Below are 57,671 nucleotides of genomic sequence, written 5' to 3'. Positions count from 1 at the left end.
GTCGTCGTGGCGGTCTGCACGACCCTGCTGGTGCTGTTCTTCGACTCCCTGGCGGCCTTCGCCTTCGCCAAGTACGACTTCCCCGCCAAGAAGTTCCTGTTCGGCGTCCTGCTGGCGATGTACATCCTGCCGACCCAGCTGGCGATCATCCCGCAGTACGAGATCATGGTGCAGCTGGGCTGGCTGGGCACGCTCAAGGCGCTCATCGTGCCCGCCGCGGCCAACGCCTTCGGCATCTTCTGGATGCGTCAGTACACCACCAGCAGCGTCCCCGACGAACTGCTGGACGCCGCCCGGATCGAGGGCGCCGGGTTCTTCCGCCTGTACTGGCACGTGGTGCTGCCGTGTGTCCGCCCGGCCCTGGCGTTCCTCGGCATCTACACCTTCATCGCCGCCTGGAACGACTACATCCTGCCGTTGGTGATGCTGGTCAACCCCGACCGCCTCACCCTCCAGGTGGCACTGGCCCAGCTGTACGCCGGCCACTCCACCGACTACAGCATGGTGATGTCGGGGGTGCTGCTGTCCGTCATCCCGCTGGTGCTGGTGTTCACCTTCTTCGCCCGCGGTTTCATCGCCGACGCCACCAAGGGGGCCCTGCGCTGACGGCTGCTCCAGGGCGCCGGCGGCCATTCCCGTGACGACCATTCCCGGGACGGCCATTCCCAGGACGGCTATTCCAGGGCGATGATCACGGCGGCCGCGTCGACGGGCCGCTGCACATCGAGCCCGGTGTATTTCTCGAACGCGTTCAGCCGGTTCAGCACGGTGTTGCGGTGGCAGTTCAGCGCACGACCGGTGTCCCCCAGGCTGCCCGTCTCGAGGTACTTCCTGACCGTTTCGAGGATCTTCGTCCGCTCCAGTTCCGTGCATCCGTCCAGGTACGGGAAAACGATCTGCCCGAGGTCGCAGCCGACGCCCGCCAGCAGATGCCGGGTCACGGACCGCCAGCGGTCGGACAGCGTCGCGACGCCCGTGCTGTCCATCGGCAGGTCGGTCATGATCTCCCGGGCGGCCGCGGCCGCCTCCCGGACGTGGGCGAGTCCTCGGGCCACCGGTGCGACGGCGACCGCCCTGTCGGTGAACAGCTCCCTGGCCGTGGGCGGGAGTCCGGCCAGGGCGCTCTGCCCGGTCGGCCAGATGAAGAGCGTGTGGTGCCCCATGTCGTAGGTGAGGAAGACGTCGTCCCGGCGGGTCAGGGCCCGCAGTCTTCTGCGGACGGTGACTCCGTCGTCCCTGGACGTGGCCGCCACACAGAAACGGCCCGCCTTGGGAATGCGGAGCGCGCCGGCGATCCGCTCCAGCGCAGCCCCGGTCGGCCGGGTCGGCCCGAACAGCTGGGACAGATACTGCCGTTGGAGGTCGGCGTCGGCCTGTTCGATCGCCACCTGTTCCGCGAGGTAGTGCTCCTGCACATGGGCCGCGAAGGCGTCCACCGTGGTCCACACCCGCCCGGCGTTGCGCACCAGGAGAGCGGGGTCGGCGCCGCCCGAGGGGTCCGCCAGGCTGTCCCACAGCACGGTGAAGTCGAGCCGGACGGCACGCAGCAGGCTGTCCAGGGGCACGGCCTGGCGGGCCCGCCGGGTGCCGAGCGACTCGGCGATGGCGGTCAGCGCGTCCGTGGTCCCGTCGGAACGCAGGCTGTCGAGGATCGCCGAGAAGGACTGGACGCTGGTCCGGCGCAGGTCCTCCGCCGTCAGAGCGGAGTCGGCGTACGCGGGGTCCGCCATCGCCCGGGCCAGGAACTGCTCGACCAGCCCGTCCAGTCGGCCGCGCGTCCGCTCGACGGCGTCGTCCCACGCCCGCGTGTCGTGGTCGACCATGCGCGTCCCCTTTCCGCCGGTGCACCGTGCCACACGGCCCCGTGATGTTACGTAGCGGCGGCTCTCGACGGAAATCGCCGGGCCCCCTTTGTGCAGAGGCCAAATTTTTGGCATCGCGCACGGTGCAGATTTTCATTGTTCGCCCCATCAGTCGCTGTCACTCTTCCGGTGCGCACCCTTCGGTGCCGAGAATAGGAGGAGCTCGTGGCTGTCGAAACGGGCACAGAGACCGCACGTCCCGCCGACTCTGGCGGCGACTCGTCGGGCTACCAGCAGCGGCTTTCCAACCGTCAGATCCAGATGATCGGCATCGGCGGGGCCATCGGCACCGGTCTCTTTCTGGGCGCCGGCGGCCGGTTGGCATCGGCCGGCCCGGCACTGGCGATCGTCTATGCTTTCTGCGGCGTCTTCGCCTTCTTCATTCTGCGCGCACTCGGCGAACTGGTACTGCACCGACCGAACTCGGGGTCTTTCGTCTCGTACGCCCGTGAGTTCTTCGGGGAAAAGGCCGCCTTCGTCTCCGGCTGGGTCTATTCCATTTCCTGGGCTCTCACCGCGATCGTCGACATCACCGCCGTCGCCACGTACTTCCATTACTGGCCGACGCTGCGCAGCGTCCCCCAGTGGCTCCTGGCGCTCACCGCACTGCTCGTCGTCACCTGCGCGAACCTCGTGTCGGTCCGCTTCTTCGGCGAACTGGAGTTCTGGTTCGCGCTCGTCAAGGTCGCCGCGATCGTGGTCTTCCTGGTGACCGGAGCCGTGATCCTCGCCGCCGGGTTCCCGGTCGACGGACAGGACGCCGGGCTCTCCACGGTGGCCGACCACGGAGGGGTCCTGCCGAACGGGCTCCTGCCCGCGGTGATCATCGTGCAGGGCGTCGTGTTCGCGTACGCCGGCATCGACCTGATCGGCGTCGCGGCCGGGGAGGCCGAGAACCCCGCGAAGGTGATGCCACGTGCGGTCAACGCCGTCATCTGGCGCATCGCCGTGTTCTACGTCGGCTCCACGACCCTGCTCGCCCTGCTGCTGCCGTACGACTCCTACCGGGCCGGGGAGTCGCCGTTCGTGACGTTCTTCAACAGCATCGGCGTGCCCGGCGCGGGCGGGGTGATGAACCTGGTGGTGCTCACGGCGGCGCTGTCCAGCCTCAACGCCGGTCTGTACTCGACGGGCCGCATCTACCGCTCGATGTCCCGCTCCGGGACCGCCCCCCGCTTCATGGGCCGCCTCAGCCGACAGGGCGTGCCCTACGGCGGCGTCCTGTTCACCGCGCTCCTGGCGCTGCTCGGCGTGGGCCTCAACGCCCTCGTTCCGGAGCGGGCGTTCGAGATCGCGATCAACGCGACCGCGCTGGCGATCCTCTGTACGTGGGCGACCATCGTGCTGTGTCAGCTGCGGCTGTACCGCTGGTCGCAGCAGGGCAAGGCGGCCCGGCCCGCGTTCCGCCTGTTCGGCGCCCCCTGGACCTCGTACCTGACGCTGTTGTTCCTGGTCGGGGTCCTCGTGCTGATGCTGTTCGACTACCCGGTGGGGACGTGCACGGTCGGCACGCTGCTCGTCATCGTCCCGGCGCTCATGGCGGGCTGGTTCGGGGTGCGCGGCCGGGTCCTCGCTCTCGCGGCCGACCGCGGCCCCGCCGGGTCCGAGAGCGGCCCGGCCTCGTAGTCACTCCACCTGTTCCGCCTCCTGTCCCTTCCCCCTTTCGATGTTCGAGGAGAACTCCCCCATGGCCATTGAGCGCACCGACGTCCCCACCGCGGTGGGCGGCGCCACCGACTCCGAACTGTTCCTGCGGGACTTCCGCTCGCTGAGCCGGATCGGCGAGACCCCGGGCGGCGGTGTCGACCGGCAGGCCGCGACCACCGCCGACGCCCAGTCGCGGGCGTGGTTCACCGCCCTGCTGAGCCAGTACGGGTTCACGGTGGAGACCGACGCGATCGGCAACGTCTTCGGGCTGCTGGAGTGGACTCCGGGAGCGCCGTACGTCCTGGTCGGCTCCCATCTGGACAGTCAGCCGCTGGCCGGCAAGTTCGACGGGGCCTACGGTGTCGCGGCGGCGCTGCACGCGGGGCGGCGGCTCGCCTCGGGCCACGTCCCCGGAGAGCTGCCGAAGTACAACCTGGCGGTGGTGGACTGGTTCAACGAGGAGGGGTCGCGGTTCGCCCCGTCCATGATGGGCAGCTCCGTGTACACCGGGAAGATGACGGCCGCGGACGCCCTGGCCACCCAGGACGTGGACGGGGTGACGGTCGCGCAGGCGCTCACCGCCGTCGGGCACACCGGTACCGGCACCGGGCCGGCGCCCGCCGCATGCGCCGAGATCCACATCGAGCAGGGCCGTTCCCTGGAGGACTCCGGCACCACGATCGGGCTCGTCGACTCCTGCTGGGCGGCGGAGAAGTTCACGGTCACCGTGCACGGCGAGCAGGCGCACACGGGGTCGACCGTCATCGCCGACCGCCGGGACGCCGTCCTGGGGGCCTCCCGGCTGGTGGTGCTGCTGCGCGAGCTGGCCGACCGGTACCCGGCCGGTGTCCTGCACACCTCCGTCGGCCAGTTCACGGTGCTGCCGAACTCCCCCGTCGTCGTCGCCCGCCGGGTCGACCTGACCATGGATCTGCGCTCGGCGGACGAGGAGGTCCTCGCGGAGGCCAAGCAGCTCCTGGAGAACGGGATCAAGCTGATCGAGGACGAGGTCGCCGTCCGGATCGAGGTGCGCGGGTCGCACGCCTGGGGCGTCCGGCCGTATCCGGCCGCCGGCGTCGAGCTGGCGCGGGAGTGCGCCGACGCCCTCGGCCTCACCAGCAGGCCCGTGCACACGCTGGCCGGGCACGACTCCATCAACATGAACGACGTCGTCCCGACGGTCATGCTGTTCGTCCCGAGCGTCGAGGGCGTCAGCCACCACGAGGGCGAGTACACCAACGACGCCGACCTGTGCGCCGGAGTCGACGTGCTCACCGAGGTCGTACGACGGCTGTGCGCAGGCGCGCTCGATGACACCCGCTGAGCCCGCGCGCCTGCGGGTGGGAATCCTCCAGGCCACCGGCGTCGTCGGCGACCCGCAGCGCAACCTCACGGCCCTCGAGAAGGCGGCGCACACCGCCCGGTCGCAGGGAGTCCAACTCCTGGTGACCCCGGAGCTGTTCGTCAGCGGCTACGACCCGGTGGCCGTGGCCGACGACGACGGCCGCCGGCAGCGGCGGGCCCTCGCGGACCTCGCGCGGTCGGCCGGTCTGGCCCTCGTCGCCTCGACCGTCGACCACCAAAACGACCACGCCCACGACCACCAGCACGAGCACGAGCACGAGCACGGCGAACGCTTCGTCAGCGCCTCGCTCTTCGACGGTGACGGGCGGGAACTGACCAGGTACCACAAGGCGCACCTGTTCGGCCCGGCGGAGAACGCGGTGTTCACGCCCGGCCGGCAGCGGCCCCGGGTCGTCCCCCTGCACGGCGTGAACGTGGCGCTCGGCCTCTGCTTCGACGTGGAGTTCCCCGAGTTCACCCGCGCGGTGGCCCGCTCCGGCGCCGAGTTGCTGTGCGTGCCCACCGCCGTGCCGCTGCGCCCGTCCGCCGACGGGCGGCCGGCGCCGTTCGACACCCGGCTCGTGCCCGGCATGGTGGTCCCCACGCGGGCGTTGGAGAGCCAGCTCTTCATCGCCTACGCCAACCACGCCGGGCCCGGTTTCGCGGGGCTGAGCTGCCTCAGCGACCCCTACGGGCGACGCGTCGCCGCCGGCGAGAGCGACGAGGAGCTGGTGGTGGCCGACATGGACCGCCGCACCCTGCTCGACGCGCGCCGCGACACCGACTACCTCTCCTCCTCCCTCTCCTCGCTCATATGACCCGCGCCGGATCACACCCCGGCACGAGCCCTTCAGGACACCACGTGAACACGCCTTCGCCCGGGGTCAGCATGCTGGTCCCCGACTTCCCCTTCCCCTACGACGAGTACCTGGCCCACCCCGACGGCCTCGGCTCGATCCCGGCCGAGCAGCACGGGACGGAGGTCGCCGTCGTCGGCGCCGGCATGTCCGGGCTCGTCGCCGCGTACGAGCTGATGAAGCTCGGCCTGAAGCCGGTCGTGTACGAGTCCGCCCAGCTCGGCGGCAGACTGCGCGGCGCCCGCCAGCCGGGCGCCGACCACCCCGTCGCCGACCTCGGCGGGATGCGCTTCCCCCGCTCGGCGCGGGCGTTCTTCCACTACGTCGACCTGCTCGGCCTCGACACCCAGCCGTTCCCCAACCCGCTCACCGCGGCCTCCGACAGCACCGTGATCGAGATAGCGGGCCGCAGGCACTACGCGGAGTCCCCGGCCGACCTGCCGCAGATGTTCCACGACGTGGGGGCCGCGTGGCGGGACTGTCTGGAGGAGCGCGCCCACTTCGGCGCCATGCAGCGGGCCGTCGCGGACCGCGACTACGCCACGATCAAGAAGCTCTGGAACGAGCTGGTCCCGCTCTTCGACGACGTGTCCTTCTCGCACTACCTGGCCACGTCGAAGGCGTTCTCGTCGCTGCCGTTCGAGTACCGGGAGGCCTTCGGGCTCGTCGGGTTCGGCACCGGCGGCTGGGACACCAACTTCCCCGACTCGATGCTCGAGATCCTGCGGGTGGTGTACGTCGACGCCGAGGACGACCAGCAGCGCATCCTCGGCGGCGCGCAGCTCCTGCCCCAACGCCTGTGGCAGCACGCCCCCGAGGGACTCGCGCACTGGCCGGCGGGCACCAGTCTGGCCTCCCTGCACGGGGGCGCGCCGCGCGGCGCGGTCAAGCGGATCCGGCGCGCCGGCAGGTCCGGCGGGCCCGGCGGCCCCGGCGACGGCATCGAGATCACCGACCGGTGGGGCCGGACGTCCGTCTACCCGGCGGTCGTCGCCACCTGCCAGTCCTGGCTGCTGTCCGCCCGGATCGACACCGACGAGTCGCTGTTCAGCCACTCGTTGTGGACGGCGATCGAGCGCACCCACTACATGCAGTCCTCGAAGACGTTCGTGGTGGTCGACCGTCCCTTCTGGAAGGACGTCGACCCCGAGACCGGGCAGCACGTGCTGAGCACGACGCTCACGGACCGGCTGACCCGCGGAACGTACCTGCTGGACAACGGACCGGACGAGCCCGCGCTGATCTGTCTGTCGTACACCTGGAACGACGACGCGCTGAAGTGGCTGCCGCTGGACGTCGAGGAGCGCGTCCGGCTGATGCTGCACTCGCTCAGGCAGATCTACCCGAACGTCGACATCGCCTCGCACATCATCGGCGACCCCGTCACGATCTCGTGGGAGGACGACCCGAACTTCATGGGGGCCTTCAGCGACAATCTGCCGGGCCACTACCGCTACCAGGAGCGTCTCTACACCCACTTCATGCAGGACGGCTTCGACCCGGCCCACCGGGGCATCTACCTCGCCGGCGACGACGTGTCCTGGACGGGCGGCTGGGCCGAGGGCGCGGTCACGACGGGACTGAACGCGGTGTGGGGGGTGCTGACCCAGCTGGGCGGGAAGACCACGGCCGGCAATCCCGGCCCGGGCGACCGCTTCGAGGAACTCAGGCCGATCAGGCTGCCGTAGAGCCTGTCCTAACCCATGGTCGGCGTCAGCGCCTGTTCTGCCCAGATGGTCTTGCCGGTCGCGGTGTGCCGGGTGCCCCAGCGGGTGGTGAGCTGGGCGACCAGGAGCAGGCCCCGGCCGCCCTCGTCGTAGATGCGTGCCCGGCGCAGGTGCGGTGAGGTGGAGTTGCCGTCGGAGACCTCGCAGATGAGGGTGCGGTCATGGATCAGGCGGAGCTGGATCGGGTCGGCGCCGTAGCGGATCGCGTTGGTGACCAGTTCGCTGACGACCAGTTCGGTGACGAAGCCGGCCTCGGTCAGCCCCCAGGCGTCCAGTTGGGCGGCGGCGAGTCTGCGGGCCTCGGCGACGACCTCGAAGTCGGCGGCCAGGTCCCAGACCTTGACGTGGTCGGCGTCCAGGGCTCTGGTGCGCGCCAGCACCAGGGCGACGTCGTCGCTCGGGTGCTTCGGCAACAGGGCGGAGAGCACCTGGTCGCAGCGGTCCTCCAGGGTGGACCGCGAGCCGGTCAGCGCCTGGCACAGCCGGGCGGTCCCGACGTCCGGGTCGCGGTCGACGGCCTCCACCAGCCCGTCCGTGTACAGGGCGACGAGGCTGCCCTCCGGCAGTTCGAGTTCGGTGGTCTCGAAGGGCAGGCCGCCCACCCCCAGCACCGGGCCGACGCTGACGTCCACCACCGTGGTGGTGCCGTCCGGCAGGACGAGGACGGGCGGCGGGTGGCCGGCGCTGGCGACGGTCAGCATGCGCGACACCGGGTCGTAGACGGCGTACAGACAGGTCGCCCCGGTGGCCCCTGCGCCGGTGCGGTCGCCGTTGTCGTCGTCGCCGCCGAGGCGCAGGACCAGGTCGTCGAGGTGCGCGAGGAGTTCGTCGGAGGGAAGGTCGACGTCGGCGAGCGTCTGCACCGCGGTGCGCAGTCTGCCCATGGTCGCGGAGGCCTGGATGCCGTGGCCGACCACGTCGCCGACCACCAGGCCCACCCGGGCGCCGGAGAGCGGGATGATGTCGTACCAGTCGCCGCCGACGCCGGCCCGTGAGTCGGTGGGCAGATAGCGGCAGGCCACGTCCACCGCCGACTGCGGGGACGCTCCGCTCGGCAGGAGACTCTCCTGGAGGGTCAGGGCCGTGGTGCGCTCACGGGTGTACCGGCGGGCGTTGTCGACGCAGAGCGCGGCGCGGCCGGCCAGCTCCTTCGCCAGCGTGAAGTCGTCCTGGGTGAAGGCGTCGGGCCGGGTGCGCAGCAACACCGCGACGCCGAGCGTGGTGCCGCGGGCTATCAGCGGCACCGCCAGCAGCGAGGTGACGACGAAGCCGCGCATCCTGTCGGCCCGCGCCGGAACGCTCGCGATCCACCGGTCGAAGTCCGGGTCCCCGCTTCCGCTGAGCACCGGCCGGCCGCTGTGCAGTGCCCGGGCGGGCGGGGAGTACGGCGGGTACGCGTCGGTGGCGCCCAGGCCGATGACGGCCTCCGGGGTTCCCTGCTCGGTGGACAGGTGGGCGACCCGGCGCAGCACGACGGTCACGTCCGGGCTGCCGTCCAGGGGCTCCTCGCCGTGCATCACCGCTTCCAGCAGGTCCACGCTCGCGAAGTCGGCGAACCGCGGGATGACCAGCTCGGCGAGCTCCCGCGCGGTACGGCCGAGGTCGAGGCTGGTGCCGACCGAGACCGCCGCCTCGTCGAGCACCGCCAGGCGCTGCCGTGCCCAGTGCTGCTCGCTGCTGTCGAAGGCGGCCATCCCGACCGCGTACACCGTGCCCGCCTCGTCGCGGAGCGGCCACAGCTCCAGGTTCCAGGCGTGCTCCCGGATGCCGGACGGCGCACGGGTGTGGCTCTCGTAGTGCGCGGGCTTGCCCGTCGCCGCGACCTCGCGCAGCGCCTGCAGGGTGCCGAGCTGGTCCACATCCTCCGGGAGTCCGTAGGGAAAGGCATGGCCGCGCAGAAACCCCTCGTCGAGCCCCATCACCTCGCAGGCGACGTCGTTGAGCCGTAGATAGCGCTGCGAGGCGTCGAAGACCGACATCGAGAACGACGCCTGGCGAAACGCCCGCTCCACCAGCGCACGCTCGTCGTCGTCCCCGCGCACAGGCTCCATGAGATCAGTGTGCTCCCCGGCCCGGACCCCAACAACCGGGCTTGTGGCGGGGCTCCAGGCATTGACTCGCCCACATTCACTTAGGGTAACCTTGCCTAAGTTGGCCGGTTCCGGAGGGTGGCTGGTGAGAGCAGGGGAACTGTCGGGGCGGGACGTCCTGACACGCTCGGTCAGGGGACAGGCGCGGCGCGTCGGTCTCGGCGCGGCTCTGGGGTGCGTGCACCAGTTGGGGGAAGCCCTCGTACCAGTACTCATCGGTGTCGTCATCGACCAGGCCGTGGCCGGTCAGGACGCGAAACGGCTCATACTCTGGCTGACCGTCCTGGCCGTCATGTACGTGACGCTGTCGTGGAGTTTCCGACTGGGCGCCAAGGCCGGTGAACGCGGCGCCGAAGAGGCCGCGCACACCCTCCGGCTGGCGATCGTGGACCGGGTGCTCGACGGCCGCGGCGGCGCCGAGGAGGGACGGCTGCCCGGCGAACTCGCCAACGTGGCCACCGAGGACGCCAAACGGGTCGGCGCGGTCAACATGGCGCTGATGAGCGGGATCTGGGCCGTCGCGGGCATCACCGTCAGCGCCCTGTGGCTGCTGCTGACGTCCGTGACGCTCGGGCTGATCGTGCTGCTGGGCACGCCCGTGCTGCTGTGGGTGGGACATCTGCTGAGCAAGCCGCTGGAGCGCCGCAGCGAGGCCGAGCAGGACCGGGCCGCGCACGCCTCGGGGGTGGCCGCCGACCTGGTGGCCGGGCTTCGGGTGCTGAAGGGGCTGGGCGCGCAGCAGGCGGCCGTGGAGCGTTACCGCCGTACCAGCCGGCTCTCCCTCGCCGCCACCCTGCGCGCGGCCCGGGCCGAGTCCTGGCAGACCGGGCTCGTGCTGGCCCTGACCGGTGGGTTCATCGCGCTGATAGCCCTGGTGGGCGGACGGCTGGCCCTCGACGGCTCGCTGACGCTGGGGCAGTTGGTGTCCGCGGTCGGTCTCGCGCTGTTCCTGCTGGGGCCGTTGGAGACGTTCGCCTGGGTCAACGCGGAGCTGGCGCAGGGCCGTGCCTCGGCAACGCGGGTCGCGGAGGTGCTCGCCGCCGGACCGGCCGTCGTGGGCGGCGACGCCCCGGTGGCGGACCCGGTCCGCGGGGAGCTGCGGCTGCGCGGTGTACGGCTCGGTGTGCTGGACGGCGTCGACCTCGAGCTGCCGGCCGGACTGCTGACCGGGATCGCCGTGACGGATCCGGCCGACGCCGAGGCCCTGTTGCGCTGCCTCGGCCGGGAGGCGGACCCGGAGTCGGGTTCGGTCGAGCTCGACGGCGTGCCGTTGACCCGGCTGGATCCGGCGGCGCTGCGGGCAGCGGTCCTGGTGGCCGCCCACGACGCCGCGCTGTTCGACGGCTCGCTGGCCGCGAACGTGACTCCGGCGGCAGGAGAGAGAGAAGAAGACGGGGAAGAGAGGGAAGACAGGGAAGAGGGAGACGGCGAGGGGGCGGAGAGCTACCTCGCGGACGGGGAACCGGACCCGCGGACCGAGCTCGCCATGGCCGCCGCCCGTGCCGACGAGGTGCCCCGCTCGCTGCCGCACGGCGTCGCCACCGGTGTCGGCGAGGGCGGCCGGTCCCTGTCGGGCGGGCAGCGCCAGCGCGTCCTGCTGGCGCGGGCCCTGCGCGCCGGGCCCGCCGTCCTGGTCGTGCACGATCCGACGACGGCCGTGGACGCGGTGACCGAGGCCCGCATCGCCGAGGGGCTGCGTGAGTTCCGGCGCGGCCGCACCACGGTCGTGGTGACCAACAGCCCGGCGCTGCTCGCCGTCGCCGACAAGGTGATCCTCCTCGACGGCGGCCGGGTCGGGGCCGAGGGCACGCACTCCGAGCTCGTACGGACCGACGCGAACTACCGGACGGCGGTACTGGCATGACGACGAGAGCCGAACGGTCCACGCAGGCCGAGGAGTCGAAGAAGGGCCGGCCGCCGACGGAGGCCGAGCAGTCGGACGCCGACCGCGCCCTGCTGCCCACCGCCAGTCCCGCCCGCACCCGGGCCGCGGTGCGCGAACTGCTGCGCCCGCACCGGAGGTTGGCCGCCGCCGGGTTCGGCCTGATGGTGCTCGCCACCTCCGTCGGACTGCTCACCCAGCCCCTGCTCGGGCATATCGTCGACGTGGTCACCGAGCGGCGCTCCCCCGACGCGCTCACCTGGCCCGTGCTCGCGCTGGCCGGGGTCGCATTGGTGCAGGGCGTCACGACCGCGCTGGGCATGTCACTGGTGTCCCGGCTCGGCGAGACCGTGCTCGCCCGGCTGCGTGAACTGTTCGTGGAGCGCGCCCTGTCGCTGCCGCTGGAGCGGCTGGAGAAGGCGGGGTCCGGCGACCTCAACGCCCGTGTCACCCGGGACGTGTCCCGGGTCGCCGACGCGGTGCGCGGCGCGCTGCCCGAACTGGCGCGTTCCGCGCTGTCGATCGTGCTGACCCTGGGCGCTCTCGCCCTGCTGGACTGGCGGTTCCTGCTGGCGGCGCTCGTCGCCGTGCCCGTACAGGCGCACACCGCGCGCTGGTACCTGCGCAACGCCGTTCCCCTGTACGCCAAGGAGCGCATCGCCACCGGGGCGCAGCAGCAGCAGTTGCTGGACACCATCGGCGGGGCGCGGACCGTACGGGCGTACCGGCTTCAGGCCGGTCACACGCGGCGGGTCACCGGGCGTTCCAGGGCGGCGGTGGAGCTGACGATGAACGGGGTGCAACTGGTGCTGCGCTTCTACAGCCGGCTGCACATCGCCGAGTACATGGGGCTCGCCGCCGTCCTGGTCACCGGGTTCCTGCTGGTGCGTTCCGGCTCGGCGTCGGTCGGCACGGCCACGGCGGCCGCGCTGTACTTCCACAGCCTCTTCGGGCCGGTCAACACCGCGCTGGTGCTGCTCGACGACGCCCAGTCGGCGACGGCCGGACTGGCGCGGCTGGTCGGGGTGGTGGACGAGCCGGCGCCCGTGGTCGCCGAGCGCGCGGACGACCGTACGACCGTCACGGGCGCGCCGTCCGTGACGTTGACGGCCGTCTCGCACGCGTATGTGCCCGGGCGGCCGGTGCTGCACGGCGTCGACCTGGAGATCCGGCCCAAGGAACGGGTCGCGCTGGTCGGGACGACCGGTGCGGGCAAGACGACCCTCGCCAAGCTGGTGGCGGGACTGCACCGCCCGGAGGGCGGGCGGATCGACATCGGCGGGTGCGAACCGGACGAGTCCGGGCGGCTGGTGGGGCTGGTCACGCAGGAGGTCCACGTCTTCGCGGGGCCGCTCGCCGACGATCTGCGGCTGGCCCGTCCGGAGGCGGACGACGAGGAGCTGCGGGAGGCGCTGGCCACGGTGGGCGCCCTGGGCTGGGCGGAGGCGCTGCCGGAGGGCCTGGACACGGTCGTCGGCGACGGCGGCCACCGGCTGACCGCCGACCGGGCCCAGCAACTCGCCCTGGCCCGGCTGCTGTTGGCGGACCCACCGGTCGTCGTGCTGGACGAGGCGACGGCGGAGGCGGGCAGTTCGGGCGCCCGCGCGCTCGACGAGGCCGCCGAGCAGGCGTTGCGGGGCCGTACGGCGCTGGTCGTGGCGCACCGGCTCAGCCAGGCCGCCGCCGCCGACCGGGTGGTCGTCCTGAGCGACGGCCGGGTCGTGGAGAGCGGCACGCACGACGAACTGCTCGCCGCCCAGGGCGCGTACGCCGACCTGTGGCACGCCTGGTCCGGCAGCCGCACCCCCGACGCCCGCCCCTGACGCCCGCCTCTGACGCCCGCCTCTGACGCCCGCCTCTGACGCCCGCCTCTGACAAGGCTCGCTCCGCCCCTCCCCGACCCCGCCACCCCCCGCCGAACCCACCGCGACGAACAGAAGGAACACCCGATGCCCCGCGCCACCAGAGCCTCCCGGCTGTCCGGCCTGCTCGCCTCCGTACTCCTGCTGGCCGTCACGGCGGTCGGCTGCGGCTCCTCCGACTCCGACTCGTCCTCCTCCGGCGCGTCGGGGAAGGAGGCGTCGTCCGCCGCCGGCGCCTACCCCGTGACGCTCGACCACAAGTTCGGCAGTACGACGATCAAGTCCGAGCCTCAGCGGATCGTCACCGTCGGCCTCACCGACCAGGACGCCGTCCTCGCCCTGGGCAAGGTGCCGGTCGGCACGACCGAGTGGCTGGGCGGCTACAAGGGCGCCATCGGTCCGTGGGCCGAGGACAAGCTGGGCGGAGCGGCGGCACCGACTGTCCTGAAGGACACCGGCACCGGCCCCCAGGTGGAGAAGATCGCCGCCCTGAAGCCCGATCTGATCCTCGCCGTCTACTCGGGGCTGACCAAGGCCCAGTACGAGAGCCTGTCGAAGTTCGCGCCGGTCGTGGCCCAGCCGAAGGCGTACAACGACTACGGCGTGCCGTGGCAGCAGCAGACCGAGGAGATCGGCAAGGCGCTCGGCAAGGAGACCGAGGCCAAGACGCTGGTGTCCGGCGTCGAGGACAAGTTCGCCGCGGCGAAGAAGGCCAACCCGGCCTTCGCGGGGGCCACGGCGGTCATGGCGACCCCGTACGAGGGCACGTTCGTCTACGGCAGCCAGGACCCGCGCTCCCGGTTCCTGTCCGACCTCGGCTTCTCCCTGCCCAAGGACCTCGACAAGGTGATCGGGGACCAGTTCGGCGCCAACATCAGCAAGGAGCGCTTCGACCTGCTCGACCAGGACGTCGACGTCTGGATCGTGCCGGACCTGACCACGGCGGTCACCAAGCTGCACAGTGACAAGCTCTACTCCGACCTGAACGTGGTGAAGCAGGGCCGCGAGGTCTTCATCCAGGAGACCAGCGACTACGGCAACGCCGTGTCTCTGTCGACCGTGTTGAGCATCCCCTACGTCCTGGACCGCATCGTGCCGCAGCTCGCGGCGGCGGTGGACGGCAAGACCGCGACGAAGGTGGAGCAGCCGGCGTCCTGAACCATACGAATGGGGGGCGGGTCCGCATACGGACCCGCCCCCCATTCGTGTTCTCAGACCCTGTCGACGAGGCTCTTGGGCCGCATGTCCGTCCAGTTGGTCTCGATGTGGTCCAGGCACTCCTGCCGGGCAGCCGGGCCGTGCGCGACCGTCCAGCCGGCCGGGACGTCCACGAAGTCGGGCCACAGGCTGTACTGGCCCTCGTCGTTGACGAGAACGGAGTAGACGCCGTCGGGGTTCTCGAACGGGTTGCTCATGTCGTGGGTCCTTGCCTCTCTGATGTGACTGATCTGATCTCGTGGGTCAGTGCGAGCGGGTCGGTGCGAGCGGGTCGGTGCGAGTGAGTCGGTGCGAGTGAGTCGGTGCGAGTGAGTCGGTGCGAGTGGGTAAGTCCGGTTCGGTCAGCGCCTGTTCAGGGCGGTCGCGCGCCGTACCAGCGCCTCCAGCGCCCGGAACCAGGTGTGCGCCAGGTCCTGTACCGCGTCCTCGGCGAGGAGTTCGGCGGCGTACGCCCAGTGGGCGCTGAGTTCCGGTCCCTCGGGGCGGTCCTCGGTGAGGGCGTTGAGGGTCAGGGCGTGGGAGATCGGCATGCCGGGGTCGGCGTCGAGGTCGGCGGCGTCGCCCTCGGCGGCGTAGGACCAGTCGGCGGCCTCCGGGTGGTCGAAGCGGCCCATGTAGTTGAACTCGATCTGAGGCTCGCCGAGTCGAGCGAGACGCGGGCCGGTCGCGGGGTTGAGGTGGCGGAGCAGGCCGTGGCCGATGCCGGCCGTGGGCAGCGCGGTGAGGTGGGCGCGGATCCGGGCCAGGGCCGCGTCCAGCGCGGGGCCGCCCGCGAAGGCGTCCACCGGGTCGGCGTCGCCCGGGTCGAGCCGTACGGGCACGACGCTGGTGAACCAGCCGACCGTACGGGACAGATCGGCGTCGCCCGCGAGCTCCTCCTCGCGGCCGTGCCCCTCCAGGTCGACCAGGACCGGGCCGCCCGGCCGATCCGCGCCCGGCATCCGGGCCCGCCAGTCGCCGACGGCGAGGGCGAACGCGGTGAGCAGGACGTCGTTGACGGTGGCGCCGAAGGCCGCCGGGACCCGGCTCAGCAGGGGGCCGGTGAGGTCGGCTGGCAGGGTCAGGGAGAGGTAGCGGGTGGTGGCGACGGTGTCCCGGGCGGGGTCGAGCGGACGGGCCAGGGGGAGGTCGGCGCCCTCGGCGAGGGCGGAGGTCCACCACGGCAGCTCGTCCTCGGCCACGGGATCGGCGGCCCGGATCCCGAGCAGCCGCGACCAGCGGGCGAACGACAGCTCCACGGGGGCGAGTTCGGGTGTACGTCCGTCCCGGACCGCTTCCCAGGCGGCGGCCAGGTCGGGCAGCAGGACGCGCCAGGAGACGCCGTCGATCACCAGGTGATGGACGAGGATCAGCAGCCGGCCGGGGTGTCCGGGTCCGGCGTCGAACCAGACCGCCCGCACCATCGCCCCGGCGACGGGGTCGAGCCCGGCCCGGGCCGTCTCGGCGTGCCGGGAGACCGCGGCGCGCAGTCCGGCCTCGTCCGCGCCCCGCACGTCGACCCGGGTGACCCAGCCCCTGACGTCGGTGTCCCGCGCCGGGGGAACCCGCAGGGTCTGCTCCGGGTCGCGGACGAGACGGGCGCGGAGCATGTCGTGCCGGTCGGCGAGCGCCTCGAGCACGGCCAGCAGTCCGGGCTCGGTCAGGTCGGCCGGGGTGCGGACCAGGGCCGCCTGGTGGTAGGCGGCGACGGGGCCGCCGCGGTCCAGCAGCGCGCGCATGATCGGGGTGAGCGGTACCGCGCCGGTGCCGTCGTCGTGGGCGGCGTGCCGTTCGTCGGCGCCGAGCGGGACGGCGACGGCGGCCAGGGCGGCGACGGTGCGGTGCTGGAAGACCTGCCGGGGGGTGACCCGCAGGCCGCCGGCACGGGCCCGGGCGACCAGTTGCATGGCGACGATGCTGTCGCCGCCGAAGGAGAAGAAGTCGTCGTCCGTGCCGACCGCCGCCGCGGGCAGGCCGAGGGCGTCCGCGAACAGGTCGCGCAGGGTGCGCTCGGTGTCGTTCTCCGGGGCCCGTCCGCCGCCTGCCGCGGTGAAGTCCGGGGCGGGCAGGGCGGCCCGGTCGAGCTTGCCGTTGGACATCAGCGGCAGCCGGTCCAGGACCACCACGGCCGCCGGGACCATGTAGTCGGGCAGCGCGGCGGCGGCATGGGCGCGCAGGGCGGCCGCGTCCCGCGGGCCGCCGGCCGCACTGCCACCGTCCTCCCTGCCGCCCACCTCCGCACCGCCGTCCTCGGTTCCGCCGTCCTGGACGACCGCGTACGCGATGAGCTGCCGTACGCCGGGCCGGTGCTCGCGGGCCACGACGACCGTCTGCGCGACGGCCGGGTGGGTGTCCAACGCGGCCTCGATCTCGGCGAGTTCGACCCGGTAGCCGCGGATCTTGACCTGGTCGTCGGTGCGCCCGGCGAACTCCAGCAGGCCGTCCTCGGTCCAGCGGGCCAGGTCGCCGGTGCGGTACATGCGGGCGCCGGGCTCGTTGGCGTACGGGTCGGCGACGAACCGTTCGGCGGTGAGCTCGGGCCGGCCGAGGTAGCCGCGGGCCAGGCCCGGTCCGGACAGGTACAGCTCGCCGGTGACGCCGGGCGGGACCGGGCGCAGGGCGGTGTCGAGGACATAGGCGCGGGACTCGTGGACCGGGCGTCCGACGACCGGGGTGGCGCTGTCGCGGACCCGGCCGACGAGCGCGTCGACGGTGGCCTCGGTGGGGCCGTACAGGTTGAACGCCTCGGTGTGCGGCAGCGCGGCCAGCCGTGCCCACAGGGCGTCGGGCACGGCCTCGCCGCCGAAACCGACCACGGAGAGCGGGCAGTCGCCGTCGGGGGCGATCAGGCCGCTGTCCGCCATCTGGGCCAGCAGGGACGGGGTCACCTCGATGAAGTCGATGCCACGGTCGCGGATGAAGGCGGCGAGGAGTTCGGGGTCGCGTCGGGTGTCGTCGTCCGCGATGTGCAGGGCGTGCCCGTCCAGCAGCCACAGCTGTGGCTGCCAGGAGGCGTCGAAGGAGAACGACCAGGCGTGGCCGACGCGCAGATGCCGGCGTCCGGTGCGCCGCCGGGCCACTTCGTGCAGGTCGTGCCGGTGGCTGTGGAAGAGGTTGGCGACACCGCGCTGGGTGACGACGACCCCCTTGGGGCGGCCGGTGGAGCCGGAGGTGTAGATGACGTAGGCGGGATGGTCGGGGCCGGGTGCGGTCGGCTCCGCCTCCGGCAGGCCGTCGGTCGGGGCGTCGAGGCGCAGGACGGGCACGTCGGTGGCGGGCAGTGCGGCGGCCGTCTCCCCCGTGGCCAGGATCAGCGCCGGGCGGGCGTCGTCGAGCATGCCGGTCAGCCGGGAGTCGGGCAGGTCGGGGTCGAGGGGGAGATAGGCGGCGCCCGCCTTCATCACGGCGAGGATCGCGGCGATGTGGTCGGCGGTGCGGGGCAGCGCGAGGGCCACGATCCGCTCGGGTCCGACGCCGTGTCCGGCGAGGGTGCGCGCCAACCGGCCGGTCCGGGCGTCGAGTTCGGCGAACGTCCAGGTCGTGCGGCCGTCGGTGACGGCGACCGCGTCGGGGCTCGCGGCGGCCTGCGCGGCGAACAACGCGGGCACGGTGCCCAGGCGTTCGGTCTCCGGCGCGGGCAGCGCGGTGTCGTTCCAGGTCTCCAGGACCGTGTGCCGGTCGGCGGGGCCGAGGAGGTCGAGGCGGCCGACGGGGCGGTCGGGGTCGGCCGCCATGCCCGCGAGGAGGGCGGTCAGGGCGTCGGTGATCCGTCGTACGACGGCCGGTTCGAACAGGTCGGGGCGGAACTCGGCGGTCAGCCGCAGTCGTTCGGCGGGCTCGACCGCCCAGGCGAACGGATAGTGGGTGGAGTCCTCGTGGTCGAGGACGGTGACACGCGGCCCGTCGCCGTCCTCGTCGGCGTCGGCCACCGGGTAGGACTCGAACACCACCAGTGTGTCGAAGAGTTCGCCGAGTCCGGCGGCCCGCTGGATGTCGGCGAGGCCGAGGTGCTGGTGGGCGATGAGCCGGGACTGCTCGTCCTGGAGCCGCTCCAGCAGCGCGGCCGTGCTCTCCTGCGGACGGACCCGCACCCGCACCGGCACGGTGTTGATGAACAGGCCGATCATCGACTCGGCCCCCGCCAGCTCGGGCGACCGACCGGCGACGGTGGCGCCGAACACCACGTCCTCCCGTCCGGTGAGCCGGCCGAGGAGGACACCCCAGGCGGCCTGGACGAGGGTGTTGAGGGTGACGCCCCGGCGCCGGGCGAACGCCTCCAGCTCCGCCGTGCGTCGGGCGTCCAGTTCCACGGTGTGGGTGTGCGGCACGACGGCGGCGCGGTCGGGGTCGGCGGGGGCGAGCCGGGTGGGCTCGGCGAGACCGCCGAGGGCCTCGGCCCACGCGGCGGCCGACGCGGCCGGGTCCTGGGCGGCCAGCAGCCGCAGGTGCTCACGGTAGGGGGCGGCTGCGGCCGGGGTGCGGCCCTCGTAGCGCGCCCACAGTTCGGCGGTGAGCAGGGGCAGCGACCAGCCGTCCAGCAGAAGGTGCTGGTGCGAGAGCACGAGCCGGTGCCGGTCCGGACCGAGCCGGGCCAGCAACAGCCTGAGCAGCGGCGGGCGTTCGGGATCGAAGCGGCGACGCTCCTGGCCGAGCAGCCGGTTCCACGCCTCGGGGCCGGCGTCCGGGCCGGCGTCCGGGCCGGCGAGGTCGAGCTGCCGCCAGGGCAGTACGGCCGTGCGCGGTACGACGGCGACGGGACGTCCGGAGGACAGGTGCCGGAAGCCGCTGCGCAGGTTCTCGTGCGCGTCGAGCACGGCCTGTGCGGCGGCGCGCAGCCGGTCGGCGTCCAGCGGGCCGTCGAGGTCGTAGGAGACCTGGACGGTGTACACGTCCGGTCCGTCGTCGCCGGAGTCGAGGGCGGCGTGGAAGAGCAGGCCGGCCTGGAGGGGGGAGACGGGCAGGACCTCGGTCCCGGCGGGCAGGGCGGCGAGTTCGGCGCGCTCGTCGGCGGTGAGGTCGAGCGGGACGGCGTCGTCGGCCCGGCCGTGGGAGGCGGGGGCGGTCGCGGTGATGGCGGTCGTGGTGGCGGCCACAGCGGCGAGCCCGGCCGCCGACTTGTGCCGGAACACGTCACGCGGGCTGAACGCGAGCCCGGCGGCGCGGGCGCGGGCGACCAGCTGCATGGCGACGATGCTGTCCCCGCCGAGGGAGAAGAAGTCGTCCTCGACACCGACCCGTTCGAGGCCGAGGACGTCGGCGACGAGGGCGCAGAGGGTGTCCTCCAGCGGCGTGCGCGGGCGGGTGTCGGCGGTGACCTCGGCGGCGAAGTCGGGGGCGGGCAGGGCTCGGCGGTCCAGTTTGCCGTTGGGGGTGAGCGGGAGGGCGTCGAGGGTGACCACGGCGGCCGGGACCATGTGGTCGGGCAGCGATCGGGCGGCGTGGGCGCGCAGTGCGGCGGAGTCGCATGCACCGTCCCCGCCGGGGCCGGCCGGCACGACGTACGCGACGAGCCGTTCGTCCCGCAGGACGACGGTGGTGTGGGCGACGCTCGGGTGGGCGGTGAGTACGGCCTCGATCTCGCCGAGTTCGATGCGGAAGCCGCGCAGCTTGACCTGGTCGTCGGTGCGGCCCAGGTACTCCAGGGCGCCGCCCCGGGTCCAGCGGGCCAGGTCTCCGGTGCGGTACATACGGGCGCCGGGCTCGGCGGCGTACGGGTCGGCGACGAACCGTTCGGCGGTCAGGCCGGGGCGGTCCAGATAGCCGCGCGCCAACTGGAGTCCGGCCAGGTACAGTTCGCCGGCCACGCCGGGCGGGACCGGGCGGAGCTCGGCGTCGAGTAGGTAGGTGCGGGTGTTCCACACCGGGCGGCCGATCGGCACGGTGGCCGGGTCGGCGGGCACCTCGTGGGCGGTGACGTCGACGGACGCCTCCGTGGGCCCGTACAGGTTGTGCAGTCGGCTGCCGGGGAGGACCCGGTGGAAGCGGGCGGCCAGCGGGGCGGGCAACGCCTCGCCGCTGCACATCACTTGGCGCAGTCCGGTGCACCGGGCGGCGGCGGGCTCGTCGAGGAAGACACGCAGCATCGACGGCACGAAGTGGGCCGTGGTGATGTGCTGACGCACGATCAGATCGGCCAGGTAGGCCGGGTCCTGATGGCCTTCGGGGCGGGCCACGACCAGGGTGGCTCCGGTGATCAGCGGCCAGAAGAACTCCCACACCGACACGTCGAACCCGGCCGGGGTCTTCTGCAGCACCCGGTCGCCGCAGCCGAGCCGGTAGACGTCCTGCATCCACAGCAGGCGGTTGACGATGCCCTGGTGGGGGACGGTGACGCCCTTGGGGCGGCCGGTGGAGCCGGAGGTGTAGATGACGTACGCGGGGTGGCGGGGGTCGTGCACGGCGGGCAGGGGGGCGTGCGCCGGACGCGCGGGGGCCCCGTCGGCGTCCACCGTGAGGGTGGGCACGTCGGTGTCCGGGAGCGGGACGCCCTCGGCGGTGATCAGGCAGACCGGGCGGGCGTCGGCGAGCGTGTACGCGAGGCGGTCCGCCGGGTAGCCGGTGTCGAGGGGCAGGTAGGCGGCTCCCGCACGGTGAACGGCGAGCAGGGACACCACGAGGGCGAGGGATCGGGGCAGGGCTACGGCGACGACGGCTTCGGCCTTCGCCCCGTGCGCGGCGAGGGTGTGGGCGAGGCGCTCCACCCTCAGGTCGAGTTCGGCGTAGGTGAGGGCGGTGTCCTCGAAGACGAGCGCCGTGGCCTCGGGGGTGCGGGCGACCTGGGCGCGCAGCAGCTCGGGCAGCGTGAGGTCGGGGACGGTCCGTGCGGTGTCGTTCCACTCGGTGAGGACGAGGGCGCGTTCGTCGTCGCGCAGGACGTCGAGCGTGCCAACGCGCCGGCCGGGGTCGGCGGCGACCTGGCCCAGCAGCAGGTCAAGCCGCTGGGCGAGGAGTTCGGCGGTCGACTCGTCGAAGAGGTCGGCGCTGTACTCGATCCAGCACTCCATGCCGTCCTCGCCCTGCTCGACGAAGTCGAAGCTGAGGTCGAACTTGGATCCCTGCTGGCCGAGTTGCTCCCGGCGGGCGGTCAGGCCGGGCAGGGCGGGGGTGGAGCCGGCGTCGTCGAGGTGCACGACCATCACCTGGAACAGCGGGTGCCGGGCCAGCGAGCGGGCCGGGTTGACGGCCTCCACCAGGCGCTCGAAGGGCAGGTCCTGGTGCTCGTAGGCGGCGAGGTCGGTCTCCCGGACGCGGCCGAGCAGGTCGGCGAAGGTGGGGTCGCCGGACAGGTCCGTGCGCAGGACGAGGGTGTTGACGAAGAAGCCGACCAGGTCTTCGAGCTGTTCGTCGGCCCGTCCGGAGATCGGCGCGCCGAGCGGGATGTCGTCTCCCGCGCCGAGCCGGTGCAGCAGCGCGGCGACGGCGGCCTGCGCGACCATGAACATGCTGACGCCGTGGCGGCGGGCCAGCGCGCGCAGCTCACGCGTCCGTCCGGCGTCGAGCGTCAGCCCGACGGCACCGCCCCGGTGGCTGCCCTCCAGCGGCCGGGGGCGGTCGGCGGGCAGCGCGAGTTCGTCCGGCAGATCCGCCAACGCGCGCTGCCAGTAGGAGAGTTGGCGGAAATGGCGGCTGTCCGGGGCCTCGGGGTCGCCGAGCGCCTCGCGGTGCCAGAGGGCGTAGTCGGCGTACTGCACCGGCAGCGGGGCCCATGCGGGCGGGCGGCCCTCGCGGCGGGCCTCGTAGGCGGTGGCCAGGTCCCGCCACAGGGGGCCGTCGGACCACTGGTCGCCGGCGATGTGGTGCAGCACCAGCAGGAGGACGTGCTCGTCCTCGGCGAGCTCGAACACGTGGGCTCGCAAGGGGAGTTCGCGGTCGATGTCGAAGCCCCGCGCGGCGGCCCCGGCGAGGCGGCCGGGCAGTTCGGTCTCCGTGACCCGGCTGTGGTGGAGGGGCGCCGAGACGTGGTCCAGCACGACCTGGCGGGGGCGGCCGTCCTGCTCGGGGAAGACCGTGCGCAGGCTTTCGTGCCGTACGGCGACGTCGTCCAGCGCGGCGGCCAGCGCGTCCCGGTCGAGCGTGCCGGTCAGCCGCCAGGCCGCCGGGATGTTGTACGTGGACCCCGGCCCCTCGATGCGGTGCAGCAGCCACAGGCGCTGCTGGGCGTAGGACAGCGGGAGTCCGTCGGGCCGGTCGACGGGGACGAGGGCGGGCAGTCCGTCGGTCCGGTCGTCGAGGCGGGCCGCGAGCAGCGCGGGCGTGGTCGCCTCGAAGACGGTACGGACGGTGAGGTCGGCGCCGAGCAGCGCGCGGACGCGGCTGACCAGGCGCATGGCGAGCAGGGAGTGACCGCCGAGGGCGAAGAAGTCGTCGTCGGCGCCGGCCTGTTCGAGGCCGAGGACGTCGGCGAAGAGTCCGGCGAGGATCTCCTCGCGCGGGCTGCGGGGCGGGGCGCCGTCCGTGCCGGTGGCCGTGAAGTCGGGCGCGGGCAGGGCCGCGCGGTCGAGCTTGCCGCTCGGGGTGAGCGGCAGCGCGTCGAGCGGGACGAAGGCCGCGGGGACCATGTGCGCCGGGAGCGCGGCGGCCGTGTGGGCGCGCAGCGCGGTCACGTCCATCTGTCCGGCGGCTGTGCGGGCGTACGACGCGCTCACGTCGACTGGTCCCGGGTCCCCGGCCGGGACCACGTACGCCACCAGGCGCTGCTCCCGGACCACGACGACGGCGTGCGCGACGGACGGGTGTCCGGTCAGCGCGCTCTCGACCTCGCCCGGTTCGACGCGGAAGCCGCGTACCTTCACCTGGTCGTCGGTGCGGCCCAGGTACTCGACGGTCCCGTCGGCGGTCCAGCGGGCCAGGTCGCCGGTGCGGTACATACGGGTGCCCGGCGCGCCGTACGGGTCGGCGACGAACCGCTCCGCGGTGAGTCCGGCCCGGTCGAGGTAGCCGCGCGCGAGCTGGACGCCCGCGAGATACAGCTCGCCCGGGACGCCGGGCGGCGCCGGGCGCAGTCCGGCGTCGAGGACGTAGGTGCGGGTGTTCCACACCGGGCGGCCGATCGGGACGCTGGGCGCGTCGGGTCCGATCTCGGCGGCCGTCACGTCGACCGAGGCCTCCGTCGGCCCGTAGAGGTTGTGCAGTTCGGCGGTCAGGACGTCGTGGAAGCGGTGGGCGACGGCGACGGGCAGGGCCTCGCCGCTGCACATGACCCGGCGCAGGCCGGTGCACTGCGCGGCGGCGGGCTCCTCCAGGAACAGTTGGAGCATGGAGGGCACGAAGTGGACGGTGGTGACGTCCTGTTCGCGGATCAGCCGGGCCAGGTAGGCCGGGTCGCGGTGGCCCTCGGGACGGGCGACGACCAGGGTGGCGCCGGTGATCAGCGGCCAGAAGAACTCCCACACGGACACGTCGAAGCTGGACGGCGTCTTCTGCAACACTCGGTCGGTGGGCGTCAGTTCATACGCCTGCTGCATCCACAGCAGCCGGTTGACGATGCCCTCGTGCGGGACGACTACGCCCTTGGGGCGGCCGGTGGAGCCGGAGGTGTAGATGACGTACGCGGGGTGCGACGGATCGTAGGACGTGGGCAGGTCGCCCTCGGGGCCGGTCGGCAGCGTGTCGCTGACGACGTGCACCGGGCGGGCGTCCTCGACCATGAGGGCGAGGCGCTCCTGCGGGTAGTCCGGGTCGAGGGGCAGGTAGGCGGCTCCTGCGCGGTGGACGGCGAGCAGGGCGACGACGAGTTCGAGTGAGCGCGGGAGCGCGACGGCCACGGTCCGTTCGGGGCCCGCGCCGAGTGCGGCCAGCACGCGTGCCGTGCGCTCCACTTGGGCGTCCAGCTCCGCGTACGTCAGCCGCTGCCCCTCGAAGACGAGCGCCGTGGCCTCGGGGGTGCGAGCCGCCTGGGCGCGGAAGAGTTGGGGCAGGGTGGTGGGCGGGACGGGGTGGTCGGTGGCGTTCCACTCCCCCAGGACCAGTGCGCGTTCGGTGTCCTCCAGGAGGTCGAAGTCCCTTACCGCGCTGTCCGGTTCGGTCGCCGCGCGGTCCAGCAGCCGCGCCATGCGGCCGGCGATCCGTTCGGCCGTCTCATGGTCGAAGAGGTCGGTCGCGTACTCCAGGAGCAGGACGACATGGTCATGGCCAGTCTCGTCGACGAAGGTGAAGTGGAGGTCGAACTTGGCCATGCCGGTGTCCATGTCGAACCACTCGGTCGGCAGGCCCAGGACGTCCGGGTCGCCGTCGGGGCGGTGGTGGTAGCCCAGCATGACCTGGAAGAGCGGGTTGCGGCCGGCCACGCGGGGCGGGTTGACGGCCTCCACGACGCGATCGAAGGGCAGGTCCTGGTACTCGAAGGCGGCGAGGGACGACTCCCGCACCCGGCCCAGCAGCTGCCGGAACGTCAGCTCGTCTCCCGACAGATCGGTGCGCAGCACCAGGGTGTTCACGAAGAAGCCCACCAGGTCGGCGAGGGCCTCGTCGGTGCGGCCGGCGATGGGTGCGCCGAGCGGGATGTCGTCGCCCGCGCCGAGCCGGTGCAGCAGCGCGGCGGTGGCGGCCTGGAACAGCATGAACATGCTGGTCCCGGTGGCTCCCGAGAGGTCGCGCAGGGCGTCGCCGGTGGCGGTGGGCAGCTCCAGGCGGACCTTGCCGCCGTGCCCGGTCGGCTCGGCGGGGCGCGGTCGGTCCGCGGGCAGGGCGAGTTCGTCGGGCAGACCCCGCAAGGCGTCCACCCAGTGGGCGAGTTGGGTTTCGCCGGTCCGGGCGAGCAGCTCGTCCTGCCAGAGGGTGTAGTCGGCGTACTGCACCGGCAGGGGCGCCCACGCGGGCGCCCGTCCCTCGCGGCGGGCCTCGTAGGCGGCGCCGAGGTCGGCGAGGAAGGGACGGTCGGACCACTCGTCGGTGGTGATGTGGTGCAGCACGACGGCCACCACGTGTTCGTCCGCGTCGAGCCGGAACACCTCGCAGCGCAAGGGGAGTTCGACGTCCAGGTCGAAGGGGCGGCGCTGGGCCGCCTCGATGAGCGCGGGCAGCTCGTCCTCCGCGCAGTCGACGACCGTGCAGGCGGGGACCGCCTCGGCGGCCGGGACGATCCGCTGGTACGGCTCGCCCTCGTGCGTCGGGAACACCGTCCGCAGCGACTCGTGCCGCCCGGCGACGTCCCTCAGGGCCGCGCCCAGGGCGTCGGTGTCGAGGCTCCCGCGCAGCCGGAAGACGAGCGGGAAGTTGTAGGCGACACCGCTGCCGGTGATCTCCTCGACCAGCAGGAGCCGGCGCTGGGCGGCCGACAGCGGGATGCGGGCGGGCCGGTCGGCGACGGGGGTGACCGCCGGGCGGGCCGGGCTCGCCTGGTCGGCGCGGCCCGCGAGCAGCGCCGGGGTGGGCGCCTCGAAGAGGTCGCGGATGGCGAGTTCGGCGCCCAGTTCGGTGCGGGCGCGGCTGACCAGCCGGGTGGCGAGCAGTGAGTGGCCGCCCAGGTCGAAGAAGTCGTCCTCCGCACCGACCTCGGGCAGCCCGAGCACCTCGGCGAACAGCCGGCACAGCACCTCTTCCTGCGGGGTGCGCGGGCCGCGTCCGCCGCCGAGGGCGACGGCGGGCTCGGCGTCGGGCAGGGCGCGGACGTCGAGCTTGCCGTTGGCGTTCATGGGCAGGCCGTCGACGGTGACGAAGGCGGCCGGGACCATGTAGTCGGGCAGTTCCCGGCCCAGGTCCTCGCGCAGCCGGCGCACCAGCGCGCTCGCCTCGCGGGCGGCGGTGGGGTCGTTGGCGTAGGGGTGGGCGCCGCCGCCGGGGCGGAACAGGCCGCCGGTCAGGCGCGGTTCGGTGGACCTCAGGAACACGGCGTCGTAGGTCCCCGCCTCCTGCGACCAGGTCGTCAGCACCCGGTATCCGGCCGCCGTGCCCAGCTCGTGCAGGTGCTCGGGGTCGACGCCGCCGTCGGCGGTCCGGCCGTCGGGTATGCCGGTGAAGCGCAGCGCCTCGGGCCGTTGCCCGCGCGGGCGTTCAGCGGTCACGCCGGTCGCCGACCAGGTCCCCCGCAGGAGTTCACCGATCGCCTCGGCCGAGGACCAGTCGCCGCGCAGGAGTTCACCGACGGTGTTGCCGGTGGCCCAGTCGACGGCCGGTGCGTTGTCCAGGCGTACGTCGGGCTCGTCGGCGTAGAGGACGACGTCGTAGCGGTGGCGGCTCAGCTCGTTGTGGTGGTGGGCACGCTTGGTGCGCAGGTCGACGCCGTAGCCGAGGGTGGTGAAGTAGTCCGGGTCGACGAGGAGTTCCTTCTCCAGGCGCAGTCCGCGCTCGACGGCCCGCTCCAGGTCGGCGTCTGCGGTGCCCCGGGCGCGCTGGATCTCGGTGTGGAAGGTGCGGGCCAGGCGCAGGTTGCGCACGTCGCCGACGAACAGGGCGCCGCCGGGCGCGAGCAGGTCCATCGCGCCGCGCAGCACGGCGGTGAGGTGGTCGATGCTCGGGAAGTACTGGATGACGGAGTTGACGACGATCGTGTCGAAGTAGCCGGTGGGCAGACCGCTCAGGTCCTCGGCCGGGCGACAGCGCAGCTCGACCTTGGCGGCCAGCGCGGGGTCGCGCCGCACCTCCTCGCCGATCTTGCGGATGACGGGCGCGGCGAAGTCGGTCGCCCAGTACGCCTCCGCGTCCGGGGCGAGCCGGGACAGCAACAGACCTGAGCCGACGCCGATCTCGAGGATGCGGCGGGGGTGGAGCGCGCCGATGCGGGCGAGGGTGGCCTCGCGCCACTCGTGCATCTCCTCGAAGGGGATGGGCTGTCCGTCGTAGGAGCTGTCCCAGCCGTCGTACTGCTCGGTGAAGACGGCGGTGCCGATCTCCTCGTACTCGTCGGAGTAGATCTCCTGCCACTCCCCGACCTGGGCGGCCTCGGCGGCGGAGCGCTCGGCGGAGTCGGCGCCGGAGGGCACGACGTAGCCGACGAGGCGTTCGTCGCGGACGACCACGGCGGCCTGGGCGACCAGCGGGTGGCGGCTGAGGGCGGTCTCGATCTCGCCGGGTTCGATGCGGTAGCCGCGGATCTTGACCTGGTCGTCGGTGCGGCCGAGGAAGTCGAGGTTGCCGTCGGGGTTGCGCCGCACCAGGTCGCCGGTGCGGTACATGCGCTCGCCGGGCTCGCCGAACGGGTCGGCGACGAAGCGCTCGCCGGTCAGCGCGGGCCGGTCGAGATAGCCGCGGGCCAGACCGATGCCGGCGATGTACAGCTCGCCGGGCACCCCGTCGGGCACCGGGCGCAGCCAGGCGTCGAGGAGGTGGGCGCGGGTGCCCCGGATGGGGCGGCCGACGGTCGGGGTGTCGCTGTCGAGGGTGCCGCCGCCGAGGGTGTTGATGGTGTACTCGGTCGGCCCGTACAGGTTGTAGCCGTACGTCCCCTCGGTGTCGCGCAGGGCTGCCCACACCGTCTCCGGGACGGCCTCGCCGCCGAGCAGCACCAGCGGCGGGACATGGCCCTCCAACAGGCCCTGTTCGATGAGGAGTCGGGCATAGGTGGGGGTGACGTTGACGACGTCGACGCGGTGGCGCTCGCAGTAGGCGACCAGCGCCTCCGCGTCACGGCGCAACTCCTCGTCGCAGACGTGCACTTCGTGGCCCTCGACCAGCCACAGCAGCTCCTCCCACGACATGTCGAAGGCGAAGGACACGGTGTGCGCGATGCGCAGCCGCCGGCCGCCGGCCGAGGCGATGGCGGGCTCGAAGATCTCCTTCTGGTGGTTCAACTGCATGTTCGTCAGGCCCCGGTAGGGGGTGACGACGCCCTTGGGGCGGCCGGTGGAGCCGGAGGTGTAGATGACGTAGGCGGGGTGTTCGAGGCTGAAGCGGAGGCGGACGGGAGCGTCCGGCTGAGCGGCCAACTCCCGCTTGGTCTGCGGGTCGTCGAGCAGGACACGGGGCATGTCGCCGTCCAGCGTGGCGGATACGGCCGTGGTGGTGAGCAGAAGCAGGGGGCGGGCGTCGGCCAGCATCAGGGAGAGGCGGTCGGCCGGGTGGTCCAGCTCCAGCGGCAGATAGGCCGCACCCGTGCGCAGGACCGCGAAGAGGGCGACCACCATGTCGAGGGAGCGCGGCAGGCCGAGGGCGACGACCTTCTCGGGGCCCGCGCCCCGGTCGATCAGCAGCCGGGCCATCCGGTCGACGGCGGCGTCGAGTTCGGCGTACGTCAGGGTCCGCTCGCCGAAGACGAGGGCCCGCGCGTCCGGGGTGCGCCCGGCCTGGGCGGCCAGCAGGTCGGCGACGGTGTCCTCGGGATCGGGAACCCGGCTCGCCGCCGACTCCCGCCGCAGCGCCTCGTGTTCGGCGGGCAGCAGGGCGTCGAGGGAGCCCACCGGCGCCGTGAGGTCGGCGGTGAGGCGGTCGAGGAGCAGCGCGAACCGGTCGAGGAGGGCGCGCGCCCGGTCGACCGGAACGAGGTCGGGTCGGTGGGTGAGGGTGACGGCGATCCGGCGGCCCGGGGTGACGACGAGGTTGGCCGGGTAGTGGGTGGCGTCGACGTTGGCGACGGCCGTCGCGCCGTGCCGGGTGCGCAGGTCCGCCAGCCGCTCCTCGGTGTCGTTGTTGCGCAGCACGAACAGCGTGTCGAAGAGCTTGCGGTGTCCGGTCTCGGCCTGGAGCACACCGAGGCTGAGGTGCTCGTACGGCATGAGGTCGAGACGCTCGCCCTGGATGCGGCGGAGCAGGCCGAGGACCGGCTCGGCGGGTTCGAGGGCGATCCGGGTCGGGACGGTGTTGAGGAAGAGGCCGATGATGTTCCCGACGTCCGGGACCTCGCTGGGCCGGCCCGCGACGGTGGTGCCGAACACGACGTCGGCTCGGCCGGTGGCGGAGGCGAGGGTGAGTCCCCAGGCCGCGTTGAGGAGGGTGTTGAGGGTCAGGCCGTGCGCGGGGCCCACCTCGCGCAGCCGGTCGCCGAGTTCGGCGGACAGGTGTATGTCGAGCTGGTCGGGGATGACCGGTTCGAGACCGTCTGCGGCGGTCGGGGCCAGCAGCGTGGGCTCGTCGAGGCCGGCCAGGGCGGTGCGCCAGGCGGCCGTGGCGACCGAGTCGTCCTGCTGCTCAAGCCAGGTCAGGTAGTCGCGGTAACTGCCGGGTGCGGGCAGGGTGTTCGCGTCGCCGCCCGCCTCGTAGAGCGCGAACAGCTCGTCGAGGAACAGCCAGGCCGACCAGCCGTCCCACAGGATCAGATGGCGGCCGATGACGAGCCGGTCGCCGCGCTCCGCGCCGAGGCGCAGCAGGAGCAGCCGGAAGAGCGGGGGTGCGGACAGGTCGAAGCGCCGGTTGCGCTCGGCGTCCGTCAACTCCCGCAGCAGAACGTCCTGTTCTGCTTCCGGGAGCAGGGAGAGGTCGACCTCTTCGAGCGGGATGTCCGGGTCTTCGACGATGAACTGCACCGGCTGGTCGAGGCCGTCGCTGGTGAAGCCGGCGCGCAGCCCCGGGTTGCGGTCGAGGAGCGTGCGGACGGCGGCGCGCAGGCGGGCGGTGTCGAGTCGGGTGGCGAAGTCGAAGGTCTCGTGGACGGTGTAGACGTCGAGGGCGCCCTCGTCGTAGGCCGAGTGGAAGAACAGGCCCTCCTGGAGGGGGGCCAGCGGCCATACGTCGGCGACGGTCGCCGGGGCGGCCAGGGCGTGGACGCGGGCGTGTTCGGCGTCGGTGAGGGCGAAGGGGGCGGCGGTGTTCGGGGCGGCGGCCGGGGTGACCGACGTGGCGCCGGCCGCGGCCGCGAGGGCGGCGGGCGTGCGGTGGGTGAACACATCGCGCGGGCTCAGGTCCAGGCCGGCCGTGCGGGCCCGGCTGGCGACGCCGATGGAGCTGATGCTGTCGCCGCCGAGCCGGAAGAAGTCGTCGTCGGGGCCGGCGTCCTCGATGCCGAGAACGGCCGCGAAGATCTCGGTGAGCCGACGCTCCAGCGGCCCGGCGGGCTCCCGGCGGACGGCGCGCTCGGCCTCGGGGGCGGGCAGCGCGGCCTGGTCGAGCTTGCCGCTCGGGGTGAGCGGGAGGTCGGCGAGGACGACGTACGCCTCCGGGACCAGGGGCGCGGGCAGCGCCTCCGCGAGGGCGGCGCGCAGCTCTGCGGGGTCGACGTCGGCTCCGGCCGCCGGGACCGCGTAGGCGACGAGCCGCTGGTCGCGGACGACGACCGCGCCTCGGGACACGGCCGGGAGGCGGGTCAGCTCGGCCTCGATCTCGCCGAGTTCGACCCGGTTGCCGCGCAGCTTGACCTGTCGGTCGGTGCGGCCGAGGTAGTCGATCGTGCCGTCGGGACGGCGGCGCACCAGGTCCCCGGTGCGGTACATACGGGCGCCGGGCTCGTCGGCGTACGGGTCGGCCACGAAGCGGTCGGCGGTGAGCGCGGGCCGCCGGTGGTAGCCGCGCGCCAGCTGGACGCCGGTCAGGTACAGCTCGCCGGGCACCCCGGCGGGGACCGGGCGCAGGCAGGAGTCCAGTACGCGCAGGCCGGTGTTCCACACGGGTCGGCCGATGGGCACGGTGGTGTCGGACGCGCCGTCGTAGGCGTGGTACGTCACGTCGACGGCGGCCTCGGTGGGGCCGTACAGGTTGTGCAGGGGGACCCCGGTCAGGTCCCGCCAGCGGCGGGCGGCCGACCCGGACAGGGCCTCGCCGCTGCTGAACACGCGGCGCAGACCGCCCGCCCACGCGGGGTCCGCGGTGACCTCCTCGGAGGCGAGGAACGCCTCCAGCATGGACGGCACGAAGTGCGTCGTCGTCACGCCCTCGGCCCGGATCAGCCGGGCCAGATAGGCGGGGTCGCGGTGCCCGTCCGGAGCGGCGAGGACGACGGCGGCCCCCTCGCACAGGGCCCAGAAGAACTCCCAGACGCTCACGTCGAAGCTGGACGGCGTCTTCTGCAGCACCCGGTCCTCGGCAGTGAGACCGTACGCGCCCTGCATCCATGCCAGCCGGTTGCCGATGGCGCGGTGGGTGACGACGACGCCCTTGGGGCGGCCGGTGGAGCCGGAGGTGTAGATGAGGTAGGCGGGGTCGTCGGGGCGGGCGGGGTCCTGGGCGCCGCAGAACAGGGCCTCGGCGCCCTCGGCGCCCTCCGCGTCCATCCGCAGCACGTCCAGGCCTTCGACCGAGGGAAGCCGTTCGGCGTCCCGTGCCGTCGTGACGACCGTCGTCGCCCCCGAGTCGGCCAGCATGTACGCGAGGCGCTCGGCCGGGTAGTCCAGGTCGAGGGGCAGATAGGCGGCCCCCGACTTCAGGACGCCCAGCAGCGCCACCATCAGCTCCGCGGAACGGGGGACGGCGACGGCGACGAACCGCTCGCGTCCCGCGCCCTCGGCCCGCAGCCGTGCCGCCAACTCTGTCGCCCGCGCGTCGAGTTCGGCGTAGGTCAGGGCCGTGCCGTCGAAGACGACAGCCGTGGCGTCCGGGGTTCGCGCGACCTGTGCGGCGAACGATTCCGCGAGCGTGCCGGCCGGGACCGGTCGGTTCTCCCCCGCCGGGTGGGCGGCGGCCGGCTCGTCCGGGGTGAGCAGGTCGAGGTCGGCGACGCGGGCGCCGGGATCGTCGGCCAGGGCGTGCAGGACGAGGGTGAGCCGGTCGGCGAGGGCCTGGACGGCGTCGGCGTCGAGCCGCCCGGCGTGGTGCTTGAGGCGCAGATCGAGGCGGCGGCCGGGCTTGACGATGAGGGCAAGGGGGTAGTGCACGGCGTCGTGGAAGGCGTGTCCGGCGACGGCGATCGTGCCGGTGACGTCGGTGATGTCCGGGGCGCCTTCGCCGCCGGGGTAGTTCTCGAACACCACGAGGGTGTCGAAGAGTTCGCCGTCGCCCGCGTGGCCGGTGGCGCGCTGGATGTCGGCGAGGCCGAGGTGCTGGTGGTCGAGCAGCGCGCTCTGTTCGTCCTGGAGCCGGTCGAGCAGTGCGCCCAGGGTGTCGCCCGGGGCCCACCGCAGGCGGGTGGGCAGGGTGTTGATGAACAGGCCGATCATCGACTCGATGCCGTCGACGGCGGCGTCGCGTCCGGCGACGGTGGTGCCGAACAGCACGTCCTGACGGCCCGTCATGCGGCCGACGAGCAGGCCCCAGGCGCCCTGGACGAGGGTGCCGAGGGTGACTCCTCGTTCGCGGGCGCGGGCGGCGAGCCGAGAGGTGATCCGCTCGGTCAGCTCGACGCGGATCTGGGCGGGTTCGACGGGTCCGGCGGGCGCCGGGTTCGTCACGAGCCGGGTGGGCTCGTCGACGTCGGCCAGCGCGGTGCGCCAGGCCGCTCGGGCCGCGTCGCGGTCGGCGCCGGCGATCCGGCGAAGGTAGCCGCGGTAGGGGGCGACTTCGGGGAGAGGCGTGGGGTTCTCGCCGTAGAGGGCGAGGAGTTCGCGGTGCAGGACGGGCAGGGACCAGCCGTCCGCGACGATGTGATGGAACGTCAGGACCAGTCGGCTGCGGTCCTCGCCGAAGCGGATGAGGGCGCAGCGGACCAGTGGCGGGCGGGCGAGGTCGAAGCGGTGGGCGCGTTCGTCGGCGGCGACGGCCTCGGCGAGGGTTCGGCGGACCGTCGCGTCGTCCTGCGCGGCCAGGTCGACCTCGCGCCACGGCAGTTCGAGGCCGGACGCGATGAGCTGGACGGGGCGGCCGTCGGGCGTCTGGCGGAAGCAGGCGCGCAGTGGGGCGTGCCGGTCCAGCAGGCGCTGCGCGGCCGTGCGCAGAAGGGTGCCGTCGACCGGGCCGGACAGCTCGACGACCTGCTGCACGACATACGCGTCGAGTTCGGCGCCGTCCACCAGGGCGTGGAAGAAGAAGCCCTCCTGGAGCGGGCCGAGCGGCAGCGCCTCCTCGACGGTGACGGGGAACTCGCCCTGGAGCGAGGTGAGTTCGTCAGAGGTCAGGGTGTGCCAGGGGGTGTCTTCGATGCGATCGGCCGTGCCGGTGCGGGCGACCGTGGCGAGTTCCGCGACCGTGCGGTGCCGGAACACGTCGCGCGGGGTCAGTTCGAGGCCCGACCGGCGGGCGAGGACGAGGAGTTGGACGGCGACGATGCTGTCGCCGCCGAGCGCGAAGAAGTCGTCGTCGACGCTGACCGAGGGCGCCTTGAGCGCCCGTGCGTACAGGTCGCACAGCAGCCGTTCGCGGGCGGTCTCGGGCGCGCGGCCCGCGCTGGTCCGGGTGAGGTCCGGGACCGGCAGCGCGGCGGCGTCGAGCTTGCCGCTCGGCGTGACGGGCAGCCGGTCCAGCGGGACGAACGCGGCCGGGACCATGTAGTCGGGCAGGTACTCGGTGGCGTGCGTCCGCAGGGTCGACATCAGGGCGTTGACGTTGCGGAAGGGCGCGGGGCGGTTGGTGAGCGGGTGACCGGCTCCGGGGCGGTACGGGGCGAGCACCGGCCCGTCCCCCTCGGGGGCGAACACGGCGTCCAGGCTGCCGTCCTCCGCGACCCCGTTCCAGGTCAGCGCCACCTCGTAACCGTGCCGCGCGGCCGTCTCGTACAGGGCCTCGGGATCGACGCCGTACGGTCCGCCGGCCGGCCTGCTGCTGTCGGCGAGGGCGTCGTGCGCGGCGAGGTCGTCGGCGAGACGGGAGTTGGGGATGCCGGTGACGCGCAACCGGTCCGGGCGACCGGCGAGCAGCTCGTCGAGCTCCTGCACCGAACCGAGCGCGGGCCAGGGCGAGTCGGGGGTCTCCTCGGGTGCGTCGGGCCGCGGTCGAAGCACGACGTCGTAGCGGTAGCGGGTGAGTTCGTTGTGGTGCGTGCCGCGCTTGACCCGGATGTCCGCGGTGAGGCCGTCGAGGGTGGTGAAGTAGTCGGGGTCGACGAGGAGTTCGCCCTCCCAGGCGACGGCCCGGTCCACGGCGGCGCGCAGGGCCTCCTTGTCGTCGTCCGCCTCGTCCCCTGCCCGCCCGCTCTCGACGGCCGCGCTCAGGGTGCGCAGCAGCCGCAGGTTGCGCACGTCGCCGACGAACACCGCGCCACCGGGCGCGAGGAGCGCGGCCGCGGCACGGAGTACGCCGGTGAGGTAGTCGCCGCCGGGGAAGTACTGGACGACGGAGTTGACGACGATCGTGTCGAAGTGGCCCTCGGGCAGCCCGGCGAGGTCGTGCGCGGGCCGGGCCAGCAGGGTGACCCGGTCGGCGAGTCCGGGGACGGCGGACACCTGGGCGTCCAGGGCCCGTACGGCCTCCTCGGACAGGTCGGTGCCCCAGTACTGCTCGCAGTCCGGGGCGAGCCGGGACAGCAGCAGGCCGGAGCCGACGCCGATCTCCAGGACGCGCCGGGGCCGCAGCGTGCGGATGCGGTCGAGGGTCGCCTCCCGCCACTCGCGCATGTCCGCGAGGGGGATGGGCAGCCCGTCGTACATGCTGTTCCAGCCGGCGAAGTTCTCCTCGAAGCCCTCCGAACCGGCCGCGGAGTAAAGGAGTTCGTGCAGGTCCTTCCAGTCGGCGACGCCTTCGTCGGGGCTCGCGTCGGCGTCCAGCGAGGGCACTACGTAGGCGGCGAGGCGGCGTTCGCCGGGGCGGTCCTCGCGGACGACGACGGCGGCCTGGTCGACGGCCGGGTGGGAGCGCAGGACGGACTCGATCTCGCCGGGTTCGATGCGGAAGCCGCGGATCTTGACCTGGCTGTCGGCGCGGCCGCGGAACTCCAGTCGTCCGTCGGCCTTCCAGCGCACCAGGTCGCCGGTGCGGTAGAGCCGTTCGCCGGGGGCGCCGAACGGGTCGGCGACGAAGCGTTCGGCGGTCAGGCCGGGGCGGCCGAGGTAGCCGCGGGCCAGTCCGGCGCCGCCGAGGTAGAGCTCTCCCGTGACTCCGGCGGGGACGGGCCGCAGCCGGTCGTCGAGGACGTAGGCGCGGGTGCCGGGGTCGGGCACGCCGATGGGCACGATGGTGCCGGGCGGGGTGTCCGGGTCGCACAGGCCGAGCGTGGAGTTGGTGGTGGCCTCGGTCGGTCCATAGGCGTTGAACATCATCCGGTCGCGCGCGTACCGCCCGACCAGCTCGGGCGAGACCCGCTCGGTGCCCGCCAGCAGGGTTGCCTCGGGCGGGAGTAGCACGTCCTCGGGCAGGGCGGCGAGCAGGGCGGGCGGCAGGATCATGAAGGTGATGCCGTGCTCGTTCGCGTAGTCCGCGAGAGGGGCGCCGGGCACCCGGCGGTCGGCGGGCACGACGACCAGGCGGCCGCCGGAGAGCAGGCCGAGGCACAGGTCCCAGAACGCCACGTCGAAGCTGGGCGAGGCGAACTGCAGGACCCGGCTGTGCGGGCCGATCCCGAAGCGTTCCCGCTGGGTGGCGACCAGTTTGGCGACGCCCGCGTGGGAGAGCACCACGCCCTTGGGGCGGCCGGTGGAGCCGGAGGTGTAGATGACGTACGCCGCGTGCGCGACCGTCAGTTCGGCGGCGACGGACGGGTCCTGGGCGGGGTGCGCGGCGAGTTCGGCGCCCGTGTCCGGGGCGTCGAGGACGAGCGGGTCGGCGCCCGGCAGCAGATCGGGCGGGAGGTCGGACGCGATCTCGGCGGTGGTGACGAGGCAGACCGGCCGGGCGTCGGCCAGCATGTAGGCGATGCGGTCGGCCGGGTAGTCGGTGTCGACGGGCAGATAGGCCGCGCCCGCCTTCAGGACGGCGACCTCCGCGACGATCATGTCGGCCGAGCGCGGCACGGCGAGGGCGACGACCTGCTCGGGGCCGGCGCCCCGGGCCACCAGGGCGTGCGCCAACCGGGCTGCGCGGGCGTCGAGTTCGGCGTAGGTGAGGCGGACGTCCTCGTGGACGAGGGCCACCTCGTGCGGGCGGGCGGCGACCTGGTCGGCGAACATCTGGGGCCAGGTGCGGGCGGGGACGTCGTGCGCGGTGTCGTTCCAGTCGGCCAGGATCAGGCGCCGCTCCTCGTCGCCGAGGAGTTCCAGGTCGGCGACCGGGGCGGCCGGGCGGGCGAGGGCGTCGGCGAGAAGCGTGCGGTAGTGCCCGAGGATCCGGTCGACGGTGTCGGGGCGGAAGAGATCGGTCCGGTAGTCCGCCCGCACCTCCCCGTCGGCCACGGACAGGGCCAGGTCCAGCGGGCCGCCCTCGTCCCAGGGGGCGGCGCCGAAGCCCGTGGCGCACAGCAGTCCGCCGCCGCGGGCTGGTTCGGGGGCGAGCAGCCCCAGCAGGTCGGCGGTCGGCAGTCGATGGGCCTCGGCCTGCGCGCGGACGTCCGCGACCCGTTCGCAGAGGTCGGCGAACGCGGTGCCGCCGTCGACCGCGACGCGCAGCGCAAGCCCCTCGTGAGCCACCGTCACCTCGGTCGCCGCCGTGCCGCCGTAGCGGTGCAGCAGGGCCACGAAGGCGGCGAGCCGGGCCGCCTCGCCCCCGCCGCCGGGCGCGTCGAGCTCGGCCGCGCGCCGGGCGCGTGTCACCGGGGCCTGCGCGCCTTCCGGGCGCGACGGATGGGGGAAGTCCCATGGCAGTGAGGTCTCCGGGGCCGGAGACGCGAACCGCCGCCGCCAGAAGTCGTCCGTCGCCATCGCCTGTGCAGAAGAACGCATGTTGCCCGACACAGCTGCCCGTGCCTCCCATTGCGGTGTGGAACGGCTCAGCGGAGCCGCGACCGCTCGCATAGTAAGGTAAGGATTGCCTAACTTGATAGCCCCCTTCTGTATCCGGCGACCCAGGTCACAGCGGCTGAGGTTATGCTCGCCTAACCTGTCGGCCGGACCGTCCGGTGATCCGCCAACAGGGGTTCCCACAACGGACGATGACCGACAGCGCTCCGGCGAGAACCCGGACGACGACATGGAGACCGGCAAGTGGCTTCAAGCCAAGTGGCTTCAGGCAGAGGGCTTCGCACCACGGTGCTGGTGGCACTGGTCGTCGCCCTCCTCGTCCTTCTTTCCCTGCTGTCCGTTGCGCTCGGCGCGCTCAACGTGCCGCTCGACCAGGTCGTCCGCTCGGTCCTCGGCCATCCGCCGAGCCGTCTCGTCGACAACGTCATCTGGTCGGTGCGCGTGCCCCGCACCCTGCTCGGCCTGACGACGGGCGCCGCGCTCGGCCTCTCCGGTGCGCTGATGCAGGCCCTCACCCGCAACCCCCTCGCGGACCCGGGCATCCTCGGGGTCAGCGCCGGAGCGTCCTTCGCGATCGTGGTGGCGGTCGCGGTGGTCGGGGTCGGATCGGTCTACGGCTATGTGTGGTTCGCGTTCGGCGGGGCGCTCGTCGCGAGCGTCGTGGTCTTCTTCCTGGGGCGGCTGGGCCGGTCCGGGGCCACCCCGGTCAAACTGGCGCTCGCCGGAGTCGCCGTCACCTCGCTGCTGCAGTCGCTCACCAGCGCCGTGGTGCTGACCGACCAGGACGCGCTGGACCGCTACCGCTTCTGGTCGGCCGGCACCCTCGCCGACAAGGACTCCGGCGACCTGCTGCGCATCCTGCCCTTCCTCGCCGTCGGCGCCGTCCTGGCCCTGTCCTGCGCGCCCGCCCTCAACAGCCTCGCCCTCGGCGACGAGGTGGCCGCCTCCCTGGGACGGCGGCTCGGTCTGGTGCGCCTCCAGGGAGTCACCGCGATCGTGCTGCTGACCGGCGCGTCGGTCGCCGTCATCGGTCCCGTGGTCTTCCTCGGCCTGGTCGTCCCGCACATCGCCCGGGTCCTCGCCCAGTACGCCGGGATCGGCCCCGACCACCGCTGGCTGCTGCCGCTGTCCGCCGCGCTCGCGCCCGTACTGCTGCTGTCCGCCGACATCCTGGGCCGGACGGTGGCCCGACCGACCGAGATCCAGGCCGGAGTCCTCGTCGCCTTCCTGGGCGGCCCGTTCTTCATCGCCCTGGTCCGCCGCCGGAAACTCGCGGAGGTGTGAGCGTGTCCGCACAGTCCCCCCCAGCCACTCCAGCCAACCCAGCCACCCCGAAACCGTCGCCCGCGCCCGCGCCCTCCGCCCTGCGCGGGCGGCACTTCCGGCTCGCCGTTCCTCCGGTGTCCGGCGTGCTGCGCCCGCGCCTGGCGCTGACCGGGGTGATCGTCGCTCTCGGGGCCTTCCTGCTGTTCTGCTGGGGTCTGACCCTCGGCGACTATCCCGTGGCCTTCACCGACGTCGTCAGGGCGCTCGGCGGCGCGGGCGACCCCGGCACGGTCATCGTCGTACAGGATCTGCGGCTGCCGCGGGCCCTGACCGGGCTGCTGGTCGGCGTCGCGTTCGGGGTCTCGGGGGCCGTGTTCCAGACGATGACCCGCAACCCCCTGGCCAGCCCCGACATGATCGGACTGACCCAGGGCGCCGGAACCGCCGTCGTGGCGGCCGTGGTCCTCGGCTGGACCGGCGGCCTCGGACTGTCCACGCTGGGACTGCTCGGCGCCCTCGCGACCGCGCTGCTCGTGTACTCGTTGGCGTGGAAGGGCGGAGCCACCGGCTACCGGATCATCCTCGTCGGCATCGGCGTGTCCTGGATCTGCTCCAGCGCCACCGACTTCCTGCTGGCGCGGGGCAACCGCTTCGAGGCGGAGGAGTCCCTCGGCTGGCTGGTCGGCAACCTCAACGGCCGAACCTGGGACCAGGTGGACTCCCTGGCCCTCGCCATGGCCGTACTCCTGCCGGTCACCCTCGCCATGGGCCGCTGGATGCGCACGCTCATGCTCGGCGACGACGTGGCCGCCGGGCTCGGCACGCCCGTGCAGGCCGTGCGGCTGGCGCTGCTGCTGACCGGGGTGGGGCTGGTCGCCTTCGGCACGGCGGCGGCCGGTCCGGTGGCCTTCGTGGCCCTGGCCTGTCCGCAGATCGCCCAGCGGCTGGCCGGCGTCTCGTCACCGCCCCCGCTCGTCTCCGGTCTCACCGGCGCGTTCGTCGTCCTCGGATCCGATCTCCTCGCACGCGAGGCGGTCCCCGGGACGGAACTGCCGGTCGGGATCGTCACCGGCGCCCTCGGCGCGCCGGTCCTGCTGTGGCTGCTCATCCGCGCCAACCGCGCGGGCTCTGGAGGCTGATCCCATGTCGACCACCGACCCGCGCGCCCCGCGCCCGTCCGCAGCGCAGGCCGACGCCGGCGTCCCGCGTCCGTCCGGCGGCCCCGGCAGCTCCGGCGTCCCTCACCCCCCCTTCCCCGGGCCGGAGTTGCGGGCGAGGAACCTGCATCTCGCCTACGACGGACGGACGGTGGTGGAGGACCTGGACCTCACCGTGCCGACCGGCCGGATCACCGCCATCGTCGGGGCCAACGCCTGTGGCAAGTCGACCCTGTTGCGCGCGCTCGCCCGGCTGCTGGCCCCACGCCAGGGCGTCGTCGAACTGGACGGCGCCGCCCTGCGCACCATGTCCACCCGGGACCTCGCGCGCAAGCTCGGCATCCTGCCGCAGACGCCGGTGGCGCCTGAGGGGCTGACGGTCGGCGACCTGGTGGGCCGGGGCCGTTCGCCGCACCAGACCTGGTGGCGGCAGTGGTCCGCGGCGGACGAGGACGCCGTGCGCGAGGCCCTCGCCGCGACCGGCCTGACCGACCTCGCCGACCGCCCGGTCGACGAGCTCTCCGGCGGCCAGCGGCAGCGCGCGTGGATCGCCATGGCCGTCGCCCAGGGCACCCCCGTCCTGCTCCTCGACGAGCCGACGACCTATCTCGACCTCGCCCACCAGATCGACGTACTGGACCTGATCACGGACCTCAACCGGCGCGAGGGGCGCACGGTGGTGATGGTGCTGCACGACCTCAACCAGGCCTGCCGGTACGCCGATCACGTCATCGCCATGAAGGCGGGCCGGATCGTCGCCGAGGGCGCGCCCGCCGAGGTGGTCACCGAGGCCACCGTCGAGGACGTCTTCGACCTGCGCTGCCGGATCACCCCCGACCCGGTCAGCGGCACCCCGCTGGTCATCCCGCTGGGCCGGCACCACCACGACGGCGACGGCGCACGGTCCGAGGACACCGTCGGGGCGTCGGCCGCCGACTGACCCGGTGACGCGCCGTGTGGGCCCTCGCCTCGAACGGCGGGGCCCACACGGCTGTCGGTCCCTCCGCTCAGGGGCGGGACGTCAAGTACCCGCCCATGGTGCGGAAGTAGTCGGCGGCCGCGTACTCGGCGCCGTCGTCGGTGCGCACCCGTCGTATCAGGAGCCCCCGGCAGCGGCCCGTGTACGCCTCGGCGCCCGCCACCACGACCACGCCGTCGCCCTCCCGGATGAAGATCCGCCCCGGGGTGCCGCCGTAGCAGGCCTCCGAGACGGCGGCGGAGACGATCCTCAGCCGCTGCCCGCGGTGGAAGGCGTAGGCGTTCGGGTACGGGTCCGACTGGGCCCGTACGAGCCGCTCCAGGCGCTCCGCGGGCCAACTCCAGTCGATGCGGCTGTCCTCCGCCGACCGCTTGTGGAAGAAGCTGGCGCGGGAGCGGTCCTGCGGCACCCACTGGCCGGCGTCCCGGCCCGAGGCGATCAGGTCGAGCGACTCGTGCACGAGGGGCGCGATGAGGTCGACGGTCCGATGGAACAGGTCGGTCGCCGTGTCGGTGGGCCCGACCGGCACCGAGCGCTGCACCAGGACGTCCCCGGCGTCGAGTTCGGCGTTCATGCGGTGCGCGGTCACGCCGACCCGCTCCTCGCCGTTGACGAGCGCCCAGATGATCGGCGAGAACCCGGCGTACGACGGCAGCAGCGAGTCGTGGACGTTGAGGGTGCCGTGCGGCGGGAGGTCGAACAGCTCCGGGGGCAGCCAGGTCCGCCAGTTGTTGGCGACGATGACGTCCGGCCGGGCCTCCCGTACGGCGGCGAGGAGTTCGGCGTCGTCCGGGCGGTTGCGCAGCAGGACGGGGACGTCGTTCTTCTCGGCCAGTTCGGCGACGTTGTCGTCCCAGATCTTCTCGTAGGCGTGCTCGCTTTTCGGATGGGTGACGACGAGAACCACCTCGTGGTCGGAGTCCAGCAACGCCTGTAGCGTGCGGTGGCCCCAGGTCTGGTAGCCGAGCATGACGACCCGCATGACGGTTCTTCCCTTCAACGACTCCATTGCAAGGTAAGCCTTACCTTATCTAGCATGTGGTTGCCTGAGGGAGGCGATGCCACGGTGAACTCACCGCTCATGGATTCCGACGTCGTTCACGACGTCATCGGAATCGGATTCGGTCCGTCAAATCTCGCTCTGTCCATCGCGGTCGAGGAGCACAACACAAGCCTTCCTGCGGACCGACGCCTCGACGCGCTGTTCCTGGAACGCCAGCCGCGCTTCGGCTGGCACCGGGGCATGCTGATCGACGACGCCACGATGCAGGTGTCCTTCCTCAAGGACCTCGTCACCCTGCGCAACCCGACCAGCGACTACACCTTCCTCTGCTTCCTGCGCGAGCGGGGCAGACTGATCGACTTCCTGAACCAGAAAACCCTCTTCCCGCTGCGGATGGAGTTCCACGAGTACTTCGAGTGGGCCGCCGAACGGGTCTCCCACCTGGTCTCTTACGGCAGTGAAGTCGTCGCCGTCGACCCGGTGCGCGACGACGACGGCCAGGTGGTCCTGTTCGACGTCACCTGCCGCGACCACACGCGCCCCGAGGCGACCGTCACTCACCGGGCCCGCAACATCAGCGTGGCCATGGGCCTTCAGCAGCATGTGCCGCCGGGCCTCGAGCTGGCCGAACGCGTCTGGCACAACAGCGAGTTGATCCCCCGTGCCGCCCGGCTCGCGGAGGCCGGCACGCCGGTGCGGCGGGCCGTCGTGCTCGGCGCCGGCCAGAGCGCCGCCGAGGCGGTGGACTATCTGCACCGCACGTTCCCGGACGCCGAGGTGTGCTCGGTGTTCGCCAAGTACGGCTACACGCCCGCCGACGACAGCCCGTTCGCCAACCGGATCTTCGACCCGGAGGCGGTCGACGTCTACTTCTCGGCGCCCTCCGCGGTCAAGGAGTCGCTGCTCGACTACCACCGTTCCACCAACTACTCGGTGGTCGACATGGAGTTGATCGAGTCCCTGTACGCCACCTCCTACCGCGAGAAGGTCGCCGGCCGGGAGCGGCTGCGCTTCCTCAACGTCTCGCGGATCCGCGCCGTCGAGCCCGGCGCCGACGGCGGTCTCGACGTCGCCGTCGAGTTCCTGCCCACCGGCGAGCGGCAGGTGCTGGCCGCCGACGTGCTCGTGCTCGCCACCGGCTACCGGTCCCGCGATCTGACGCCGCTGCTCGGCGAGGCGGCCAAGCTGTGCCTCAGGGACGACGGGGACGAGATCCGCGTGGGCCGGGACCACCGCGTCGAGACGCTGCCCGAGGTGACCGCCGGCCTCTACCTCCAAGGCGGCACCGAGCACACCCACGGGCTGACCAGCACCCTGCTGTCGACCGTCGCGGTCCGGGCGGAGGAGATCCACCGGTCCCTGCTGACGACGGCCGACCGGCTGACCCCGGCAGGGCGCCGACAGGGCGCCGTCTGAGCACCACCGGAGCTCCCGGGCACCAGGCTCCCGGGCCCGGACGGTACGGTCCCGTCCGGGCCCGGGGTTTCCCCGGCGGCCGGGGAGCAGGGGGCGGGGAGAAGAGGGCGACGAGCAGAGGGCGGGGAGAAGAGGGCGGGGAGTTGCGCCGCCCCACCTCAGTACGGCCCGTCAGTACGGCCCATGGGTCCAGCGGCCGTCCGTCAGCGTGGCGTGCACGGGCATCGCGCGCAGGGTGTCGACGTCGGCCTCCAGCGGGTCCACGTCCACGACCACCAGGTCGGCGGGGTCCCCGACCCGGATCAGCCGGCGCCCGCGGGCCGCCGCGACGAGTGCGTCCCGGACGGACAGGCGCTGCTCCGGGTGCCACGCGGGGCGTTCGTCGTCGGTGCGGCCGACGGCCGACGCGATGGCGAGCCAGGGGTCCAGCGGCGAGACCGGGGCGTCCGAACCGAACTCCAGCCGCGCCCCGGCGGCGAGCAGGTCGGCGTAGGCGAAGGCCCGTCCGGTGCGCCCGACCCAGTGCCGGTCCGCCACATCGCGGTCGTCCGTCGCGTGCCGGGGCTGCACCCCCGCCGTGACGCCCAACCGCGCGAACCGCGGGAGGTCTTCGGGGCTCAGCAACTGCGCGTGCTCGATCCGGCCGCGGCAGCGCACCGCCTCGAAGGCGTCCAGGGCAACCGTGTTGGCGCGGTCGCCGATGGCGTGCACCGCGGGTTCGATGCCGTGCGCCGCGGCGCGGCGCATGAGCCGCACCAGTTCGCGCGGCGACGTCTCCTCGATGCCGTGGGAACCGTCCGTGCCCTCCAGCCCGGGATAGGGGTCGCGGCACAGCGCGGTACGGGTGTTGAGCGAGCCGTCGGTGAAGAGCTTCAGCGGGCCCACCCGCACCAGGCCGCCGCCCGGACCGACCTGGGCCCCCGTGCGCAGTCCGCGTTCCACGGCCGCGTCCAGGCGGCTCGGATAGACGGCGGCCGACACCCGCAGGGCCGGCCTGGACTCGGCCGCGCGCCGCTCCCAGTCCGCGACCGTGTCGCCGTACTGGAAGTCGATGACACCGGTGACCCCGCGCGCGGCGGCGGCCCGGCAGGCGTCCGCGATCCGGTCGTCGACCACCCGGGCCGACGCGGCGGGGAGCGCGGACAGGACCTCGTGGGCCTCGTGTTCCCTGACCAGGCCGGTGGGATGGTCGCCCCGGCCGACGAGGGCGAGGCAGGCGGAGTTCAGCCACACGGCGTGCAGATCGGCGCTGACCAGGGCGACGGGCCGGTCGGGCAGGGCCGAGTCGAGGAGCCGTTTGTCCGGGGCGTCGGGCCACAGGCCGTCCCGGAACCCGTACCCGTAGAGCACCGTGCTGTCGGGGGCTCCGCCGCCGGGTGCGCGCAGGTCTCGCACGAGGTCGGCCACCGCCCGCGCGGAGGCGGTGCCGGACAGGTCCAGCCGGTGCCGGGCGTTCGCCCACTCCGCCAGGTGGACATGGGCGTCCCACAGGCCGGGCAGCAGCACCCGCCCGTCCATATCGAGGACACGCCCGCCCCCGGCCGGTGTCGCTCCGCTTCCGTTCTCCGCCGCCGTGACGACCTCGGCCACCCTGCCGTCCGCCACCCGCACGCGGGCCAGCGGTCCGCCCGCGCCGAGCCGCACCCGGTCGAGCGTCAGCGCGGTCGCCGGGGGCGGGCCTTGTGCCGGGCCTCCTGCCGGCAGCCTGCGCGGGGCGCTTACGAAGTCCGACATGAAGCCTCCAGCTACGGCGAGCACCCGCTAAGTCAACTTAGCCTTACCTTACCGTCGATGGGCAGGCGCCTGCTCAAGGCGCCTGTGCGACCCGGTTCACCAGGCGGTGTACGACTGCGTCGACTGGTCGGGCCGCTGCTTCGACTGCTCGGGCCACTGCGTCGACTGGTCGGGCCACTGCGCCGGCGGCACGGTGCGCGATGCGGGCGCGGCCCCCTCCCAGGCACTGTCGCCGACCATCATGTCGGGGTCGAACATGACGATCACGGCGGCGATCAGCAGGACCACGAGCGGGCCGGCGATCATGGACAGGAGGAACGCCAGCAGGCCGGCGGACGACTGCGTGACCGCATTCTGGTCGGTGAGATGAACGGAGACGCCGGCCATGCCCGTGTAGTGCATCCCGGTCACCGCGACGCCCATGATGAGGCTCGCCCCCAGGCTCGACCGCAGACCGTGGACGGAGACCGCCGCCCACAGGGCCGCGGTGGCGGCGACGACCGCGATCAGCACGGACAGCACCACGGCCGGCACGGAGTAGTGCACCGTGCCGTGGGTGCGCATGGCCCCCATGCCGATGTAGTGCATGGCCGCGACGCCGAGTCCGGTGACGGTCCCCGCCACGCCCAGGTTCACCGGCCCGGCGCCCCGGTAGCCGACGAGGAAGACTCCCACGGCGACGACGGCGATCGCCACGGCGAGGCTGAGGAGGGTGACCGTCGAGTCGTAACCGACCGGCGCGCCCTGGACGCTGAAGCCGATCATGGCGATGAAGTGCATGGTCCATATGCCGCAGCCGAGGCAGACAGCACCCAGAAACAGCCAACCGGCCCGGCGGTTGCGGCCCGCGCGGCGACGCAGCGACCGCGTCGTGCACCGCAGCCCCAGCGCCGCTCCGAGGCAGGCCATCAGATAGGCGGCGACGGGGGTCACAGCACCGTAGTAGAAGTCGGAGACGGTGGCGGTCATGGGATCCCTTCTCGCGCATGACGGCAGAGGTCAGGCGGCAGAGGTGAAGCAGCAGTGGCGAAACGGCGGATGTCGGGCGGCAGATGCCGGGCGGCGGGTCGGCGACCGGTCGGCGGCACGCGGCAGATCTGGCCGATGCCGTCCGGCGCGCGCGCAGAAGCAGCAGAAGGCCGAGTGATCGGATCACGCCATCCGGCCGAATCGTTTGCAATTCAACCACACCATGAACACTTTTCCGCCACATACGGATTCTCGCCAACAGGCTGACGCAGCCCCGGCTCTCCGCCCGAACGTCGCCGACCCCCGCTCACCTCACCGCAGGGGTACGCGTCGGCCGCCGAAGCAGATAGAGGGCCGCGGCCGAGACCAGGACAGCCATGCACGCGATGAACACCAGCCCCGCTCCCTCCAGGCCGATCGGCCCCACCAGCAGCCCCACCCCGATCACCGGCGCCGAGATGCCGGCGTACGCCACCACGAACAGCGCCGAGATGACCGCCGCGCGCCGGTCGGGGGGAGACGCCCCGGCCACCGCGGACAGCGCCCCGCGGAACGCCAGACCCTGCCCCGTCCCGCCGACGATCGCGCTCAGCACCACCAACGCCAGCAGGTCCCACCGCAGCGCGCCCGCGAGCAGCGCCAGCCCGACGAGGAGCGCGACGCAGCCGAGCGGCAGCGACCGCCCGGCTCCGACCCGCCCGACGGCGAGCTGCCCGGCGGTCGAGGCGAAGAAGGCCAGGGCGACGATCAGTCCGCTCACGGCGTGGTTGTGCACGTCCAGGGACTGCGCGAGGAAGGCCGGGCTGACGGAGGTGAACACCCCGAACAGGGCGAATCCCACGAACGAGGCGACCGCCGCCGGCCCGAAGACCGACCGCACCTGCGCGGGCAGGCTGAGCCGCTGCGGTCGTACGGTGCTCAGCGGACGCCGGTCCCGTACGGTCTCCGCGAGGCCCAGCAGAACGGCGGCCGAGCAGGCCACCAGGGCGAGGTGCACGGCGAACGGCAGATACAGCGGCCACGGGGCGTACTGCGCGAGGACGCCGGCGAGCAGCGGTCCGCAGCCCAGCCCGCCCATGTTGGCGGCCGTCGCCACGAACGTGGCCCGGGACCGGGACGCCCCGTCGTCCGGCGCCAGCTCCATCACGTAGGCCGTGCCGGCACCGGTGAACAGCCCTGCGGACAGGCCCGACAGCAGCCGCCCCGCGTACAGCCAGCCCAGCCCGGTGGCGCACAGGAAGCAGACGGCGCTGGCCGCCGCGCAGGCCAGGCCGCCCAGCAGCACCGGCCGCCTGCCCACGACGTCCGAGGCGTTGCCCGCCAGCAGCAGCACGCCGATGACCCCGAAGGCGTACACGGCGAACACGACGGTGACCGTCAGCTCGGAGAACCCGAACTTCTCCTGGTAGAGGCCGTAGAGCGGGGTCGGCAGCGTGGTGCCGGCCATGCACACGGCGAAGACGGCCGCGCCGAGCAGGCACGGCCGCCACCCTCGGCGATCACTGTCCATACGGCCGACGGTAACCCCGCACGCGGCCCCGGGTCCGGCCCGGCACGCCCGGCACGCCGCCGGTGCGTACGGCCGGTCAGGCGTCCGCGACCCGCGCGGTGACGGGCGTGCCGATCTCGACCGTACGGCTGACCGTGCACAGGCGTGCGTGGGACGTCTGCACCGCACGAGGAAGGATCGTGCGGGCCCGGTCGGCGCCTTCGCCGTCCGGGAAGGCGACGGAGAACGTGACGACGAGGTCGGTCATCCGGTTGCCGAAGTCGTCGCTGACCTTGTCTCCGGTCACGGTGACGGCGAACTCGCTGGGCTCCGCATGCCGGGCGGTGGCGACGTCCACGTCGGCGGCCGTGCATCCCCCGATCGCCGCGAGCAGCAACTCCACCGGCGTGAAAGCGCCGTCGGCGTCGGAGCCGGTGCCGAAGCTGATCGTGCCGCCACGGGGGTTCGTCGCCGTGAACCGTCCGCCGCCGGTCCGCTCCACGGTGACGAGACGCAGGGTTTCTTCGCTCATGCCGACGACCCTAACCGCCGGCCTCAGGCCGCCCGGGTAAAGCCGCCGGTCGTGGCGCGGGCCGGTGCGGGGACGGTGCGGACGGACTCGGGGCGACGGGTGGTCAGGACGCGGTAGGTGGTCCTGGTCGGATCGACGACCGGCTCGCCGAAGGTGATCCGCCTCGCGCGCTCCAACTCGTCGCACACGGCGGTGGGCAGGGCGACGTGACAGCCGCCCGTCCCGGTGGCGGAGTCATAGGCCTGCCAGTAACCGTACCGACGACGCCCGTTCTGATGCACCGTCAAGAACGCGGCGGTACGGGGGTTGGAGAGGATCCGCAGCACATCGGCCCCCGTGTCCGCCCGCGGAAGCCCTCGTCCGGGGCCGCGCCCGGGCAACACGGCGGCGGCCGATATGGCCGAGACGGTCGATACGGCGGGTGCGGGGAGGCGAGACATCAGCGGGGACCTTTCCGAGGGCAGGAACTCAAGATCACCTACCCGGTTCACGCAGAAGTTGATCTCATCATTCAGTATTTTTCAACACCGTATCGACAGCGGCCCCCCACACCAACGCACCCGGAAACACGGCGCGTCCGCACACCTCTTGACCGTGATGGTCCAGACCTTTAGCGTCACTGCGAGTGAAAGGTTCATACATGAACACGCGGTTCATGTATGAGAATTACACCCCCAGCGAAGGACGTCGACATGATCCGTTCCAGAGCTCTGGCCGCGGCCACCGTCGCGGGCATCGTCACCGCGGTGACCCTCCTGGGCGCCACCAACGCGGGCGCCGCCGACCCCAAGGTCGCCCCCGGCGGCAACTTCGACCTGTCCGTCTGGCAGTTGCAGGAGCCGGTGGGCTCCCCCGGCTCGCCGACCACCGTCTCCTCGTCCCGGCTGCAGGGAGCGAACGGCTACCAGGACGCGTACTTCTACACCGACACCCGCGACGGCGCGATGACCTTCTGGGCCCCCGAGAAGGGCGTCACCACCCCCAACTCCCGGTACGCCCGCTCGGAGTTGCGGGAGATGAAGCGCGACGGCGGCGCCGCGGACTGGTCGCTGGGCGGGAGCCACCGGCTGAGCGCGACGCTACGGGTCGTGTCGGTGACCTCGAACGTGTGCGTCGGCCAGATCCACCTCGGCTCCGGCGGCTCGTCGACCAAGCCGCTGATGGAGCTGTACTACCGCGCCGGCGGCGACATCGTCGTCGGCACCGAGAACTCGCCCGCGGGCGGCCAGACCCTGCACACCGTGGGGCATGTGTCCGTCGGCAAGACCTGGAGCTACACCATCGCCGTCTCCGGCGGCGACACCGTCGACCTGACCGTCGACGGCAGCACCACGCACTACCCGATCCCGTCGTCGTTCTTTCCGTACAAGCAGTACTTCAAGGCCGGTTCCTACAACCAGTCGTCCTCCGACAGCACCACCAAGGGCGCGCGCGTCGCGTTCTACGGCCTGAACGTCACACACGGCTGACGGCGGCCCTCGCCCCGCGCGGGAGTTCAGCCCCGGACCAGACCGAGCTTTCGGGCCAGCAGTACGGTGGTCAGCCGGTCGCGGGTGTCGAGTTTGCGGTAGATCTTCTCCAGGTGGCGGTTGACCGTGTGCGGGGAGATGGCCAGGCGTCGGGCGATCGACAGGGCCGTGAGCCCGTCGGCCAGCAGGCCCAGCACGGCGAGTTCCCGAGGAGTGATCCCGTGCACGGCCGCCGCGCGGGCGCGGGCGTCGGGGTCGGCGTCCTGGGACGGGGCGGCGGTGTGCCGCAGGGCCTCCAGATGACGGTCCGCCGCGTGCAGCAGGGGCTGGACGCGGCGGGCGAAGGCCAGTCGGCGGGTGCTGAAGTCCTGGCCGGGCCTGCCGAGGATGAAGCCGCGGATGACGTCGGCGGAGACGAACAGCGGGAGCACCATCTGGCGGGTGGTGCCGTAGATCTCGTAGGCCTCGCTGAAGCAGTCGGAGCGGCGCCACTGCGTGCGGTCGGCTGTCTCGTCCACCGTCGTGGGCCGGAGTTCGCCGTGCGAGACGTACACGAAGAGCGGATGCCGCTGGCGCATCCGTCGGTGCACGAGGTCCTCGAGCGGCGTTCCTCCGACCCACTGCGGAGCCCAGCCCTCGGCGCGGCCGGTACGGCGCCGGTGGTGCAGTTCCACGAAGATCGCGGTCGTCGCGTCGAGCCCGGTGACGAGCTCCTCCCCCACCAGGTGCCAGACGGCCTGCGGGGACGGGTTCTCGATGACGGCGACCGCCAGGTCGAGCATGCGTTCATAGTCGTGCGCGGACAGTTCCCCCATGGCTCAAGGGTGCGTCGGACGCCAGATCCTTTGCCTGCTTTTCGGGGAAAGATCTACACTTCGTGCCGTTTCGTCGGCTGATCACCGGAAAGATCCCCTCTCACCCCGTCGTAGGCGGTGACCGCGGTGTCCGACACGGAGATCTCGGCGACGGTCGCGTCGTAGTCGGCGGAGGAGGCGGGGACCGCCACCGGGACCGATCCGGTGAAGCCGGCGCCCGAGGCGGTCGCCCCGGTACAGCCCGCTGTCGCGGAGGATGTGCTCATGACCCCTCCGGTCAGCGCTCGACGTGGCCGTTGTGGCCGTTGTGGTTGTCGTGGTTCGCGACGGCGGCGACCGGCACGACCTCGATCTCGGGCTCGTCGGGGAAGATCTTCTGCCAGGCGTCGACGCGCTCGTCGTCCTTCTGCGCCGAGACGAGGGCGAGCGCGTCCGTGACCCGCCGGGTCTCCGCGTCGCGGGCCCGGGTCTGCGACTGCCGGTCGAGCAGGTCGAGCGCCTGCAGTGCGCAGCCGTAGGGGTCGAGTGCGTCGGCCTGACCGAGGAGGGCCTCCACGACCAGGTTGTCCGTGCGCAGGACGACGGTGTCCCGGTGCATGACCACACCGCGGCTCTCCCGGCCCGTGCCGTCGACGGGCGCGAAGCGCCAGCGGACCTTCGAGGCGAGGGGATCGCCGTCGAACTCCAGGGTGCCGTCGGGCTTCAGCGCGGCCGGCTTCCACTGGTAGGCGACGCCCTGGGGGTCCGTGCCCACCTGCACCGTGGCGACGGCAGCCCCGTCGGCGTCCACGCGCTGGGCGCACAGCGCCAGGATGAAGCGGGCCGCCTCCTTCTGGTGCTCCGGCTTGATGTGGCGGCGCAGCAGTCGCCCGAGCTCGGGCAGCGGGACGATCTCAGCCGAGCCCTGCCTGCCGTTGCAGAAGGCGACCTTGACGTCCCGTAGCACGACCTCGGTCCGGTACGTCTGGTTCAGTTCGCGGAAGACGAAGTTCAGCACGCGTCGCAGGTTGGTGTTGCTCAGCTCACGGACGACCGTGGTGGCCGTACCGCTCGCCGTGCTGGTGCTCGACGAGCTCGAAATGGACTGGCGGCGGCTGTTGTTGACCTGGGAGGCATGCTCGAAGGCGGCCTCGCTGACCGAGGTGCTGAAGCGCCGGCTGGCCTCCTGGTGGTTGGCGGCGAACCCGGCTTCCATGTCGAAGTCCGCGTGCCACAGCCCGACGTTGACACCGGCCGAGGCGCTGGTGGACACCGAGGTGGCCCAGCCGCCCTGGTCCTGGTAGGCGGCCCCGGTCTGGGTGGAGACGCTGTTCGTGAAGCGGCTCTGCGCGGCCGTGTCCGAGGAGTCGAAGATCGAGGTGGCGTCGTCGCGGGTGGCGGCCTCGGTGCGCCAGGTCTGCACGGTGATCGTGGTGCGCTCGCCGGGCAGCAGGGAGAACGTCTGGAGGGTGCGGCCCAGACCGTAGTCGCCGAGGTGCGACCGCAGCTCCCAGGTCTCCACCAGGGCAAGCCGGGGAACCGCCTGCGCGACCGGGTCCACGGGCACGGAACGGATGCTCTGCCCGATGCCGGGCAGCGGCAGCACGATCTCGGCGGTGCCCTGCTCGGGACGTACGGCCGACTCCCGTTCGGCGAGCCGGTCGAGGAAGGACTCGGTGCGGATGCGCTGGAGGTCGACGTCGTCCGGCTCCGCGACGAGAGCCCGGCGGGGAAGCGGGTCGACCAGTCGGCCCTCGGCCTGCAGACCCTGGCGCCGGCCCGGGCCGTCCTGGTCGAGCAGCGGCTCGACCACACCGCCCACCTCGGCCACCAGGCGCAGCGACGGACGTGCCGTCGGCGGCAGCAGCCGCCGGTACAGCTGGGCCAGTTTCGCCCGGTCCACGCTGACCAGACGCCCCTCGTCACCCGTCACCACGCCCAGTTCGAGCAGCGACCTGCCCAGGCGTCGGGCTCCGTCGACGAACCAGTCCGCCGGCACCTGGGCGCCCACGAGTCGGTCCCAGGAGTAGGCGCCCGGCAGCGGGACGTCGTAGTTGAGCCGGGCGGCCCGGCCCTCCTCGCCCGGGCCGAACGCGGCGAGGTGGTCGGCGGCTTTGGGGGAGATCAGATCGGAGAACGACATGCCGTGTCCCTTCGTGTCGGCGCGCCGCAGCGCACACGGACCCACGGAGGCGAGAACGCCTCCACCGGGCACACTGCCGGGCGACCGCCCCGGGACGACATGGGAAGTTCTTCCCATACCGGATGACGGGACGGGTCGACAGACGGGTTGACGGATGGGTTGACGGACGACGCCACGGTTGCCGTTTGTAACCGACCTGTCACAGCTGGACGCGGAGATACAACCCCGATACGGCATCTCGTGTCGAACTGGGCGTCGGTGACAAACGGGGAAACACCGCACAACGAGAAAACGGGGACCCATACATGACCAACCGTAGGAATCTCGCGCTCGGCGCCGCCGCCTTCCTGCTCATGACCGGAGCCGGGATCACCGTCGCGCCCGCCGCCTTCGCGGGCACGACGGGCGGGACGGACGCCAGTGACCGCAACAGCGACTTCGACGGGGACGGCTACAACGACGTCCTGACCGGCGCTCCGGGCGGCACGGTCGGCGGCAAGAAGGGCGCGGGCTACGTCACCGTCCAGTACGGCTCGGCCGGCGGCATCGGAACGGCCGACACCCGGCCCAGGGTCCGTACCGCCGTCTTCAGCCAGTCCACGGCCGGCGTCTCCGGCACGGCCGAGGCCGGAGACGCCTTCGGCGCCGCCGTGGCCACCGGCGACGTGAACTCCGACGGCTACGACGACGCGATCATCGGCTCGCCCGGCGAGGACCTGGCCGGAGTGGTGGACGCGGGCCGGGCGAACGTGCTGTACGGCTCCGCGAGCGGTCTGCGGGGCGTCGGCAGCGTCTCCCTGGAGGCCGTCACGCCGAAGCGGGAGGTCGGCTACGGCGGCGCGGTCGCCGCGGCCCGCTTCACCGCCGCGACCCCGGGCGACATGATCGCCGTCTCCGACGACGAGGGCGTCGACCTGTTCTCCGACGAGGGCCCCCTGCTCCGCGTCACCCGGCTGGAGACCGTCGACGACCCCGGCGACCGCTCCGTCGTCCCGGCCGGCCTCACCACCGGGAACTTCGACGGCGACGGCTACGCCGACCTCGTCGTCTCCGGCTACAGCCTGGTGGACGACGAGGGGGTGCGCGGCCGCTCGGTGGTCTTCAAGGGCGGCGAGCACGCCCTGGCCTACGTCCGCGACCTCACCGGCGGCCCGTCCGCGGCGGCCGGCGACGTCAACGGCGACGGATACGACGAGCTGGTCACCGGCGACGAGAGCAGCTCCGAGTCCGGAGGCCTCGTCGCCATCCGCTACGGCGGCGAGGACGGCCTCACCGACCTCGCCGACGAGCTGACCCAGGACTCCCCCGGTGTCCCGGGCGCCGCGGAGGAGGGCGACGGCTGGGGCGCCGACCTGTCGGTCGCCGACACCGACGGCGACGGCTACGCGGACATCGCGATCGGCGCCCCCGGCGAGGACATCGGCACGGTGGCCGACGCGGGCGCGGTGTGGGTGATCCGCGGCCAGCAGCGCGGCTGGACGCCGGCCGGCGTGCGCTCCTTCGACCAGAACTCGACGTACGTGCCCGGCTCGGCCGAGGCCGCTGACGCCTTCGGCGCCCAGGTCCGGCTCGTGGACACCGACCGCGGCGGCCGCTGCGAACTGCTGGCCGCCGCCCCCGGCGAGAACACGGGCGACGGCGTCGTGATCGCCTTCCCCGCCGCGACCACGGGCATCACCGCCGACGGCTCCTGGCTGTACGGCGGCGGCTCCTTCGCCACGTCGGGCACGGACGCGCTCTTCGGCGCGGCGATCGACGAGTAGGCCCGACCCGGGCCCGGCCGGCCCTGTCCCGTCTGGTGGTCAGGGCCGGTCGGCGGTGCGACGCTGGAGGTGAGAGGCGTCCGGGAGGAGCGTCCGGGAGGGGCGGACGAGTCGGGAGAGCCCATGGGACGTGACGTCCCGGCGCAGGTCTTCACCCGTGAGGACCGCCGCCGGTACCGGATCAAGATGCAGGAGTGCCTCGAGGTGTTCGCGCAGATGCTGCGCGAGTCGCGGTTCGACGCCGAGCGGCCCCGGGTGGGGCTGGAGATCGAGCTGAACCTGGTCGACGAGGCGGGCGAGCCGGCGATGCGCAACACCGACGTCCTCGAAGCGATCGCCGACCCCGCCTGGTCCACCGAGCTGGGCCGGTTCAACCTCGAGATCAACGTTCCGCCGCGGCGGCTGACGGAGGGCGGCCCCGACGCCTGGGAGTCCGAGATCCGGGACGCGCTCAATCACGCCGAGGAGCGCGCCGGGTCGGTCGGCGCGCACCTGATCATGATCGGCATCCTGCCCACCCTGCGGCAGGAGGACGTCGGCGAGGCGGCGCTGTCGGAGAACGCGCGCTACCGGCTGCTCAACGACCAGATCTTCGCGGCCCGCGGCGAGGATCTGCGCATCGAGCTGGACGGCGTCGACCGGCTGCGCACGTACGCCGACACGATCACCCCGGAGGCGGCCTGCACCAGCACCCAGTTCCATCTCCAGGTCGCTCCCGAGGAGTTCGCCGCCTACTGGAACGCGGCGCAGGCGATCGCCGGGGTGCAGGTGGCGCTGGCGGCCAACTCGCCGTTCCTGTTCGACAGGGAGCTCTGGCACGAGACCCGTATCCCCCTGTTCGAACAGGCCACCGACACCCGCCCGCAGGAGATCAAGACCCAGGGCGTACGGCCCCGGGTGTGGTTCGGAGAGCGGTGGATCACCAGCGTCTTCGACCTCTTCGAGGAGAACCTGCGCTACTTCCCCGCGCTCCTGCCGCTGTGCGACGAGCAGGACCCTCGCCGGACGCTGGAGCAGGGGGACATCCCCGAACTGGGCGAACTGACCCTGCACAACGGCACCGTCTACCGCTGGAACCGCCCCGTCTACGCCGTCGCCGACGGCGCCCCGCACGTGCGCGTGGAGAACCGCTGCCTGCCCGCCGGCCCGACCGTCGCCGACACCCTCGCCAACGGCGCCTTCTACTACGGCCTCACCCGCGCCCTCGTGGAGGAGGAGCGGCCGGTGTGGTCGCGGATGTCCTTCCAGACGGCCGAGGACAACCTGCACGCGGCGGCCCGGCACGGCATCGAGGCCCGCCTGTACTGGCCCGGCATGGGCGAGGTCCCCGCGCCCGAACTCGTCCTGCGGCGGCTGCTCCCGCTGGCACACCGGGGACTGGAGCGCTCCGGCATGGACGCCGCCTGGCGCGAACCGCTGCTCGGCGTCATCGAGCAGCGCTGCGTCGCCGTCCGCAACGGAGCCCTCTGGCAGAAGGAGGCCCTCCACCGCATCACCGCCGCCGCCCACGCCGGACGCCACGAGGCGCTGCGGCGCATGACCCAGCTGTACATCGACTACATGCACCTCAACGCCCCCGCCCACACCTGGCCGGTCGACTAGGTCTGTCCTGTCGCGGAGAGAGCCGTGAGGTAGTCGGACAGGGACCGCGCCGTGTCGGCGAGAGAGAAGCGGGCGCCGAGGTGGCCGTCGGGGCGGACGACGAAGCCGGTCGGGCCCTCGGGGCCGTACAGGCGGGCGAACTCCCCGGCGGTGTCACGGTACGCGGGGACGACGAGGACGTCGGCGACGGTCGGCGGCGCTTCGCGGGCCAGGACGGCGACGATCTGCGGGCCTGAGGCAGGGACGGGGCCGGGGGCAGGGACGAGGGCGGGGGCAGGGACGGGGGCCGAGGGTGGTCGGCCGGCCGGCATGAGCGCCCCGGTCGTCTCGGCGGCCAGGGCCAGTTCGGCGAGGTCGGTCGCGTACAGGAGCACCACGTGTCCCGGGCGGTCGCGCAGGACGTCGAGCAGACGCAGCGGGTAGGCGGACACGGGTGCGGTGAGGCCGGGGCAGTCCGGGGCCCGGTCACCGGCCTGGGGCGCGTCGGCGGGCCCGTGGTGCGGACCGGGTGGGGCGAGGGGGCCGCCTCGGTAGCCGACCAGCAGCTGGGCCTCGCGCAGCATGAGCGTCCGCGCGTCGTCAGGGTCGGTCTCCATGCCGTGCACGGCGTGTCGCACGGTCCGGCCCACGACCTCCTCGCCGACCGGGCGACGCTCGGCGTCGTAGCTGGCGAGGAGGGCGGGCCCGGCCTCGCCCCGGACGACGAGGGCCAGCTTCCAGGCCAGGTTGCAGGCGTCCTGGATGCCGGTGTTCATGCCCTGGGCGCCGGTGGGCGGGTGGATGTGGGCGGCGTCGCCCGCGACGAAGACCCGTCCGTCGGCGTAGCGGTCGACGATGCGGTGGCTGATGCGGAAGACGGAGGACCAGCGCAGCCCGGAGAGGCGGGCCCGTCTGGGGGCGAGGCGGTCGACGACGGCCTGGAGGTGGGACAGCTCCGGGACACGGCCGCCGCCCTCCGATCCGCTCTGCGAGCCGCTCTCCAAACCGTGCGCCAGGCCGTCGCCCTGCGCGGAATCCGAGCCGTTCGGGTGTGCGGAGAGCTCGGGCGGGACCAGCATCGACATGCGGTAGCGACCCGAGCCGGGCAGCGGGATGCAGACCAGCAGATCGTCGGTGGAACCGTCGTCGGCGCGGTGACTGGACCGTACGCCGTACCCGTGCGGCACCTCCCAGTCGGCCTCGACGTCGCCCAGCATGTACTCCTCGGCGAACGCCGCGCCTTCGAAGCTGAGGCCCAGCTGCTTGCGGACGACGCTGTGGGCCCCGTCGCAGCCGATCAGATAGCCGACGCGCAGTTCCTCCTGAGCGCCGGACGCGGTGCGCAGCCGGGCCGTGACCCCGTCCTGGTCCTGCGTGAACGACAGCAGTTCGGTGCCGCGTTCGACGACCGTGCCCAGACCGGCAACGTACTCCTCCAGGAGGCGCTCGGTCTCGTACTGGGGCAGCGCTGCGAAGCGGTAGGGCACTTCAGGCGGCAGCGCGAGGTCGATCCGCGCCGTTTCGCGTCCGTTGACGTAGAGCAGTTGTCCGCGCAGCACGGCGGCGGACTCCAGGAAGGTGCGGGCCAGGCCCATCCGGTCCCAGATCTCCAGGGTGCGCGGCTGGATGCCGACCGCCTTCGCGTACGGCAGGCGGGCCGGCAGCCGGTCGACGAGCCTGCAGCGCACCCCGTGCCGACGCAGCTCGGCGGCCGCGCTCAGCCCGACCGGACCGGCGCCCGCGATCAACACCTCGGCCGTTCGGACGTGCCCCACAGGCGCCTCCCAGGACTCCGTTCTCCAATGGTCGCCCGGCGGGGCGTGGGCGGCGAGTCAGGCGTCGAGCCCGAACCCGAGGCGTCGATCCCGGACCCGCCCGAGCAGCCGGTAGCGTCGGGGTGCCGTGCCGGCCGGTGCGGGCCGCCGCTCGACCGCGAGATCCCCACCGAATCCGCAGCGACCTGATGTCCCCGACAGAATCCGGAGAGACCTGATGCCCCCGACGATCCGCAGGGCCGTGATCCCCGCCGCCGGGCTCGGCTCCCGGCTGCTGCCGCTGACCAAGGCGATCCCGAAGGAGATGCTCCCGGTCGGCGACAAGCCGGTGATCGAGCACACCGTCCGCGAGCTGGTGGACTCCGGCATCACCGACATCACCATCGTCGTCTCCGGCGGCAAGTCCCTGATCCAGGACCACTTCCGCCCCAACCCCGCGCTGGTCGCACAGCTGCGCGCCGACGGGAAGTCGGCCTACGCGGACGCGGTGGAGGAAGTCGGCGAGCTGGCCCGCAAGGGCCACATCACCTACCTCGACCAGTACGGCCCGTACGGCAACGGCACCCCCGTCCTGAACGCCGCCCGCGCCTTCGGCGACGAGCCCGTGCTGGTGCTGTGGCCCGACGACGTGTTC

General features: G+C 72.9%; 30 protein-coding genes (2 of these 30 only partly in view). 16 read left to right on the top strand and 14 right to left on the bottom strand.

All coding sequences use genetic code 11. The features are described from left to right. Positions 1-606, top strand: partial view of a carbohydrate ABC transporter permease gene (locus tag OG562_RS43430; RefSeq protein ID WP_266408069.1) — the 3' portion only. 228 nt of this gene lie to the left of the window's left edge; 606 of the gene's 834 nt are visible here — the last part of the coding sequence; the start codon falls outside the window, past its left edge; its stop codon occupies positions 604-606. 68 nt (positions 607-674) lie between these two features. On the opposite strand, the gene OG562_RS43425 is transcribed toward OG562_RS43430, so the two are convergent. Beyond that, a complete protein-coding gene (locus tag OG562_RS43425) occupies positions 675-1,823 on the bottom strand; it encodes a helix-turn-helix domain-containing protein (RefSeq protein ID WP_266408067.1) in 1,149 nt (382 codons plus the stop codon). A gap of 204 nt (positions 1,824-2,027) precedes the next feature. On the opposite strand from OG562_RS43425, the gene OG562_RS43420 reads away from it, so the two are divergent. From OG562_RS43420 to OG562_RS43405, 4 genes are all read left to right on the top strand, one after another. After that, a complete protein-coding gene (locus OG562_RS43420; RefSeq protein ID WP_266408066.1) occupies positions 2,028-3,488 on the top strand; it encodes an amino acid permease in 1,461 nt (486 codons plus the stop codon). Positions 3,489-3,549: 61 nt separating this feature from the next. After that, positions 3,550-4,833: a M20 family metallo-hydrolase gene (locus OG562_RS43415; RefSeq protein WP_266408065.1), complete on the top strand. Its 1,284-nt coding sequence runs from the start codon at positions 3,550-3,552 to the stop codon at positions 4,831-4,833. Then, positions 4,820-5,671 carry a nitrilase-related carbon-nitrogen hydrolase gene (locus OG562_RS43410; RefSeq protein ID WP_266408063.1) on the top strand — a complete coding sequence of 284 codons (852 nt, stop codon included), beginning with the start codon at positions 4,820-4,822 and terminating at the stop codon, positions 5,669-5,671. The genes OG562_RS43415 and OG562_RS43410 overlap by 14 nt, the downstream gene beginning before the upstream one ends. 71 nt (positions 5,672-5,742) lie before the next feature. Further along, positions 5,743-7,398: an NAD(P)/FAD-dependent oxidoreductase gene (locus OG562_RS43405; RefSeq protein WP_266409844.1), complete on the top strand. Its 1,656-nt coding sequence runs from the start codon at positions 5,743-5,745 to the stop codon at positions 7,396-7,398. An 8-nt stretch (positions 7,399-7,406) separates the two neighbouring features. On the opposite strand, the gene OG562_RS43400 is transcribed toward OG562_RS43405, so the two are convergent. Then, complete coding sequence (locus tag OG562_RS43400; RefSeq protein WP_266408059.1) at positions 7,407-9,488, bottom strand: SpoIIE family protein phosphatase; 2,082 nt, start codon at positions 9,486-9,488, stop codon at positions 7,407-7,409. A gap of 124 nt (positions 9,489-9,612) precedes the next feature. On the opposite strand from OG562_RS43400, the gene OG562_RS43395 reads away from it, so the two are divergent. The 3 genes from OG562_RS43395 (at position 9,613) to OG562_RS43385 (ending at position 14,429) form a co-directional block, all read left to right on the top strand. Next, positions 9,613-11,391 carry an ABC transporter ATP-binding protein gene (locus OG562_RS43395; protein ID WP_266408056.1) on the top strand — a complete coding sequence of 593 codons (1,779 nt, stop codon included), beginning with the start codon at positions 9,613-9,615 and terminating at the stop codon, positions 11,389-11,391. After that, positions 11,388-13,232 (top strand): ABC transporter ATP-binding protein, encoded by a 1,845-nt coding sequence (locus tag OG562_RS43390; RefSeq protein ID WP_266408054.1) that lies wholly within the window; start codon positions 11,388-11,390, stop codon positions 13,230-13,232. The genes OG562_RS43395 and OG562_RS43390 overlap by 4 nt, the downstream gene beginning before the upstream one ends. A gap of 126 nt (positions 13,233-13,358) precedes the next feature. Next, positions 13,359-14,429 (top strand): iron-siderophore ABC transporter substrate-binding protein, encoded by a 1,071-nt coding sequence (locus tag OG562_RS43385; protein ID WP_266408051.1) that lies wholly within the window; start codon positions 13,359-13,361, stop codon positions 14,427-14,429. 53 nt (positions 14,430-14,482) lie between these two features. Here the strand turns inward: OG562_RS43385 and OG562_RS43380 are convergent, their stop codons facing one another. Beyond that, the gene (locus OG562_RS43380) at positions 14,483-14,686 is read right to left on the bottom strand and encodes an MbtH family protein (RefSeq protein WP_266408049.1); all 204 of its coding nucleotides are present in this window, start codon (positions 14,684-14,686) and stop codon (positions 14,483-14,485) included. Positions 14,687-14,830: 144 nt separating this feature from the next. Continuing rightward, positions 14,831-36,949 carry a non-ribosomal peptide synthase/polyketide synthase gene (locus OG562_RS43375; protein WP_266408047.1) on the bottom strand — a complete coding sequence of 7,373 codons (22,119 nt, stop codon included), beginning with the start codon at positions 36,947-36,949 and terminating at the stop codon, positions 14,831-14,833. 261 nt (positions 36,950-37,210) lie between these two features. Here OG562_RS43375 and OG562_RS43370 point away from each other — a divergent pair, with 261 nt between their 5' ends. The 3 genes from OG562_RS43370 (at position 37,211) to OG562_RS43360 (ending at position 40,330) form a co-directional block, all read left to right on the top strand. Then, on the top strand, positions 37,211-38,251 hold the full coding sequence (locus OG562_RS43370) for an iron ABC transporter permease (RefSeq protein WP_266408044.1): 1,041 nt from the start codon (positions 37,211-37,213) through the stop codon (positions 38,249-38,251). Positions 38,252-38,331: 80 nt separating this feature from the next. Beyond that, a complete protein-coding gene (locus OG562_RS43365; RefSeq protein WP_266409842.1) occupies positions 38,332-39,372 on the top strand; it encodes an iron chelate uptake ABC transporter family permease subunit in 1,041 nt (346 codons plus the stop codon). 4 nt (positions 39,373-39,376) lie between these two features. Then, positions 39,377-40,330, top strand: a complete 954-nt coding sequence (locus OG562_RS43360) for an ABC transporter ATP-binding protein (protein WP_266408042.1) — start codon at positions 39,377-39,379, stop codon at positions 40,328-40,330. Positions 40,331-40,397: 67 nt separating this feature from the next. On the opposite strand, the gene OG562_RS43355 is transcribed toward OG562_RS43360, so the two are convergent. Next, the gene (locus OG562_RS43355; RefSeq protein WP_266408041.1) at positions 40,398-41,351 is read right to left on the bottom strand and encodes a methionyl-tRNA formyltransferase; all 954 of its coding nucleotides are present in this window, start codon (positions 41,349-41,351) and stop codon (positions 40,398-40,400) included. An 84-nt stretch (positions 41,352-41,435) separates the two neighbouring features. Between OG562_RS43355 and OG562_RS43350 the strand changes: the two genes are divergently transcribed. Continuing rightward, positions 41,436-42,788, top strand: coding sequence for a lysine N(6)-hydroxylase/L-ornithine N(5)-oxygenase family protein (locus OG562_RS43350; RefSeq protein WP_266408039.1), 1,353 nt, complete (start codon positions 41,436-41,438; stop codon positions 42,786-42,788). Positions 42,789-42,959: 171 nt separating this feature from the next. On the opposite strand, the gene OG562_RS43345 is transcribed toward OG562_RS43350, so the two are convergent. The 5 genes from OG562_RS43345 to OG562_RS43325 form a co-directional block, all read right to left on the bottom strand. After that, positions 42,960-44,522 carry an amidohydrolase gene (locus OG562_RS43345; RefSeq protein ID WP_266408037.1) on the bottom strand — a complete coding sequence of 521 codons (1,563 nt, stop codon included), beginning with the start codon at positions 44,520-44,522 and terminating at the stop codon, positions 42,960-42,962. Between the two features lie 96 nt (positions 44,523-44,618). Beyond that, on the bottom strand, positions 44,619-45,491 hold the full coding sequence (locus OG562_RS43340; protein WP_266408034.1) for an MHYT domain-containing protein: 873 nt from the start codon (positions 45,489-45,491) through the stop codon (positions 44,619-44,621). Positions 45,492-45,798: 307 nt separating this feature from the next. Next, positions 45,799-47,001 (bottom strand): MFS transporter, encoded by a 1,203-nt coding sequence (locus tag OG562_RS43335; protein WP_266408031.1) that lies wholly within the window; start codon positions 46,999-47,001, stop codon positions 45,799-45,801. Positions 47,002-47,077: 76 nt separating this feature from the next. Beyond that, positions 47,078-47,512 carry an OsmC family protein gene (locus OG562_RS43330; protein ID WP_266408028.1) on the bottom strand — a complete coding sequence of 145 codons (435 nt, stop codon included), beginning with the start codon at positions 47,510-47,512 and terminating at the stop codon, positions 47,078-47,080. Between the two features lie 23 nt (positions 47,513-47,535). Then, positions 47,536-47,952, bottom strand: coding sequence for a hypothetical protein (locus OG562_RS43325; protein WP_266408026.1), 417 nt, complete (start codon positions 47,950-47,952; stop codon positions 47,536-47,538). A 252-nt stretch (positions 47,953-48,204) separates the two neighbouring features. Here OG562_RS43325 and OG562_RS43320 point away from each other — a divergent pair, with 252 nt between their 5' ends. Further along, on the top strand, positions 48,205-48,981 hold the full coding sequence (locus OG562_RS43320) for a polysaccharide lyase family 7 protein (RefSeq protein ID WP_266408024.1): 777 nt from the start codon (positions 48,205-48,207) through the stop codon (positions 48,979-48,981). Positions 48,982-49,007: 26 nt separating this feature from the next. On the opposite strand, the gene OG562_RS43315 is transcribed toward OG562_RS43320, so the two are convergent. From OG562_RS43315 to OG562_RS43305, 3 genes are read right to left on the bottom strand one after another with little or no spacing between them, the layout of a single operon-like run. Beyond that, on the bottom strand, positions 49,008-49,796 hold the full coding sequence (locus OG562_RS43315) for a helix-turn-helix transcriptional regulator (RefSeq protein WP_266408022.1): 789 nt from the start codon (positions 49,794-49,796) through the stop codon (positions 49,008-49,010). A gap of 53 nt (positions 49,797-49,849) precedes the next feature. Beyond that, on the bottom strand, positions 49,850-50,062 hold the full coding sequence (locus tag OG562_RS43310; protein ID WP_266408019.1) for a hypothetical protein: 213 nt from the start codon (positions 50,060-50,062) through the stop codon (positions 49,850-49,852). An 11-nt stretch (positions 50,063-50,073) separates the two neighbouring features. Beyond that, a complete protein-coding gene (locus tag OG562_RS43305) occupies positions 50,074-51,918 on the bottom strand; it encodes a hypothetical protein (protein ID WP_266408017.1) in 1,845 nt (614 codons plus the stop codon). Between the two features lie 305 nt (positions 51,919-52,223). On the opposite strand from OG562_RS43305, the gene OG562_RS43300 reads away from it, so the two are divergent. Further along, entirely contained in the window at positions 52,224-53,681 is a 1,458-nt protein-coding gene (locus OG562_RS43300) for an FG-GAP repeat protein (protein WP_266408015.1), read from the top strand. 123 nt (positions 53,682-53,804) lie between these two features. Further along, the gene (locus OG562_RS43295) at positions 53,805-55,283 is read left to right on the top strand and encodes a glutamate--cysteine ligase (protein WP_266408012.1); all 1,479 of its coding nucleotides are present in this window, start codon (positions 53,805-53,807) and stop codon (positions 55,281-55,283) included. Here the strand turns inward: OG562_RS43295 and OG562_RS43290 are convergent. Beyond that, on the bottom strand, positions 55,280-57,037 hold the full coding sequence (locus OG562_RS43290; RefSeq protein ID WP_266408010.1) for an FAD-dependent monooxygenase: 1,758 nt from the start codon (positions 57,035-57,037) through the stop codon (positions 55,280-55,282). The two genes, OG562_RS43295 and OG562_RS43290, sit on opposite strands and share 4 nt — an antisense overlap. A 217-nt stretch (positions 57,038-57,254) precedes the next feature. On the opposite strand from OG562_RS43290, the gene OG562_RS43285 reads away from it, so the two are divergent. After that, a protein-coding gene (locus tag OG562_RS43285) for a UTP--glucose-1-phosphate uridylyltransferase (protein ID WP_266408008.1) crosses the window boundary here: on the top strand, positions 57,255-57,671 show its 5' end (the start). 516 nt of this gene lie beyond the right edge of the window; 417 of the gene's 933 nt are visible here — the first part of the coding sequence; its start codon is at positions 57,255-57,257; its stop codon lies beyond the right edge, outside the window.

The organism is Streptomyces sp. NBC_01275 (genome assembly GCF_026340655.1).
Classification (GTDB): domain Bacteria; phylum Actinomycetota; class Actinomycetes; order Streptomycetales; family Streptomycetaceae; genus Streptomyces.
Note: the sequence above shows the minus strand (reverse complement) of the source record. Positions and strands in the feature narration are given on the sequence as shown.

What these genes read in the sequence shown, in the direction of transcription:
- OG562_RS43345 (WP_266408037.1), bottom strand. Translation starts at nt 44,522, where the DNA reads ATGTCGGACTTCGTAAGCGCCCCGCGCAGGCTGCCGGCAGGAGGCCCG.
- OG562_RS43320 (WP_266408024.1), top strand. Translation starts at nt 48,205, where the DNA reads ATGATCCGTTCCAGAGCTCTGGCCGCGGCCACCGTCGCGGGCATCGTC.
- OG562_RS43315 (WP_266408022.1), bottom strand. Translation starts at nt 49,796, where the DNA reads ATGGGGGAACTGTCCGCGCACGACTATGAACGCATGCTCGACCTGGCG.
- OG562_RS43295 (WP_266408012.1), top strand. Translation starts at nt 53,805, where the DNA reads ATGGGACGTGACGTCCCGGCGCAGGTCTTCACCCGTGAGGACCGCCGC.
- OG562_RS43415 (WP_266408065.1), top strand. Translation starts at nt 3,550, where the DNA reads ATGGCCATTGAGCGCACCGACGTCCCCACCGCGGTGGGCGGCGCCACC.
- OG562_RS43405 (WP_266409844.1), top strand. Translation starts at nt 5,743, where the DNA reads ATGCTGGTCCCCGACTTCCCCTTCCCCTACGACGAGTACCTGGCCCAC.
- OG562_RS43325 (WP_266408026.1), bottom strand. Translation starts at nt 47,952, where the DNA reads ATGTCTCGCCTCCCCGCACCCGCCGTATCGACCGTCTCGGCCATATCG.
- OG562_RS43330 (WP_266408028.1), bottom strand. Translation starts at nt 47,512, where the DNA reads ATGAGCGAAGAAACCCTGCGTCTCGTCACCGTGGAGCGGACCGGCGGC.
- OG562_RS43375 (WP_266408047.1), bottom strand. Translation starts at nt 36,949, where the DNA reads ATGCGTTCTTCTGCACAGGCGATGGCGACGGACGACTTCTGGCGGCGG.
- OG562_RS43425 (WP_266408067.1), bottom strand. Translation starts at nt 1,823, where the DNA reads ATGGTCGACCACGACACGCGGGCGTGGGACGACGCCGTCGAGCGGACG.
- OG562_RS43335 (WP_266408031.1), bottom strand. Translation starts at nt 47,001, where the DNA reads ATGGACAGTGATCGCCGAGGGTGGCGGCCGTGCCTGCTCGGCGCGGCC.
- OG562_RS43390 (WP_266408054.1), top strand. Translation starts at nt 11,388, where the DNA reads ATGACGACGAGAGCCGAACGGTCCACGCAGGCCGAGGAGTCGAAGAAG.
- OG562_RS43400 (WP_266408059.1), bottom strand. Translation starts at nt 9,488, where the DNA reads ATGGAGCCTGTGCGCGGGGACGACGACGAGCGTGCGCTGGTGGAGCGG.
- OG562_RS43305 (WP_266408017.1), bottom strand. Translation starts at nt 51,918, where the DNA reads ATGTCGTTCTCCGATCTGATCTCCCCCAAAGCCGCCGACCACCTCGCC.
- OG562_RS43385 (WP_266408051.1), top strand. Translation starts at nt 13,359, where the DNA reads ATGCCCCGCGCCACCAGAGCCTCCCGGCTGTCCGGCCTGCTCGCCTCC.
- OG562_RS43310 (WP_266408019.1), bottom strand. Translation starts at nt 50,062, where the DNA reads ATGAGCACATCCTCCGCGACAGCGGGCTGTACCGGGGCGACCGCCTCG.
- OG562_RS43340 (WP_266408034.1), bottom strand. Translation starts at nt 45,491, where the DNA reads ATGACCGCCACCGTCTCCGACTTCTACTACGGTGCTGTGACCCCCGTC.
- OG562_RS43360 (WP_266408042.1), top strand. Translation starts at nt 39,377, where the DNA reads ATGTCGACCACCGACCCGCGCGCCCCGCGCCCGTCCGCAGCGCAGGCC.
- OG562_RS43410 (WP_266408063.1), top strand. Translation starts at nt 4,820, where the DNA reads ATGACACCCGCTGAGCCCGCGCGCCTGCGGGTGGGAATCCTCCAGGCC.
- OG562_RS43380 (WP_266408049.1), bottom strand. Translation starts at nt 14,686, where the DNA reads ATGAGCAACCCGTTCGAGAACCCCGACGGCGTCTACTCCGTTCTCGTC.
- OG562_RS43300 (WP_266408015.1), top strand. Translation starts at nt 52,224, where the DNA reads ATGACCAACCGTAGGAATCTCGCGCTCGGCGCCGCCGCCTTCCTGCTC.
- OG562_RS43355 (WP_266408041.1), bottom strand. Translation starts at nt 41,351, where the DNA reads ATGCGGGTCGTCATGCTCGGCTACCAGACCTGGGGCCACCGCACGCTA.